The organism is Enterobacter sp. 22466, from assembly GCF_052044775.1.
Taxonomy (GTDB): Bacteria; Pseudomonadota; Gammaproteobacteria; order Enterobacterales; family Enterobacteriaceae; genus Enterobacter; species Enterobacter dissolvens.
This window is the reverse complement of record NZ_JBQENX010000003.1, coordinates 230,686-285,159: the sequence shown is the minus strand read 5'-3', so window position 1 is coordinate 285,159 and position 54,474 is coordinate 230,686. Positions and strand designations below refer to the sequence as shown.

59 protein-coding genes and 3 tRNA genes (2 of these 62 cut by a window edge) are annotated in these 54,474 nt (G+C 55.9%); 17 read left to right on the top strand and 45 right to left on the bottom strand.

Annotation, left to right across the window (positions count from 1 at the left end):
- Positions 1–16, top strand: the 3' portion of a protein-coding gene (locus ACTJJI_RS11155) for a BrnA antitoxin family protein (protein WP_047360255.1). Its footprint begins 287 nt before the window's first position; the window shows 16 of its 303 coding nt (coding positions 288–303); its start codon lies off the left edge, out of view; it ends in the stop codon at positions 14–16.
- Positions 17–46: 30 nt separating this feature from the next.
- Here ACTJJI_RS11155 and ACTJJI_RS11150 read toward each other — a convergent pair whose 3' ends face one another.
- The gene (locus ACTJJI_RS11150; RefSeq protein WP_440654050.1) at positions 47–685 is read right to left on the bottom strand and encodes a LysE family translocator; all 639 of its coding nucleotides are present in this window, start codon (positions 683–685) and stop codon (positions 47–49) included.
- Positions 686–733: 48 nt separating this feature from the next.
- Positions 734–1,477 (bottom strand): AraC family ligand binding domain-containing protein, encoded by a 744-nt coding sequence (locus ACTJJI_RS11145; protein ID WP_440654048.1) that lies wholly within the window; start codon positions 1,475–1,477, stop codon positions 734–736.
- A gap of 137 nt (positions 1,478–1,614) precedes the next feature.
- On the opposite strand from ACTJJI_RS11145, the gene ACTJJI_RS11140 reads away from it, so the two are divergent.
- Complete coding sequence (locus ACTJJI_RS11140) at positions 1,615–2,985, top strand: NAD-dependent succinate-semialdehyde dehydrogenase (protein ID WP_014830526.1); 1,371 nt, start codon at positions 1,615–1,617, stop codon at positions 2,983–2,985.
- Between the two features lie 43 nt (positions 2,986–3,028).
- Here ACTJJI_RS11140 and ACTJJI_RS11135 read toward each other — a convergent pair whose 3' ends face one another.
- Both ACTJJI_RS11135 and ACTJJI_RS11130 read right to left on the bottom strand, forming a co-directional pair.
- On the bottom strand, positions 3,029–3,349 hold the full coding sequence (locus ACTJJI_RS11135; RefSeq protein ID WP_013095439.1) for a hypothetical protein: 321 nt from the start codon (positions 3,347–3,349) through the stop codon (positions 3,029–3,031).
- Positions 3,349–3,894, bottom strand: a complete 546-nt coding sequence (locus tag ACTJJI_RS11130; protein ID WP_013095440.1) for a YfaZ family outer membrane protein — start codon at positions 3,892–3,894, stop codon at positions 3,349–3,351. Before ACTJJI_RS11130 ends, ACTJJI_RS11135 begins: the two co-directional genes overlap by 1 nt.
- 402 nt (positions 3,895–4,296) lie before the next feature.
- Between ACTJJI_RS11130 and ACTJJI_RS11125 the strand changes: the two genes are divergently transcribed.
- Positions 4,297–5,655: an esterase-like activity of phytase family protein gene (locus ACTJJI_RS11125; protein WP_440654045.1), complete on the top strand. Its 1,359-nt coding sequence runs from the start codon at positions 4,297–4,299 to the stop codon at positions 5,653–5,655.
- Positions 5,656–6,168: 513 nt separating this feature from the next.
- On the opposite strand, the gene yjiA is transcribed toward ACTJJI_RS11125, so the two are convergent.
- From yjiA to hpaG, 14 genes are all read right to left on the bottom strand, one after another.
- Positions 6,169–7,122: a GTPase gene (yjiA, locus tag ACTJJI_RS11120; protein ID WP_014830528.1), complete on the bottom strand. Its 954-nt coding sequence runs from the start codon at positions 7,120–7,122 to the stop codon at positions 6,169–6,171.
- A gap of 10 nt (positions 7,123–7,132) precedes the next feature.
- A complete protein-coding gene (locus ACTJJI_RS11115) occupies positions 7,133–7,336 on the bottom strand; it encodes a YbdD/YjiX family protein (protein WP_003856610.1) in 204 nt (67 codons plus the stop codon).
- Between the two features lie 65 nt (positions 7,337–7,401).
- Positions 7,402–9,555: a carbon starvation CstA family protein gene (locus tag ACTJJI_RS11110; protein WP_014830529.1), complete on the bottom strand. Its 2,154-nt coding sequence runs from the start codon at positions 9,553–9,555 to the stop codon at positions 7,402–7,404.
- A 205-nt stretch (positions 9,556–9,760) separates the two neighbouring features.
- Positions 9,761–10,663: a helix-turn-helix transcriptional regulator gene (locus ACTJJI_RS11105; RefSeq protein ID WP_440654042.1), complete on the bottom strand. Its 903-nt coding sequence runs from the start codon at positions 10,661–10,663 to the stop codon at positions 9,761–9,763.
- A 178-nt stretch (positions 10,664–10,841) separates the two neighbouring features.
- On the bottom strand, positions 10,842–11,354 hold the full coding sequence (locus ACTJJI_RS11100; RefSeq protein WP_440654040.1) for a 4-hydroxyphenylacetate 3-monooxygenase reductase subunit: 513 nt from the start codon (positions 11,352–11,354) through the stop codon (positions 10,842–10,844).
- A gap of 18 nt (positions 11,355–11,372) precedes the next feature.
- Positions 11,373–12,935 carry a 4-hydroxyphenylacetate 3-monooxygenase, oxygenase component gene (gene hpaB, locus ACTJJI_RS11095; protein WP_440654038.1) on the bottom strand — a complete coding sequence of 521 codons (1,563 nt, stop codon included), beginning with the start codon at positions 12,933–12,935 and terminating at the stop codon, positions 11,373–11,375.
- A gap of 177 nt (positions 12,936–13,112) precedes the next feature.
- The gene (hpaA, locus tag ACTJJI_RS11090; protein ID WP_440654036.1) at positions 13,113–14,045 is read right to left on the bottom strand and encodes a 4-hydroxyphenylacetate catabolism regulatory protein HpaA; all 933 of its coding nucleotides are present in this window, start codon (positions 14,043–14,045) and stop codon (positions 13,113–13,115) included.
- Positions 14,017–15,363: a 4-hydroxyphenylacetate permease gene (hpaX, locus tag ACTJJI_RS11085; protein ID WP_440654034.1), complete on the bottom strand. Its 1,347-nt coding sequence runs from the start codon at positions 15,361–15,363 to the stop codon at positions 14,017–14,019. The genes hpaA and hpaX overlap by 29 nt, the downstream gene beginning before the upstream one ends.
- A gap of 20 nt (positions 15,364–15,383) precedes the next feature.
- The gene (hpaI, locus tag ACTJJI_RS11080; RefSeq protein ID WP_428183925.1) at positions 15,384–16,181 is read right to left on the bottom strand and encodes a 4-hydroxy-2-oxoheptanedioate aldolase; all 798 of its coding nucleotides are present in this window, start codon (positions 16,179–16,181) and stop codon (positions 15,384–15,386) included.
- 9 nt (positions 16,182–16,190) lie between these two features.
- Positions 16,191–16,994 (bottom strand): 2-oxo-hept-4-ene-1,7-dioate hydratase, encoded by an 804-nt coding sequence (hpaH, locus tag ACTJJI_RS11075; RefSeq protein ID WP_014830536.1) that lies wholly within the window; start codon positions 16,992–16,994, stop codon positions 16,191–16,193.
- A 66-nt stretch (positions 16,995–17,060) separates the two neighbouring features.
- The gene (locus ACTJJI_RS11070; protein ID WP_063426302.1) at positions 17,061–17,441 is read right to left on the bottom strand and encodes a 5-carboxymethyl-2-hydroxymuconate Delta-isomerase; all 381 of its coding nucleotides are present in this window, start codon (positions 17,439–17,441) and stop codon (positions 17,061–17,063) included.
- A 9-nt stretch (positions 17,442–17,450) separates the two neighbouring features.
- A complete protein-coding gene (gene hpaD, locus ACTJJI_RS11065; protein WP_014830538.1) occupies positions 17,451–18,302 on the bottom strand; it encodes a 3,4-dihydroxyphenylacetate 2,3-dioxygenase in 852 nt (283 codons plus the stop codon).
- A 2-nt stretch (positions 18,303–18,304) separates the two neighbouring features.
- On the bottom strand, positions 18,305–19,771 hold the full coding sequence (gene hpaE / locus ACTJJI_RS11060; RefSeq protein WP_047360265.1) for a 5-carboxymethyl-2-hydroxymuconate semialdehyde dehydrogenase: 1,467 nt from the start codon (positions 19,769–19,771) through the stop codon (positions 18,305–18,307).
- Positions 19,768–21,063, bottom strand: a complete 1,296-nt coding sequence (hpaG, locus tag ACTJJI_RS11055) for a 4-hydroxyphenylacetate degradation bifunctional isomerase/decarboxylase (RefSeq protein ID WP_440654030.1) — start codon at positions 21,061–21,063, stop codon at positions 19,768–19,770. Before hpaG ends, hpaE begins: the two co-directional genes overlap by 4 nt.
- A 268-nt stretch (positions 21,064–21,331) precedes the next feature.
- Here hpaG and hpaR point away from each other — a divergent pair, with 268 nt between their 5' ends.
- A complete protein-coding gene (hpaR, locus tag ACTJJI_RS11050) occupies positions 21,332–21,772 on the top strand; it encodes a homoprotocatechuate degradation operon regulator HpaR (RefSeq protein ID WP_014830541.1) in 441 nt (146 codons plus the stop codon).
- Positions 21,773–21,855: 83 nt separating this feature from the next.
- A complete protein-coding gene (tsr, locus tag ACTJJI_RS11045) occupies positions 21,856–23,520 on the top strand; it encodes a methyl-accepting chemotaxis protein (protein ID WP_063412185.1) in 1,665 nt (554 codons plus the stop codon).
- Between the two features lie 82 nt (positions 23,521–23,602).
- Here the strand turns inward: tsr and ACTJJI_RS11040 are convergent, their stop codons facing one another.
- The 18 genes from ACTJJI_RS11040 to ACTJJI_RS10955 form a co-directional block, all read right to left on the bottom strand.
- Entirely contained in the window at positions 23,603–24,109 is a 507-nt protein-coding gene (locus ACTJJI_RS11040; protein WP_262788218.1) for a GNAT family N-acetyltransferase, read from the bottom strand.
- A gap of 29 nt (positions 24,110–24,138) precedes the next feature.
- A complete protein-coding gene (locus ACTJJI_RS11035) occupies positions 24,139–24,612 on the bottom strand; it encodes a hypothetical protein (protein WP_014830544.1) in 474 nt (157 codons plus the stop codon).
- A gap of 1 nt (position 24,613) precedes the next feature.
- On the bottom strand, positions 24,614–25,354 hold the full coding sequence (locus tag ACTJJI_RS11030; protein WP_047360268.1) for a winged helix-turn-helix domain-containing protein: 741 nt from the start codon (positions 25,352–25,354) through the stop codon (positions 24,614–24,616).
- A 128-nt stretch (positions 25,355–25,482) separates the two neighbouring features.
- Positions 25,483–26,439 (bottom strand): Csu type fimbrial protein, encoded by a 957-nt coding sequence (locus ACTJJI_RS11025; protein ID WP_046889379.1) that lies wholly within the window; start codon positions 26,437–26,439, stop codon positions 25,483–25,485.
- A complete protein-coding gene (locus ACTJJI_RS11020; protein ID WP_440654026.1) occupies positions 26,430–28,661 on the bottom strand; it encodes a fimbria/pilus outer membrane usher protein in 2,232 nt (743 codons plus the stop codon). Before ACTJJI_RS11020 ends, ACTJJI_RS11025 begins: the two co-directional genes overlap by 10 nt.
- Positions 28,642–29,418, bottom strand: coding sequence for a fimbrial biogenesis chaperone (locus ACTJJI_RS11015; RefSeq protein ID WP_440654024.1), 777 nt, complete (start codon positions 29,416–29,418; stop codon positions 28,642–28,644). The genes ACTJJI_RS11020 and ACTJJI_RS11015 overlap by 20 nt, the downstream gene beginning before the upstream one ends.
- A 2-nt stretch (positions 29,419–29,420) precedes the next feature.
- On the bottom strand, positions 29,421–29,918 hold the full coding sequence (locus ACTJJI_RS11010) for a Csu type fimbrial protein (RefSeq protein ID WP_014830549.1): 498 nt from the start codon (positions 29,916–29,918) through the stop codon (positions 29,421–29,423).
- A 32-nt stretch (positions 29,919–29,950) separates the two neighbouring features.
- On the bottom strand, positions 29,951–30,490 hold the full coding sequence (locus tag ACTJJI_RS11005) for a helix-turn-helix transcriptional regulator (RefSeq protein ID WP_014830550.1): 540 nt from the start codon (positions 30,488–30,490) through the stop codon (positions 29,951–29,953).
- Complete coding sequence (locus ACTJJI_RS11000; RefSeq protein ID WP_248042445.1) at positions 30,487–31,125, bottom strand: EAL domain-containing protein; 639 nt, start codon at positions 31,123–31,125, stop codon at positions 30,487–30,489. Before ACTJJI_RS11000 ends, ACTJJI_RS11005 begins: the two co-directional genes overlap by 4 nt.
- A gap of 180 nt (positions 31,126–31,305) precedes the next feature.
- Positions 31,306–33,597, bottom strand: a complete 2,292-nt coding sequence (opgB, locus tag ACTJJI_RS10995) for a phosphatidylglycerol--membrane-oligosaccharide glycerophosphotransferase (RefSeq protein WP_440654021.1) — start codon at positions 33,595–33,597, stop codon at positions 31,306–31,308.
- Between the two features lie 270 nt (positions 33,598–33,867).
- Positions 33,868–34,350 carry a DUF2501 domain-containing protein gene (locus ACTJJI_RS10990; RefSeq protein ID WP_013095460.1) on the bottom strand — a complete coding sequence of 161 codons (483 nt, stop codon included), beginning with the start codon at positions 34,348–34,350 and terminating at the stop codon, positions 33,868–33,870.
- An 84-nt stretch (positions 34,351–34,434) separates the two neighbouring features.
- Complete coding sequence (gene dnaC, locus ACTJJI_RS10985) at positions 34,435–35,172, bottom strand: DNA replication protein DnaC (RefSeq protein WP_014830553.1); 738 nt, start codon at positions 35,170–35,172, stop codon at positions 34,435–34,437.
- The gene (gene dnaT, locus ACTJJI_RS10980) at positions 35,169–35,714 is read right to left on the bottom strand and encodes a primosomal protein DnaT (protein WP_046889374.1); all 546 of its coding nucleotides are present in this window, start codon (positions 35,712–35,714) and stop codon (positions 35,169–35,171) included. The genes dnaC and dnaT overlap by 4 nt, the downstream gene beginning before the upstream one ends.
- A gap of 148 nt (positions 35,715–35,862) precedes the next feature.
- On the bottom strand, positions 35,863–36,291 hold the full coding sequence (locus ACTJJI_RS10975) for an organic hydroperoxide resistance protein (RefSeq protein WP_014830555.1): 429 nt from the start codon (positions 36,289–36,291) through the stop codon (positions 35,863–35,865).
- An 84-nt stretch (positions 36,292–36,375) separates the two neighbouring features.
- Positions 36,376–36,828 (bottom strand): MarR family winged helix-turn-helix transcriptional regulator, encoded by a 453-nt coding sequence (locus ACTJJI_RS10970; protein WP_013095464.1) that lies wholly within the window; start codon positions 36,826–36,828, stop codon positions 36,376–36,378.
- Positions 36,829–36,869: 41 nt separating this feature from the next.
- A complete protein-coding gene (locus ACTJJI_RS10965; protein WP_014830557.1) occupies positions 36,870–37,511 on the bottom strand; it encodes a TetR family transcriptional regulator in 642 nt (213 codons plus the stop codon).
- Positions 37,512–37,578: 67 nt separating this feature from the next.
- A complete protein-coding gene (locus tag ACTJJI_RS10960) occupies positions 37,579–38,052 on the bottom strand; it encodes a threonine/serine exporter (protein WP_014830558.1) in 474 nt (157 codons plus the stop codon).
- Positions 38,043–38,819 carry a threonine/serine ThrE exporter family protein gene (locus ACTJJI_RS10955; RefSeq protein ID WP_063412192.1) on the bottom strand — a complete coding sequence of 259 codons (777 nt, stop codon included), beginning with the start codon at positions 38,817–38,819 and terminating at the stop codon, positions 38,043–38,045. The genes ACTJJI_RS10960 and ACTJJI_RS10955 overlap by 10 nt, the downstream gene beginning before the upstream one ends.
- Positions 38,820–39,231: 412 nt before the next feature.
- On the opposite strand from ACTJJI_RS10955, the gene ACTJJI_RS10950 reads away from it, so the two are divergent.
- Both ACTJJI_RS10950 and bglJ read left to right on the top strand, forming a co-directional pair.
- The gene (locus ACTJJI_RS10950; protein WP_063412193.1) at positions 39,232–39,966 is read left to right on the top strand and encodes a helix-turn-helix transcriptional regulator; all 735 of its coding nucleotides are present in this window, start codon (positions 39,232–39,234) and stop codon (positions 39,964–39,966) included.
- A complete protein-coding gene (gene bglJ / locus ACTJJI_RS10945; protein ID WP_014830561.1) occupies positions 39,963–40,598 on the top strand; it encodes a DNA-binding transcriptional activator BglJ in 636 nt (211 codons plus the stop codon). Before ACTJJI_RS10950 ends, bglJ begins: the two co-directional genes overlap by 4 nt.
- A gap of 42 nt (positions 40,599–40,640) precedes the next feature.
- Here bglJ and ACTJJI_RS10940 read toward each other — a convergent pair whose 3' ends face one another.
- Positions 40,641–41,099: a YbaK/EbsC family protein gene (locus ACTJJI_RS10940; protein ID WP_014830562.1), complete on the bottom strand. Its 459-nt coding sequence runs from the start codon at positions 41,097–41,099 to the stop codon at positions 40,641–40,643.
- Between the two features lie 328 nt (positions 41,100–41,427).
- Between ACTJJI_RS10940 and ACTJJI_RS10935 the strand changes: the two genes are divergently transcribed.
- Entirely contained in the window at positions 41,428–42,774 is a 1,347-nt protein-coding gene (locus tag ACTJJI_RS10935) for a PTS cellobiose transporter subunit IIC (protein WP_014830563.1), read from the top strand.
- A 78-nt stretch (positions 42,775–42,852) separates the two neighbouring features.
- Here the strand turns inward: ACTJJI_RS10935 and fhuF are convergent, their stop codons facing one another.
- Positions 42,853–43,641, bottom strand: coding sequence for a siderophore-iron reductase FhuF (fhuF, locus tag ACTJJI_RS10930; RefSeq protein WP_083021548.1), 789 nt, complete (start codon positions 43,639–43,641; stop codon positions 42,853–42,855).
- 94 nt (positions 43,642–43,735) lie between these two features.
- Complete coding sequence (locus ACTJJI_RS10925; protein ID WP_043951564.1) at positions 43,736–44,800, bottom strand: GGDEF domain-containing protein; 1,065 nt, start codon at positions 44,798–44,800, stop codon at positions 43,736–43,738.
- Positions 44,801–45,017: 217 nt separating this feature from the next.
- On the opposite strand from ACTJJI_RS10925, the gene ACTJJI_RS10920 reads away from it, so the two are divergent.
- The gene (locus tag ACTJJI_RS10920; protein ID WP_074166291.1) at positions 45,018–45,287 is read left to right on the top strand and encodes a DUF1435 domain-containing protein; all 270 of its coding nucleotides are present in this window, start codon (positions 45,018–45,020) and stop codon (positions 45,285–45,287) included.
- Between the two features lie 42 nt (positions 45,288–45,329).
- Here the strand turns inward: ACTJJI_RS10920 and ACTJJI_RS10915 are convergent.
- The 4 genes from ACTJJI_RS10915 to rsmC form a co-directional block, all read right to left on the bottom strand.
- Positions 45,330–45,416 (bottom strand) — tRNA-Leu (locus ACTJJI_RS10915).
- 31 nt (positions 45,417–45,447) lie between these two features.
- Positions 45,448–45,534: transfer RNA gene (locus ACTJJI_RS10910), tRNA-Leu, on the bottom strand.
- A gap of 28 nt (positions 45,535–45,562) precedes the next feature.
- Positions 45,563–45,649: transfer RNA gene (locus ACTJJI_RS10905), tRNA-Leu, on the bottom strand.
- A 172-nt stretch (positions 45,650–45,821) separates the two neighbouring features.
- A complete protein-coding gene (gene rsmC / locus ACTJJI_RS10900) occupies positions 45,822–46,850 on the bottom strand; it encodes a 16S rRNA (guanine(1207)-N(2))-methyltransferase RsmC (protein ID WP_014830567.1) in 1,029 nt (342 codons plus the stop codon).
- A 102-nt stretch (positions 46,851–46,952) separates the two neighbouring features.
- On the opposite strand from rsmC, the gene ACTJJI_RS10895 reads away from it, so the two are divergent.
- From ACTJJI_RS10895 to ACTJJI_RS10860, 8 genes are all read left to right on the top strand, one after another.
- Positions 46,953–47,366, top strand: coding sequence for a DNA polymerase III subunit psi (locus ACTJJI_RS10895; RefSeq protein ID WP_046889370.1), 414 nt, complete (start codon positions 46,953–46,955; stop codon positions 47,364–47,366).
- On the top strand, positions 47,335–47,778 hold the full coding sequence (gene rimI, locus ACTJJI_RS10890) for a ribosomal protein S18-alanine N-acetyltransferase (RefSeq protein WP_192544873.1): 444 nt from the start codon (positions 47,335–47,337) through the stop codon (positions 47,776–47,778). Before ACTJJI_RS10895 ends, rimI begins: the two co-directional genes overlap by 32 nt.
- 20 nt (positions 47,779–47,798) lie before the next feature.
- Complete coding sequence (gene yjjG, locus ACTJJI_RS10885) at positions 47,799–48,476, top strand: pyrimidine 5'-nucleotidase (protein ID WP_014830570.1); 678 nt, start codon at positions 47,799–47,801, stop codon at positions 48,474–48,476.
- A 92-nt stretch (positions 48,477–48,568) separates the two neighbouring features.
- A complete protein-coding gene (prfC, locus tag ACTJJI_RS10880; protein ID WP_014830571.1) occupies positions 48,569–50,158 on the top strand; it encodes a peptide chain release factor 3 in 1,590 nt (529 codons plus the stop codon).
- Between the two features lie 300 nt (positions 50,159–50,458).
- Positions 50,459–51,076 carry a molecular chaperone OsmY gene (gene osmY / locus ACTJJI_RS10875; protein WP_014830572.1) on the top strand — a complete coding sequence of 206 codons (618 nt, stop codon included), beginning with the start codon at positions 50,459–50,461 and terminating at the stop codon, positions 51,074–51,076.
- Between the two features lie 127 nt (positions 51,077–51,203).
- Positions 51,204–51,365, top strand: a complete 162-nt coding sequence (locus ACTJJI_RS10870; RefSeq protein ID WP_003856556.1) for a DUF1328 domain-containing protein — start codon at positions 51,204–51,206, stop codon at positions 51,363–51,365.
- 120 nt (positions 51,366–51,485) lie between these two features.
- Positions 51,486–52,538 carry a patatin-like phospholipase family protein gene (locus ACTJJI_RS10865; RefSeq protein ID WP_440654012.1) on the top strand — a complete coding sequence of 351 codons (1,053 nt, stop codon included), beginning with the start codon at positions 51,486–51,488 and terminating at the stop codon, positions 52,536–52,538.
- A complete protein-coding gene (locus ACTJJI_RS10860; protein WP_319852299.1) occupies positions 52,535–53,317 on the top strand; it encodes a TatD family hydrolase in 783 nt (260 codons plus the stop codon). The genes ACTJJI_RS10865 and ACTJJI_RS10860 overlap by 4 nt, the downstream gene beginning before the upstream one ends.
- Here ACTJJI_RS10860 and ACTJJI_RS10855 read toward each other — a convergent pair.
- Both ACTJJI_RS10855 and ACTJJI_RS10850 read right to left on the bottom strand, forming a co-directional pair.
- A complete protein-coding gene (locus tag ACTJJI_RS10855; RefSeq protein ID WP_014830575.1) occupies positions 53,312–54,172 on the bottom strand; it encodes a YjjW family glycine radical enzyme activase in 861 nt (286 codons plus the stop codon). The two genes, ACTJJI_RS10860 and ACTJJI_RS10855, sit on opposite strands and share 6 nt — an antisense overlap.
- Positions 54,147–54,474, bottom strand: partial view of a YjjI family glycine radical enzyme gene (locus ACTJJI_RS10850; protein ID WP_440654010.1) — the final stretch only. 1,220 nt of this gene lie beyond the right edge of the window; only the last 328 of its 1,548 coding nucleotides appear in the window; its start codon lies beyond the right edge, outside the window; its stop codon occupies positions 54,147–54,149. Before ACTJJI_RS10850 ends, ACTJJI_RS10855 begins: the two co-directional genes overlap by 26 nt.

Genomic DNA, 54,474 nt, shown 5'->3' with positions numbered 1-54,474 from the left:
TCAAAACAAAAAATAAACCACGGGCAGCGTTGGGCTGCCCGTTATTTCAGCTTATCTGCTCCAGCAGCCGCCACAGCACCCACCCGCCAAACGCCATCAGCACGACCCCCGCCGTGCGCTCAATCAGCCACAGCGCACGGCTGAGCTTCTGTTGCACCGCGGGCAGCCCCATCAGTGATACCAGCGCCAGATCCCACACCAGCACCACCATCACCATCCAGACACCGCAGGTCGCCTGCTGCAGTAGCGTGACGTCCGGCCCCAGTAACGCCGTCATCAGCGCCAGATAGAACAGGGCGTTCTTTGGATTTAACAACGCCGAGCCAAGTCCCAGCAGGATCTGCTTACGCAGTGAAGGGAAGCGCTGGTGGGTTTCATTCAGCGCCAGCGCTTGCGGGCGGCTGCGCACCAGATGCGAGCCAATCCACAGCAGGTACAGCGCCCCGCAAAGCTCGATAAGGGTAAACAGCCCCGTAAACTGGCGCAGCGCGCTCCAGCCAATAATCACCAGAAGGATATACAACCCGTTGCCCGCGGCGATGCCGATGCACAATCCAGCACTGCCGCGCACCCGGTAGCGCGCCGCGTAGCCCACCAGCAGGAAGAAATCCGGGCCCGGGCTTAACAGGGCGACAAAATGCGCCAGCGCCAGAGCGAGAAAAGCGGAAGGGAATAACAGTTCCATAGCAACCTCTGTGTAAAAAACCGAGGTCAGACTACGGCGATGCAAACGCTATTTATTGTCCGATATTGATCGGCCCGTGGCGTACTGGCGCGGCGTGGCGGCGGTATAGCTTACAAAGGTCTTATGAAAATGGCTCTGATCGGCAAACCCGCTCTGGTAGCCGACATCGGCAATATCATCCCCGGCGCGCAGCCGCGCTTTGGCGTATTCCACGCGGGAGATGTTGAGAAAGCTGCCCGGCGTGAGGCCAGTATCCTGCCTGAAGTTGCGGATCAGCGTCTCTTTGCGCAGCGAGAAGCGGTGGGCAAGGTCGTCGAGTGACGGCGGGCTGGTTAAATCGGCAAGAAACGCCTGCTGGATGTGCTGGCTGGTTGAGCGTAGCTCACCCGTGCGGCTGGCGCAGCGCGGAAGGGCAGCAATCAGCATGTTCAGGGAATTAGCCGACATGTTCTCAACAACGTTCAGGTAAAGAGCAAACAGCGTGCTGTCGCGAATGACCTGTTCTGCCAGGGGATAATCCGTGTCGATATAGAGCATATGATAGCTGCGGGGCTGTCCCGCAACGGGGTTGCAGCTGTGCGGCACATGCGCCGGGATCACGATGAGATCGCCTGGGCGGAGGATGTACTGCGTGTCATTGCACCGGCAGCAGGTCTGGCCTTCCATTATCGCGCCAATCGAGAGTTGGGGGTGACAATGACGTTTATACGCCACGGTACTCTGCCAGGTGCTGCGCAGCTCAAGGCCCGGAAGGCGGTTAAAGGTCTGGCGGATGTGTCGGGTATGGGTCATAGGCGCTCCTGTCAGGAACATTTTTATACCATGCCCTGGCCCCACTAAGAACCTTCCGGATATACCCAACTTTACGTCCATCACCCGTCATGTTGTCTACCCTTACTACCCTAAGCGGTAAAACATGGAGATTCGATATGGCTTATCAGACAGTAAATCCTGCCACCAACCAGCTCATCAAAGAATATCCCTCTCATACCGACGCGGATATCGAAGCGGCGCTGAAAGCGGCCGACGCCCTTTACCATTCGCAGTGGGCGAAAGGTGATATTGATCAGCGCCTGCCGGTGCTGCATAAGCTTGCCGACCTGATCGACGAACGCACCGAGGAGCTGGCTAAAATTGCCAGTCAGGAGATGGGTAAGCTCATCGAACAAAGCCGCGGCGAGGTGAAGCTGTGCGCGCAAATCGCCCGCTACTATGCCGATAACGCGAAGCAGTTCCTGGCCCCGGTGAAGTACCCGTCTGAACTCGGGGAAGCGTGGGTGGAGCATCACCCCATCGGCGTGCTGATGGCCGTGGAACCGTGGAATTTCCCGTATTATCAGCTAATGCGTGTTCTGGCACCGAACCTGGCGGCGGGTAATCCGGTTCTGGCTAAACATGCCAGCATCGTGCCGCACTGTGCCGAAACCTTCGCCCATCTGGTGCGTGAGGCAGGGGCACCGGAAGGGGCGTGGACCAACCTCTTTATCTCGTCTGAGCAGGTGGCGAACATCATCGCTGACGACCGCGTACAGGGGGCCGCGCTAACCGGCTCTGAGAAAGCGGGCAGCGTGGTGGCCGCGCAGGCGGCGAAGCACATCAAGAAATCCACCCTTGAGCTGGGTGGTAACGATGTTTTCGTGGTGCTGGACGACGCGGATCTCGATAAAGCGGTGAAGACAGGCGTGAACGCGCGACTCAACAACGCCGGTCAGGTCTGTACCGCAGCGAAGCGCTTTATCCTGCATGAGAAAATTGCCGATGCCTTCCTGAGCAAATTCACCGACGCCTTTAAGCAGGTGAAAATTGGCGACCCGCTGGATGAAAGCACCACGCTTGGGCCACTGTCGTCTAAAGATGCGCTCGAAACGCTGACAAAACAGGTCAACGAGGCGGTGAAAAAGGGCGCGACGTTACACTATGGTGGTAAACCGGTGCAGCGCGACGGGAGCTTCTTTGAGCCGACGATCCTGACGAATATCTCCCGCGACAACCCGGCGTACTTCGAGGAGTTCTTCGGCCCGGTGGCGCAGATATATGTGGTGAAAAACGATGACGAGGCGGTCGCCCTGGCGAACGACTCTCACTACGGACTGGGCGGTGCGGTGTTCAGTCAGGATATTGAACGCGCGAAGAAAATGGCGTCGCGGATTGAGACCGGGATGGTGTATATCAACTGGCTCACCGATACCGCGCCAGAGCTGCCGTTCGGCGGCGTGAAGCGCTCCGGTTACGGACGCGAGCTGTCGGATCTGGGGATCAAAGAGTTTGTGAACCAGAAGCTGGTGGTGGTGCGTAAGTAAGCGGTAATAAAAAACCTGCCAGCCGGCAGGTTTTTTTTAGAGATTATTGCACTTCAATTTTATCCCAGCCGCTTTTGAACATACAGCTGTCTACGAGGGTCGCCCTGCGATCCTCATTGGCGTCTTCAACCGTGTAGCTCGTGGAAATATCCTTTTTCTTGTTCTTCAGATCCGTTTTTTCCGAGTCCGAACCGGTTACGACGTTATCCGGGGGCAGATCGATCAGCGCCTGCGCTTCACATTCCGTGAGCTTTTTGTTCATTTCAGCGTCGCTGACGCCCGGTTTCACCCATTTGTACTGGACGCAGCCGGTGAGCAGAAGCGTGAGGCTCAGAACGCAAAGCGCGGTAATGCGGTGTTTCATCAGAAGGTGACTCCACCGCCAACATAGGCACCGTCAATCAGGGTGTGGCCTGGACGACCGTCTTTACCATCAACGCTCACGTGGCGGTAACCCACTTTCAGGGTCACAGGTGTAACTGGCGTCCAGCTTACGCCGCCGTTGGCTTCAACGTAGTTTTTCACGCTGTTGTTCATCCCTTCTGGTGCCACGTAGCCTTCACCATACAGATGAATGCTGTCGGTCAGGGCAACGTTTACGCCGCCACCAATCGGGAACGCCACGCCGTTATCGCCTTTTTTCGGGCCGATATAGATAGCTTTTGCGCCCGCGTTCAGCATGACCGGGCCAAGACCCAGGTTATAACCTGCACCCACCCCGCCGGTCTGCGTACCGTCATCGGTGTTTTTCAGCCAGTTGCTTTCCACATACAGGCCGGATGAGGATTTACCCATCTCCAGGTTGAGGTTGGTGAAGTTTTTACCCTGCTCAACGCTGCCACCCAGAGCCAGTGCGGAACCTGATACAGCAGTCAACGCAGTCAAAAGAAGGATATTCAGTTTTTTCATCTCATATGCCTCGTCATCAATTTAATCTGGGCGCACCTTAACAAGCGATGTTAATGACTGCAAATGTGATGAAAGTCGCCGTTTTATGCTGAGTTTGTTAATTTTTTAATTTGGAGGTGTTGCGAGAGTGTTGGGTTGCGAGGCCGTCAACGGGTAATGATTTGGCGTTTAGAAAGTGTTTATTTTTTTAGCTAAACATAATCTGAACGAGAGCAGAAAGAGTGGTTCGCAGCGAATTAATTGGGTTTCTAATAATTTCCGGAAATGTTTCCACTGTTACAGATAACAACAGAGCTTTACATTTCTTTGGCGCTCCGGCCCGCGCAATGTTGCCATTCGATGTCATTTTCCTGACACGTTTCTTCTTTACGGTGTGAGCTTCACTTTATGGATGCTAACAATATGAAAAGAAAAATTATTCCTGTGCTAATCGGTTGTGCGCTCTCTTTCTCGGCCCTCGCGGCGCAGCCTACGGCTGAGCGCTATGTCGTCAGTTTTCCTGAAGGTACGCACGTGAACTACACCGGCGCGTTTGCCAGTGCCTTCCCGAACGGCCTTCCGGTTGGGATAGGTTCTGGCCTGCTGTTTACCGGTAAACAGGGTGATGCCCTGACCTTCGCCACCATTACCGATCGCGGTCCGAACGCGGATTCACCGAAAGTGGGTAAAAACGAAGCCAAAATTTTCGTTACGCCAGATTTCGCGCCGCTGCTGATGACGATTCGTGTTCAAAACGGCAAAGCGGAGGCCATTGATGCCCGTCCTTTGCATGACGATAAGGGCGAGATTAACGGGCTGCCGCTGCAAAGCGACGTGATTGGCTCCACCAATGAAGTGGCCTTCAGCGACACGCTAAAGAGGCTGAAGGGGGATAATCGCGGGCTGGATACGGAAGGTATCACCCCGGACGGTAAAGGCGGTTTCTGGCTGTGCGATGAGTATGGCCCGTTCCTGATTAACATCGACAGTAAAGGGAAAATCCTGGCGATCCACGGCCCGCAGGCGGCGGAAGGGGAAAAAGCGATTGCGGACGGTTTGCCAAATATCCTCAAATGGCGTCAGGCGAACCGGGGCTTTGAGGGCCTCACCCGTATGCCGGACGGGCGCATTATTGCTGCCGTGCAAAGTACGCTGGATATCGACGGCAAGAGCAAGAAAAAGGCGCTGTTTACGCGTCTGGTGAGCTTCGACCCGGCAAGCGGAAAAACCGCGATGTACGGTTATCCCATCGACAGCGCGGCCTACAGCAAAAACAGCGACGCTAAAATCGGCGACATCGTGGCACTCGATAACCAGCACATCCTGCTGATCGAACAGGGGAGTGATAAAAACGACGGAATGCGTAACCTGATTTACAAGGTCGATCTCAGTAAGGCGAGCGACCTGTCAGGCTTCGACAAGCCGGGCGAATATCCAGAGTTTGATGATGAAAAAACTCTGGCACAGCGCGGCATTACCCTTGCGCAGAAAACGCAGGTTGTTGATCTGCGTGCCCTGGGCTGGCAGCAGGAAAAGGCCGAAGGGCTGGCGCTGATCGACAGCAAAACGCTGGCGGTGGCGAACGATAACGACTTTGGCGTGAAAGTGGCGATGCAACATCCGGTCGAGGGCAAGAAGCTCAAGGATTATCGGGTGAACGCGGAAGGAAAGTTGACGCTGGATGATAAGCCGGTTGAGACGACCCTCAGCGTGAAGCCGCTGGAGAAACCGGAGTCTGACAGTGAGCTGTGGATTGTGACGCTGCCGGAGGCGGTGAAATAAGGTTTGCCCCTCATCCCTCACCCTGACCCTCTCCCACAGGGAGAGGGATCCCCATAAAATAATGCCTGCACGGAGGACTCCCTCTCCCTTGAGGGAGAGGGCTGGGGTGAGGGGGAACATATGGCGGTAGAGGTCATTCCGTTCACTTTATGTTCCTTGCTACTCTGTAACGGCATGACTTGTGAACGTGCCAGGGCGGCTCAATCGCCACCGCCCTGGCGATCCGGGCTCCCGGCAGTAAATCGCCGCTTCGCGGTGCCCTCGGCTTGTTCCTTCCGGCTTATCGGGGACGGGCGGAGGTAACATCCCTGTAAATCCGCCCTCTCGGCGCATCCCTGCGCCTCGCCCCGGCCTGCAGGAAACGCCTCAGCGATTTACAGCCGGACCAGGGCATCGCTATAAGTCATTTATTTTCCTGAAACAACTTTCGTCGCTTTCGGTAAAAAAATTACTGGGGATCCCTCAACCCAAAGGGAGAGGGGATTGTTCGGTGCGCGTAGTTAAACGGAGAGGCTATTTCTTCAGACCCGCAAACGCCGCCCGAATTTCTTCTTCCGGCAACTGGATGCCAATAAACACCATCACGCTGCGCGGTGTCTCATCGCCCCAGGGTCTGTCCCAGTCCGCGCTGTACAGCCGCTGTACGCCCTGGAACAGCAGGCGGTTTGGTTCGCCGTCGATCCACAGCATGCCCTTATAGCGCAGCAGCTTATCGGCAAACGACAGGAGCAGGTTCTCCATCACGCGGGAGACCTCACTGATATCCACCGGATAATCCAGCTCCACCACAATCGACGCCACGTCGTTCTGCTTATCCGCCATAAAGTGAAAACGCGGTGTTGAGGTGACATGCTCTTCCAGCATAAAACCGTTGGTGTTGAACAGCTGAGACAGGTCGATATCGCCGTGCGTCACGGTGTAAACCGGTGCGCGGGCGTTGATACGTGCCAGGCGCTCGCGCAGTTTTTCGCTCTCGCCCGCCACGTCGGTTTTGGTCAGCAGAATACGGTCGGCGTAGCCCACCTGAGACTGGGCGATGGTGAACTGGTTCATCTGATCGTCGGCGTGAACCGCGTCGACCAGGGCAATCACGCCGTCCAGCAGGTAGCGCTGGCAAAGGATGTCATGCGAGAAAAAGGTCTGAATAATCGGGCCGGGATCGGCCATGCCGGTGCATTCAATCACCAGGCGGTCAAAGTGGATGTCCCCACGATCGCGGCTGTCGAGCAGGTCCAGCAGGGCATCTTCCAGTTCGTTAGAGCGGGTACAGCAGATGCAGCCGTTGGTCAGGGTTTTGATCTGCGTGGCGCGATCGCCAATCAGCTGGTCGTCAACCGAGACTTCGCCGAATTCGTTTTCGATCACGGCGATTTTGAAACCGTGCTGCGCGTTGAGAATGTGGCGCAGCAGGGTGGTTTTACCGGCGCCGAGGAAACCGGTCAACAGGGTGACGGCAATCGGGGTCATGGTCTCTCCTTTAGCAGCAGCGGACGCCGCCTTCTCCACTTCCGCCGTAGCGCGCTTCCTGACGCTCGCGGAAGAATTCAGTGTAGGTCATGTAAGGCTTATCCGGGTGGTTGGTTTTCATATGCTCAACGTAGTTGTCATAGTCCGGAATGCCAATCAGCATTTTCGCTGCCTGACCGAGGTATTTTTTTGCTTCGCCTAAGTTACCAAACATAACCTGTCCTGATAAGAAAAAGCCCGGTGGCGCGCAGCGATCCGGGCTTACAGTTACATGCTGGATTAATGGTGTGAAGAGGTCTTCACGCCGCCTTCCGGCACCGGCACGTACGGGGTCTCTTTGTCCGTACGACCTTCAGCGTTACGCACTTTCATCCAGGTTTTGATGCCGTAGAAGATGATGCTGTACACCACCACCAGGAACAGAATGCTCAGACCCGCGTTGGTGTAGTTGTTCACCACGATATGGTTCATGTTGGCAATCTGCTGAGCGGTGAGATCCGCGCCACCGGCGGCAATTTTCGCTTTGTACTGGTTAGCCATGAAGAAGAAACCTTCCAGCTGCGGGTTGGCGCTGAACAGTTTCAGACCCAGCGCCCAGGTGGTGCAGAGCAGCAGCCATAGTGCAGGCACCACGGTGACCCAGATGTATTTGGTGCGTTTCATCTTCACCAGTACCACGGTGCCGAGCACCAGGGCAACGGCGGCCAGCATCTGGTTAGAGATACCGAACAGCGGCCACAGGCTCTTCACACCGCCGAGTGGGTCAACAACGCCCTGGTACAGCAGGTAACCCCACAGGCCAACGCAGCCCGCGGTACCCAGCACGCCCGCCACCAGAGAGTCGGTTTTCTTCAGGAATGGCACGAAGTTACCCAGCAGATCCTGCAGCATAAAGCGACCCGCACGGGTACCGGCGTCCAGCGCGGTGAGGATGAACAGCGCTTCGAACAGAATACCGAAGTGGTACCAGAAGCCCATGTCCGCCCACGGCAGCACTTTGTGGAACACGTGTGCAATACCTACCGCCAGCGTCGGTGCGCCACCGGCGCGGTTCAGCACGGACGGTTCGCCGATGTCTTTCGCCGTCTGCATGATCTGCTCAGGCGAAATCACAAAGCCCCAGGAGCTGACGGTCGCCGCCGCGTGGGCGCTGGCGTCTTTCAGCTGCGCCATGATCAGCGCCGCATTGTCACCGCCCATCTCATGCAGGTTTGGCATGGTGATGCCCAGGCCCGCCGGCGGGGTGTTCATCGCGAAGTAGAGACCCGGTTCGATGATGGACGCAGCAACCAGCGCCATGATCGCCACGAAGGATTCCATCAGCATGGCGCCGTAACCGATCAGACGCGCGTCTTTTTCGTTCGCCAGCAGCTTAGGCGTAGTACCGGATGAGATCAGGGCATGGAAGCCAGATACCGCACCGCAGGCAATGGTGATGAACAGGAACGGGAACAGAGCCCCTTTCCACAGTGGACCGGTACCGTCGATGTACTGGGTCACCGCGGGCATTTTCAGATCCGGGTTAATCAGGAGGATGCCGATCGCCAGACCGACAATCACGCCGATTTTCAGGAAGGTCGCCAGGTAGTCACGCGGGGCCAGAATCAGCCAGACCGGCAGCAGCGCGGAGATAAACGCGTAACCAATCAGCGCGAAGGTGATGGTGGTGTCTTTGAAGGTCAGCGCCGGGCCCCAGTATGGGTCATGCGCAATCACGCCACCAAAGTAGATAGAGGCCACCAGCAGCACAATACCGATTACCGACACTTCGCCCACGCGACCCGGGCGGATAAAGCGCATGTAGATCCCCATGAACAGCGCAATCGGCACGGTAGAGCAGACGGTGAAGACCCCCCACGGACTTTCCGCCAGCGCTTTCACCACGATTAATGCCAGCACCGCGAGGATGATGATCATAATCAGGAAGCAGCCGAACAGCGCGATGGTACCCGGCACGCGGCCCATCTCTTCTTTGACCATCTCACCCAGAGAGGCACCGTTACGGCGAGAAGAGATAAACAGCACCATAAAGTCCTGCACCGCACCTGCCAGCACCACGCCGGCCAGCAGCCACAGGGTGCCAGGCAGGTAGCCCATCTGCGCAGCCAGTACCGGGCCGACCAGCGGGCCAGCGCCTGCAATAGCGGCAAAGTGGTGACCAAACAGCACATAGCGGTTGGTTGGCACATAGTTCAGGCCGTCATTGTTAATGACTGCCGGGGTGGCACGCGTCGGGTCGAGCTTCATGACCTTCTGCGCAATGTATAAGCTGTAGTAGCGATAAGCCACAAGATAGACGGAAACCGACGCCACCACGATCCACAGGGCGCTTACGTGTTCGCCCCGGCGTAATGCGACAACCGCCAGACAGAAAGCGCCGAGGATCCCGAGTAAGGCCCAGGGCACGTGCTTCAGTAGTTTTTTAGTATCCATAGTAAGACCTGGTTTTTTATGTAAAGAAAAAAGGGTCAGGGTTCGTTGTGAGGAGGTATTGAGTAATGCTGCTGCGATCGTGCCAGAAGGTTGCGCGCGTAAAGGCGGGAAAATGGGTGAGTGGTTGAAAGTGCCAGGTGAGCGGTCAAAGGGGGCGGCGAGTGGTTCAGGCTCGCCGCCAGCGGCAGAAATAATGTGATACAGATCACCCGGTTACCGGGGCGGTGCTCCCCGCCAGATAGCTTTCCAGCGTTTTAACCAGCTTCTCCTTCAACCAGGCAGGCTCCAGGATCTGAATGTTGGGTAACCAGTAGAACAGCAGCGGCAGGATCTGATTCTCATGGGCCGCCTGACAGCGCAGCGTGACCCCGTCCTGTTGCTCCCCCAGCAACTCTTGCGCCGGCAGGAGATCGCGGCGCAGGAAGTAATGTGAAATATTATCCCTGATAAATATTTTCACCTCGAAAGTATTTTCCGATACCCACGGGTCGAGGCTTTTTTCCAGCAGCCCGATCACATGCTCATCCGGCGTAAAGGTAGTTTTCTGAATATCGAGCCAGCGAATCTGACTCAATGAGAAGGATTTTAACTGGCTATTTTCGGTGGCTTGTAAATACCATATATTTTTTTTGTTAATGAGTTTATAGGGATGAATCAGGCGGGTTTTGCCTTTATAAACGATCTGACAAACATTACAGTTTTTAATCGATTTTTCGATGTTCGATAAATGGCGACGAATATCACGTTCCACCGTGTGTTCCGCCTCGTTGGCCAGGATAAGAATATGATTATCGTCAACGCGGGTTTCGAGTTTCTCCCAAAATTCCGCATTTCTTTCAGGGAAAAAGCTATCAGCATTCAGGAAGTTAGCAAGGGTATGGTGTAATCCTTGTCCGCCGGGAGATTGTGCGGAATGGATCAGACGATATAACCCGTTTCCGGTGTGTTCAACAATCGGGGAGAGGGCATTTAAATCCCGGTAGACGGTACGCTCGGTAATATTAAATTTCTCCATTAGCGCACTGCGGTTTATCACACCGTTTAAATGTAGCTCAAGGAGAATATCGACCAGACGTTCAGCCGAGCGGCTCCGCGTCGTTTTAGCCATAAGGTCTTCCTGTATATTAGGGTATGCGCTGAATGATGCGGATAGCACTGACACAAAATGTCAGTATTCAGGCACAGAAAATTTCTCTTATGGTTATATAACGGCGTGATTTAGCGGAAACCTTAGGAATTTTTGCAGAAAGCCGCGCTGGCCGAAGCATAGCCAGCGCGAGGAGGGATCAGACAGCCGCTTCCGGCTCCATCATGACCGGGTGGAAACGGCGTTTGAAATAGATCAGGCCGTGCCCCTCTTCACTGAGAATGATATTTTTAATTTCAACAAGATAAACCAGATGCGTGCCGATGGTTTGCACCTGGCTTATCTCGCCTTCCAGACTTGCCAGTGCCCCTTTCAGTACCGGTTGCGCCAGCGGACCTTTCTGCCAGCAGGAGAGGGAAAAGCGCTCCTCCATGGTCATACCGGTCATCCCGGCGAAGTGGCGGGCCATGATCTCCTGCTCGTGGTTGAGCACGTTCACGCACAGTCTGCCGTTGCCCTGGAACACCGGGTTCATGGCGCTGTTGGCGTTGATACAGACCATGACCGACGGCGGGGAATCGGTAACCGAGCAGACGGCGGTGGCAGTGATCCCACAGCGTCCGGCATCGCCCTCGGTGGTGATGACATTCACCGCGGCCGACAGGCTGGCCATGGCGTCGCGAAAACGCAGGCGTTGTTCATCTGAATGCATTGAAAACCTCCCGCTGCGTTATTTCAGCAGCTTGTCCAGCATGTTGATATCGCTGTTGTTGTGCAGGTGTGGCACCGTCCAGCCGTGTTGGTCGTACTCGGACATACAGCGGTCGACCATCGCCATCATTTTGTCCATGTTGCCGGAGCTCTGCGCCTGACGCAGACACTGCAGGCGAATTTCATCCTGGCTGCCGGAGTAGTTGATCTCATACAGCTCGTGACGGCCGCCAAACTCGCTGCCGATGGCATCCCACATCAGCTTCAAAATCTTGATGCGTTCAACGTGATCCATCCCGTTGGAGCCGCGCACATATTTCGCCAGATACTGGTCGATCTGCGGATTATTCAGATCCCGCGCGCTGGACGGCAGATAGATCAGCCCGCTGGTGACGTTACGTTCAATGATGTTCTTAATCTTCGCGTAGGCCATTGGCGCCATTACGCGGTAGGTTTGCAGCGCCGCGTGATCCGGCAGGTACGCGCCATTCACCCACGGCGTGGCTTCGGAGCACATGGAGTCGCTCAGCGCCCAGAACATATTGCGCCAGGCCACCACTTCCCCGAGATCCGCCTGCACACCGCGGAACTCCAGGGTGCCGGTGCACTCCAGCGATTTTTTCAGCAGGGCGGTGATGAAGTCGAGCTTCACCGCCAGACGCACGCAGGCCTGCAGCGGGTACATGCGGGCAAAACCGCCTTCCATGGTCCAGCGACGGCAGCGGTCGAAATCGCGGTAGATCAGCACGTTTTCCCATGGGATCAGCACATTATCCATCACCAGGATCGCGTCGTTCTCGTCAAAACGGCTGGAGAGCGGGTAGTCGTACGGCGAGCCGGTGGCACCAGCCACCATCTCGTAGGAGGCGCGGGAGATCAGCTTCACCCCTTCGGCGTCCATTGGTGCGACGAACATCAGCGCGAAGTCCGGGTTTTCGCCCATCACCTGTGCGGAGCCAAAGCCGATCATGTTGTAGTGGGTCAGGGCCGAGTTGGTCGCCACCACCTTCGCGCCGCTGACGATGATCCCGGCGTCGGTCTCTTTTTCCAGCTTGATATAGACGTCTTTCACCTCGTCAGCCGGTTTGTGGCGGTCGATGGGCGGGTTGACGATAGCGTGGTTAAAGTACAGACCGGTCTCCTGAATGCGGGTGTACCAGTTACGGGCATTCTGCTCGAACTGGCCGTAGAAGGCCGGGTTGGCACCGAGCGCGCTGCCGAACGCGGCTTTGTAGTCCGGCGTGCGGCCCATCCAGCCGTAGCTCAGGCGAGACCAGCCGGCGATGGCGTCGCGCTGCTGACGCAGGTCGTCGGCGCTTTTCGCCACGCGGAAGAACTTGTGGGTGTAACCGCCGCTGCCGGTGTCGGTGCCCCAGCACAGCGTGTCCTGCATGTCCGGTTTGTGCAGCGCGTCGTACATCTGCGCGATGGAGGCCGCCGCATTGCGAAACGCCGGATGGGTGGTGACGTCTTTAACGCGCTCGCCGTAGATATAAATCTCGCGGCCATCCTGCAGGCTTTTTAAATACTCTTCACCGGTTAACGGGCGTTTGGTATCAGCGCGGAAATCTTCAGGTTTCATAGGGACCTCGTATCGGAATTGGTTTGTTAAATTTATGTTTTGTTTTTGTTGTTTAATTGAATCGTGAGAGGGGCGGAACGTGAAGGGACGATTGGGACAACGGCAGGTACTTTTCGCGAGAGATCGCAGAGTGTGATTTCCCTCACCCTAACCCTCTCCCAAAGGGAGAGGGCACGGTTACTCCCTCTCCCGTTGGGAGAGGGCAGGGGTGAGGGGAACAGGGGAAACCGGTACTTTCTGCGCCCGATAGGCGCTGGGCGAGCAGCCCGTCAGGCGGTTGAAAAAGCGGGCAAAATAGGCCGGATCTTTAAAGCCCAGCTGCCACGCAATCTCGCTGACCGTACTGTCGGAGAAGAGCAACAGCCGTCTGGCTTCGCGCAGCTGGCGGTCGAAGATCAGCCGCTTCGGCGGGCGGTTGGCGAAGCGGCGGCAGATATCGGTCAGGCGGGATTCGGTCAGGTGTAGCTCGCAGGCGTAGTCCGGCACCGTCCAGTGCTGGTGGTAGTGGGCATCTATCAGCTGGGTAAAGCGCTGGAACAGTTTTAGTTCGCCGCGCATGCCGCTGGCGGCGTGGTCGTCGAGCCTGGCGTTACGCAGCAGCAGGGTAAAGACCGCCTGCGCGAGCAGAGCCAGAGTATGCTCGCGCCCGGGAAGTTGCGCTGTGGATTCCCGGGCAATCAGCTGCCAGTAGTGCCTGAGCGCCGCCAGCTCGTCGGGCTTATCGGCAAGCGACAGGCAGATCCCCGGCAGACCAAACGCTTCCCGCGTGCCGGGGTAGAGCACCTCCAGCATCGGCCAGATCAGATCCTCGCGCACCGTCAGAACGTGACCATCGCTGTCGGATTCGGTGATAAACGCGTGCGGCACCGAGGGCGGCGTGATGACAAACAGCGGTGCCTGCACCGAATAGCGATGATCGTCGAGCTGCAGCTCTATCTGTCCGGTATCAAGAAAGTGCATCTGAAAATACTGGTCGTGACGATGCGCCTGCATGTCGCGGCCAAAAAAGGCCGCCATGCGGGCGAACGACTGATAGTGCACATCGTCGGTGCCCAGACTTTCGTCGTACTCCTTGCTGATATCAATGTTGGCGATAGAGCTCTGGCACATGATCGTTCCTCTGTTGATCCCGCTGCGTCATCGGAATGCGCGTCAGCACCAGCGCACCTACCACCAGCAGCCCGGCGACGAACCACAGCCCGGAGCTGAAGCTGCCAGTGGCATCACGCAGAATGCCGATCAGCAGCGGACTGACGGCGGATCCGACGTTGCCGATAGCGTTGATCACCGCCAGCGCCACCGCACGGGACTGCAGGCTAATAACCTGATCCGGCGTGGTCCAGAATATCGCCATGGCGGTAAACGATCCGGTTGAGGCCATGATGATGCCAAGCAGCTGGATCAGGCTGTGATCGGTGGCCGAGGCCAGCATCCATCCCGCCGCCGCGAAGAGATACGGCAGGATGGTGTGCTTTTTTCGCTCTTTCAGCCTGTCAGAGCGACGGCTCCACCAGATCATGCCGAGGATGGTGCAAAACTGCGGGATCGCCGCCAGCAGGCCGATCACAATGTTGCTGCTGCCGGTATTGAAGCTTTGCAGGATCTGCGGCGTCCAGATGTTGATCGCACTCAGCGTGTTCGTCAGGCAGAAATAGGCCAGCGTATAGAGCAGTACCGCCGGGGTTAAGACTTCACGTAGCGTTGAACGCGGCGTGGCGGCATGCGCCACCGCCAGCTCTTGCTCACGGGCGATCATGGTTTTCAGCGTTTGCTTTTCTTCATCATCCAGCCAGCTGGCCTGATCCGGGGTGTCGTTAAGATAGAACCAGGTCACCACGCCGAGCACCACCGACGGCAACCCTTCCAGCAGGAACAACCACTGCCAGCCTTTCAGATTCCACAGCCCGTCCATCGCCAGGATGTAGCCGGAAAGAATAGAGCCGAGCATCATGGTTACCGGCATGGCAATCATAAACAGCGCGTTGGCGCGGGCGCGGTGATAGGCCGGGAACCACCAGGTGAGATAGACCAAAATCCCCGGCAGGAAGCCGGCTTCGGCAATGCCCACCAGCATGCGCAGCACATAGAGCGTTTCCGGGCTGGTGGCGAACATGGTGCAGGTGGAGGCGATCCCCCACACCACCATGATCCCGGCGATCCAGCGCCGGGCGCCGATCTTCGCCAGCATGATGTTGCTTGGGATCCCGCACAGCACGTAGGTGACGTAAAACAGCGTCGCCGCCAGGCCAAACATGGTGGAGGTGAGGCCCAGATCTTTGCCCATCGTCAGCCCGGCAAAGCCAATGTTGATGCGATCGAGAAACGAGAAGACAAACAGGATAAAGAGAAACACGATCAAACGACGGAACAGCTTATTTATAACGCGATGTTCAACAGCTTTATTATCTTGCAGGGTAGAGGTCGTCATGGTGCGCTCCAGATCTTACGTTAGTAGACGGATTTATTGTTATTAACTGACGTAACCGGGTGATCGATAAAACGTGCCGCCAGCGCTTCGGCGCTACGGGCAAGCAGGGTGGTGTCGACGCCGACGGCGACAAACAGCGCCCCGAGTTCGAGATAGCGTTTTGCCAGCGGCTCGTTGGCCATCAGGATGCCGGGTGCTTTGCCTGCGCTCAGGATCTGCGCGATCGCCTGTTCAATGGCCGCCTGCACGTCCGGGTGCTGCGGATTACCGGCAAAGCCCATGTCGGCGCTCAGATCCGCCGGGCCGATAAACACCCCGTCGACGCCGTCCACATCCAGGATCTGCGGCAGGTTTTTCAGCGCCTCCCGGGTTTCGATTTGCACCAGCACGCACATGGCGTCGTTGGCCTGGTGTAGATAATCCGGGATGCGGTTCCAGCGCGATGCCCGCGCCAGGGCGCTGCCCACGCCGCGGATCCCGGCAGGCGGATAGCGCGTGGAACGTACCGCCTGACGGGCTTCATCGGCGTTTTGTACCATCGGCACCAGCAGGGTTTGCGCGCCCACGTCCAGCAGCTGTTTGATCTGCACCGGATCGTTCCACGACGGGCGGACGACCGGCTGGCTGGCATACGGGGCGATGGCTTGCAGCTGGGTTAAGACAGTCTGCACGGTGTTCGGCGCGTGTTCGGCGTCGATCAGCAGCCAGTCAAAGCCTGCCCCCGCCAGCAGTTCAGCGCTGTAGCTGCTGGTCAGCCCCAGCCATAAACCAATCTGCGGCTTCCCGGCTTTCAGCGCCGTTTTGAATGCGTTTTGCATGGTTCTCTCCTAGACAAAGCGGCAGCTGATGGAGCCCATGCTGCCGTAGTCCACGTGGAAGGTATCGCCTTTACTGGCCGCGACCGGGCGGGTAAACGAACCGCCGAGAATGATCTGGCCCGGCTCAAGCTGAACGTCGTAGGGCGCCAGCTTGTTGGCCAGCCACGCCACGCCGTTCGCCGGGTGGTTGAGCACGCCAGCGGCCACACCTGTCTCTTCAATCACGCCGTTGCGGTAGAGCAGGGCAGAGATCCAGCGCAGATCCAGCGCGTCGGGCTTAATCGGACGGCCACCGAGGATCACGCCCGCGTTGGCGGCGTTATCGGAGATGGTGTCGAACACCTTGCGCGGGCGCTGGGTCTCCGGGTCGATGTTATGGCAGCGGGCGTCGATCAACTCCAGCGCGGGGATCACGTAATCCGTGGCGTTGTAGACGTCAAAGATCGTGCAGTTCGGGCCGCGCAGCGGTTTTGCCAGCACGAACGCCAGCTCCACTTCAATGCGCGGGACGATAAAGCGATCGACGGGGATGTCGCTGCCGTCATGGAAGAACATATCGTCCAGCAGCGCACCGTAGTCCGGCTCGCTGATCTGCGAGCTGGCCTGCATCGCTTTTGAGGTGAGGCCGATCTTGTGGCCTTTCAGCACGCGGCCTTCGGCGATTTTCAGATTCACCCATTCGCGCTGTACGGCGTAGGCGTCTTCAATCGTGATCGCCGGGTACTCCAGCGAGATCGCGCGGATCTGCTCCCGGGACTGCTCCGCCTGATGCAGACGATGAGCGATCAGGGTATGGGTGTGTTTGTCGAGCATGGCGATATCCTGTTTTATGTTTTTATCTCCCTCTCCCAAAGGGAGAGGGGACAGACCGTGCCGGTACTACGTAAACAACGCGTGTACGTTGTTTTGTTTGTAATTGAGCGTCGGGTGCAGCTCGTCGAGCTCAAACGACAGCGCCAGATAGCGGGCGGCCATGAGGTCGGCAAAATGCGTTTTGATCAGCGCAAACAGCATCTCCCCCACGGCCTCGCGGCTCTCCAGGCTGCGTCCGGCGCCAATCTTCAGCGTCATATGCACAAAGGCGTAATCCTGCTTGCCGTCCGCCATCTGCCAGGTATCCAGCCAGTGGGCGCGGCTGCGGATGCCGCCGGGGGGGAAAATGCCCGTGGCGGCCAGCGCCTCGTTCACTTTGGCGAACAGCCCCGGCAGGTCGGCCTGCTCGCGGATGTTGTCGGTACATTCAGCAATAAAATGCGGCATGGTGGCTCCTTATGCGGGTAGCGGGAAAACGGCGTTCACCTGGCCGGTACCGGAGCTGGCGAACAGCTCGGTGAGAAACTCCACCTTGCCGTCGTATTTGTCCCAGCCGAGCATCCCCAGCAGCATCACCGTGTCGTGCATGTTGCCCTCGCCGTAGCAGTAGTCGGCGTACTCCGGCAGCATGCTGCAGAATTCTTTGAACTGGCCTTCGCGCCACAACTTCACCACCCGCTCGTCCATCTGGCGGTCGAATTCGCGGGTGTAGCTGTTCATCCCTTCTTCCGCGCGCTGGTCGTCGATAAAGCGGTGCGACAGCGAGCCGCTGGCCAGCACCGCCACGGTGCCGTCATACTTTTCGATGGCGCTGACGATGGCCTCGCCCAGCCGGCGGCTATCGGCGAAGTCATGAACCGTGCAGAACGCCGAGATGGAGACCACTTTGAAGTGCTTATCCGCGTTCATATAGCGCATCGGCACCAGCGTGCCGTACTCCAGCTTCAGGCTCGGGATGTTGTGCGCTTTGGCGCGCACGCCGAGCTTCACCGCTTCGTCGGCGATCAGTTGCCCGAGTTCCGGGTTGCCGTCGTAGTCGTAGGTCATGTCGCGGATAAAGTGCGGCAGCTCGTTGCTGGTGTAGACGCCAGAAAAATGGTCCGCACAGTTGATGTGATACGCGCTGTTCACCAGCCAGTGGGTGTCGAAAACGATGATGGTATCGACGCCCAGCTCACGGCAGCGCTTGCTAATCTCTTTATGTCCGTCGATGGCACCCTGACGGCAGCCGTGGTTTTTGCCCGGCAGCTCAGAGAGATACATCGACGGCACGTGGGTGATTTTTGCCGCTAACGCCAGTTTACCCATGATCAGATCCCCCATTTTGGAATCGGGTGGTCGCCCATCGAGATGCAGACGTTCTTCATCTCCGCAAACACCTCGAAGCTGTACTCGCCGCCTTCGCGCCCGGTACCGGAGGCCTTCACGCCGCCAAACGGCTGGCGCAGGTCGCGCACGTTCTGGGTATTCACGAACACCATGCCCGCTTCGATATTGCGCGCCAGACGCAGCACTTTGCTGACGTCCTGGGTCCAGATGTACGACGCCAGGCCGTACTCCACGTCGTTGGCCAGACGCAGGCCCTCCGCTTCGTCCTTAAACGGCAGCAGGCAGGCTACCGGGCCGAAGATCTCCTCCTGCGCCACGCGCATGCGGTTGTCGACATCCGCCAGCACGGTCGGGCGCAGGAAGTTACCGCCTTTCAGGTGGGCGGGCAGATCGGTCGGTTTGTCCGGGCCGCCTGCCAGCAGGGTTGCGCCCTCCTCAATGCCCAGGCGGATATAGCCGGAGACTTTCTCCCAGTGCTGTTGGCTAATCAGCGCGCCAATCTGGGTGTTCGGATCGGTCGGGTCGCCCACGCGCAGACGGTTGGCGCGCTCGGCGAAGCGTTTGACGAATTCCGGGTAGATACTCTGCTGGATGAAAATGCGCGAGCCCGCGGTGCAGCGCTCGCCGTTGATGGAGAAGATGGTGAACAGGGCGGCGTCCAGCGCGCGCTCAATGTCGGCATCGTCAAAAATCAGCACCGGGGATTTGCCGCCCAGCTCCATGGAGTATTTCTTCAGCCCGGCGTTTTTCATGATATTGCGCCCGGTGGCGGTGCCGCCGGTGAAGGAGACGGCCCGCACGTCGTGATGGCGCACCAGCGCGTCGCCCGCCGTGGCGCCGTAGCCCTGCACCACGTTCAGCACGCCCGCCGGAATACCCGCCTCCAGCGCCAGCTCGCCCAGACGGTCGGCGGTCAGTGGGGAGAGTTCAGACATCTTCAGCACGGCGGTATTCCCCAGCGCCAGGCACGGTGCGACCTTCCAGGTGGCGGTCATAAACGGCACGTTCCATGGCGATACCAGCGCGCAGACGCCCACTGGCTGCACAAGGGTGTAGTTCAGCATCTTGTCGTCAACCGGGTAGGTTTTGCCGTTCATCTGCTGGCACACTTCGGCGAAGAATTCGAAGTTGTGCGAGGCGCGCGGGATAAGCACGTTTTTGGTCTGGTGGATGGGCAGGCCGGTGTCGGCGGTCTCCATGGCGGCAATGTCCGGCACGTTCTGGTCAATCAGATCGCCCAGGCGACGCATCAGGCGCGCACGCTCTTTCATCGGCAGGTTGGCCCACTTTGGAAATGCCTCTTTTGCTGCCGCCACGGCCTGATGGATTTCCGCTTCCCCGCCGGAGGCGACTTCTGCCAGCACCTCGCCGGAAGCCGGGTTGGTGGTGTGGAAGTAGTCGCTTCCCGCCACATTCTTGCCGTTGATCCAGTGGTTAATCTTTTTCATTTTGCCGTCTCCTCACTCACAATCCGGTTTACCAGGCGACCCACGCCTTCCACTTCCACCACCACTTCATCCCCCGGCACCACGTCGGATAACCCTTTCGGCGTGCCGGTGGCGATCATGTCGCCCGGCTGCAGGGTCATGAAATCGCTCAGGTATGCAATCAGGTACGGGATGCTGAAGATCAGATCCGCCGTGGTCCCTTCCTGACGTAATTCACCGTTGACGAAGGTGCGCAGGGTTAAGTTGTGCGGATCAGGAATGGCCGCTTTCGGCACGATGTTGGGGCTGATGGGGGTTAACCCGTCGCGGCTTTTGACCCGCAGATTCGGGCGGTAGTAGTTTTCGAGATAGTCACGAATGGCGTAGTCGTTGCAGACCGTGTAGCCCGCAACAAAATCCATCGCCTCGGCTTCACTGACCTTATGCGCGGTTTTGCCGATGACCACCACCAGCTCAGCTTCGTAGTGCATGTACTCAACGTTGTTCGGGCGCACCGAGGTCTGGTTGTCGCCATTAAAGGTGTTAGGTGCTTTGATAAACACCAGCGGCTCGGTCGGAGGCGTGAATGCCAGCTCGCTGGCGTGATCGGCGTAGTTCAGGCCGAGGGCGAACAGCGTGGGGTGAGGATGTGCACCGTGTGCGATGGCCACGTCGCGCTCATCCACCACCGGGTTTTCCAGTGCCGGGAACCCTTTCGCCAGGATGCGTACCCGATCGCCCGGGCGGATCTCGACGCGGCTTTGCGGCGTACCGAGCAATATCGCATCCCCCGGATTCAGGGTAGCGAACTCGCTCAGGGCACTCAGCAGTTCGGCGGCGCTGCGCTGCAGCCCGGCGGTGTTCCAGTGGTCCGCTTCGCGACCGTTAATTTCAGTGATGATGGTCAGGTTGTCCACGTTGTCCACGTTGTCCACGTTGTCCACGGAGACCAGCTCCCCCAGCGGACAAAACCCGTCCCGGCATTTGGCTTTGATTGCCGGGCGATAAAAGCTCTCTTCCGGCAGGCTTACCTCGTTGGCCAGCGCGTACCCGGCGATGTAGGCCGCTGCCTCTTCCACACGGACTTTGCTGGCCGTTTTGCCCACCACCAGCGCGACCGTTGCGCCACTCAGCACTGTTTCGCCCTGCGGGAACGGGATCGGTTCACCTGCACGGATCACCGTGTTGTGCGGCTTGATAAACCACACCGCAGTTTTCGGTGGGGTGTTGTAGGGGGCTTTTTCAAACGCCTCCGCCCAGGCATCGCGCTGGCTTTGGTGGTTCAGCGCCACGGCAAAAACAGTACCTTTCATTGACATACTCCTCAGACCGGAAAGCCGGTTTTTGATTTCGTTAATATGTTAATGATCTGGTTTTATGCTTTTGCTGTTTATTTCGCAATCAGAAGTGAAGAATTTGTGATATGAATAACAATAAATTTACAATTTATTTTGAAATGATATATTTATCATCGGGTTAAAAAATGGTGTTGTTTCTGTTAGACTTTTCGAAGCTAAAATGGCTGTTGATAAAAACATCAATTTTCAATTGTTTATTTGTTAACAATGAGCGGGAGTGGCTATGCATGATTCATTAACTATCGCCCTGTTGCAGGCGCGGGAAGCGGCGATGTCCTACTTCCGCCCGATTGTGAAGCGGCATAACCTGACCGAGCAGCAATGGCGCATTGTGCGTGTGCTGGCTGAACATCCCTCGATGGATTTCCACGATCTGGCGTTTCGGACCTGCATATTGCGCCCGAGCCTGACGGGCATTCTGACGCGCATGGAGCGCGACGGTCTGGTGTTGCGCCTGAAGCCGGTCAATGACCAGCGCAAGCTGTACGTGTCGCTGACCAAAGAGGGCAACGCGCTGTATGCGCATGCCCAGGCGCAGGTGGAAGAGGCGTATCAGCAAATTGAGGCAGAGTACACGCCGGAGAAGATGAAACAGCTCACGGCGCTGCTTGAGGAGTTTATTGAGCTGGGAAATCGCCATATCGCAGCGCGTGACGAAGAGTAAAAACCACAAATTAAAGGATGATTTTCGTAAAGTTTTCCCTTTCCAGGCCGAAAATTCTGTATCTGTCTGAAGGAAGAGAAAACATGTTAAACCGTATCAAGATTGTCACCAGCTTAATGCTGGTTTTAGCGATATTTGGCCTTTTACAACTGACCTCCGGTGGCCTTTTCTTCAATGCCCTGAAGCATGACAAAGAGAATTTCACCGTCCTGCAAACCATTCGCCAGCAACAATCCACGCTGAACGCCAGCTGGGTGGCATTGCTGCAAACCCGTAACACCCTGAACCGTGCGGGCATCCGCTACATGATGGATCAGAACAATATCGGCAGCGGCGCGACCGTGAACGATCTGATGCAAATTGCCTCTGTGTCTCTGAAACAGGCGGAAAAAAACTGGGCTGCCTACGAGACCCTGCCGCGCGATCCACGTCAGAGTGACGCTGAAGCGATGGAAATTAAGCGTAACTACGACATTTATCACGGTGCGCTGGCGGAGCTGATTCAGCTGCTGGGCGCTGGCAAAATCAACGCTTTCTTTGATCAACCGACCCAGAGCTATCAGGATGGTTTTGAGAAGCAGTACGTGAACTACCTGCTGCAGAACGACAAGCTGTATCAGATGGCGGTAGAAAACAGTAACAGCTCTTACAGCCAGGCGATCTGGGTGCTGATTAGCGTGCTGATTGTGGTGCTGGTGGTTATCGTGGCCGTGTGGCTGGGTATCAAGCAGGCGTTAATCTCTCCGCTGACCCGTCTGATCGACAATATCCGCCATATCGCCAGCGGCGATCTGGTGAAGCGCATTGAAGTGGAAGGCGCTAACGAGATGGGGGAGCTGGCCGACTCGCTGCGTCATATGCAGGGCGAGCTGGTGCGTACCGTCGGTGACGTGCGTAACGGCGCAAACGCCATCTACAGCGGCGCGAGCGAAATCGCGATGGGCAATAACGACCTGTCTTCCCGTACCGAACAGCAGGCCGCTTCCCTGGAAGAGACTGCAGCCAGCATGGAGCAGCTGACGGCGACCGTGAAGCAGAACGCCGAGAATGCCCGTCAGGCGAGCAACCTGGCGCTGAGCGCGTCTGAAACCGCGCAGAAAGGCGGTAAAGTGGTGGATAACGTGGTGCAAACCATGCGTGATATCGCCGGCAGTTCGCAGAAAATTGCCGATATTATCAGCGTGATTGACGGCATTGCCTTCCAGACCAATATTCTGGCACTGAACGCCGCGGTTGAAGCGGCACGTGCCGGTGAGCAGGGGCGCGGATTTGCCGTCGTGGCAGGCGAAGTGCGTAACCTGGCCCAGCGCAGCGCCCAGGCGGCCCGTGAGATCAAGAGCCTGATTGAAGACTCGGTGGGTCGCGTGGAAGTGGGCTCAACGCTGGTGGAAAGCGCCGGTGAAACGATGGGTGAAATCGTTAATGCGGTGACCCGCGTGACCGACATCATGGGTGAAATCGCCTCTGCGTCTGACGAGCAGAGCCGCGGTATCGATCAGGTCGGCCTGGCGGTGGCGGAGATGGATCGCGTGACCCAGCAGAACGCCTCGCTGGTGGAAGAGTCTGCTGCTGCCGCTGCGGCGCTGGAAGAGCAGGCGAGCCGTCTGACGCAGGCCGTCGCGGTATTCCGCATTCAGCAGGAGCAGATGAAAGCACGTGAGTTCGCTTCCGCAAAAACCATGTCCGCGCCGGTGATGACGCGTAAAACCGCGACTGCCGATGCCGGTGATAACTGGGAAACCTTCTGACGCCGTGTGTGGTGCCGGGTGGCGGCTTCGCCTTACCCGGCTTACGGAATGACGGTGCATGGTTTTTGTAGACCCGGTGATACTACAGAGGCAGGCGCATGGCGCAGCGCGATTTATACGCTAAACCGTGCGTTGCCTCTTCTTCCCTTTTCTGACGCAGCTCATGCGTGAGGTCTGTGACGTATTCAAACCCCAGCCGCGCATAGAAGGGCGCATTCCACGGCACGTCCCGGAATGTCGTCAACGTCAGCGATGTCAGCCCCCCTTTGCGGGCATGGTCAGCCACACAGGCGATGAGCCGCCGACCGATCCCTTTTCCCTGCCAGTCCAGATGAACCGAGAGCTCTACAATAAACAGCGACGAAGCGTGCGTCTCTGCGAGGATAAAACCGACCGGCTGGTCGTTGGCCAGCGCCAGCCAGCTCAAGCCACGACCGGCGTAGTCGAGATGCTGCTCAGCGGAAATGACATCGCCCTCTGCAAGCCAGGCGAGTTCCGGGTAATCCCGAAAACGCTGGCCCGCCGCGCGTTCAAGGGCGGGCAGAGTGGCGATGTCGTCGCAGGTGGTGGGGCGAATGTAAATGTTCATGGCGGGAAGTATAGCCTGACCTCCCGACATTATTCCGAGCAGACCAGCACCGGCGAGTAAAAGTTGCTAATTACCAGCGCATCATGCGGCGTGCGCTCTATCGTCAGGAGCCTTTTTTTCCCCAGCGTCAGGCCGGCCACGTATTTTTCAAACACGCCGGGCGGCATCGCGTCGTGGCTAAAACGCTCCACTTTTTGAATGATGATTTCATAGAGTTCCCCCTCCACGTGCCGCCATTTAAACATCTCCTGCCGGGACACTTCCCAATTTTGCGGGGCGTTCTCGACGTTGCCGTTTAGGGTGATGTACCCGGTTTTGTCGGGATGGAACCGCATGATGATCTCCCCATCAAACGTGAAATCGTGATTGTCGCGTCTGTCGGAGAAGGTCAGGTTACCGTCGCAGGCCACCGACAGCGGAGGCGTGTAGAAATACCACGCCAGCGCGGCGCCGGTTAGCATCAGGTTAAAGATCAGAATGAGCCAAATTTTGATATGTCGCATATCACCACTCGTAATAGTAAAGCGTACGGCAGGTGCTCGCTTTATCCTGCGTGAGGGAACACTGGGAAAGCACCAGCCTCCCTTCGTGGCCGTAAAAAAGCGTTCTCTGGATGTGCATATAGAAAATGGAATTTTTCAGACACGGCAGATGGCCGTCCTGCTGCAGGGTTTGCGCCAGGGCAATCGCCTTCTCGTGAAACACATCCGCCAGTGGCGTAAAGGTGTAGACCGGACAGGTGCCGATATGGGTCAGCAGATGGATCTCCCTCTGCGGGTTTGCTGGCTTGATCGCCGTTATCCAGAGGCACAGCGTCACGATCGCCAGGGTAAGCGCGCCGCAGAACAGCCATTCCGGCCGAACGCGCCATGCCGGTTTCGCCGTTTTGGCGGCCGGGGGCGCTTCCTCCTGGGCCGTTACCGTGACGTCGGCGCTGAGCATAAAACCCGTCTTAGGGACCGTGACGATAAACAGCGCGTCGGGAAGCAGGCTTGCCAGCATTTTGCGCAAAATACTGATGTACTGGTTTAACGAGTTGTTCGATCCCTGGAGCCCACGTCGATCCCAGACCTCATGGAGAAAGGTGTCCCGTTCAACCACGTTCCCATGATGCTGGACCAGCAACTTCAGGATGGTATTGGCCGTGCAGGTAAGGATCTGCGCATCCTCATCCGGCGCATTGATAAGAGAAACAGAACCGTCCTCGTCGTTATAGACGATGGCGTCAGCAAGCAGGTATTTCATAATTTGTTGTAAAACAGACAGAGATAATGAAAAAAAAGAGAAGGTGTTTACATCTTCTAAGCAGAGCTGCTGGCTATTTTAGCGTCATTGTTACCGATAACATTGATCCAGACGGTTTTTTGAGTCGTTTAATAAGTCAGCGTAATTATCACGTCGTCAATAAATTCCCCCGTACCGCTCAGAGGCTGGGCCGGGACTTCTCCATAAACGGTGAAGCTCTGGGTGCCGCCTGTGGGATGGGCGACGACCAGCGCATCCCCGCTGCGCCAATCGCCCCAGCGTTGCGTGGCCGCGGCATCCTGCCAGAGCCCATAGCGCAGGCACTGGCCTTCGTCGTTGCAAAGCTGCCGCTGATTGCCGCTGGCATGGTTGCCGTTGCCCATAGCAAGGGTAAACGCCGTGCCGGCCGGGCAGCGCGTGGTGAGTGTTGCCGTGGAACGCGTCGGGCGCAGCGTGGCGGTGCTGCTCAGCGTGCCGAAGTTAAGCGGGGTGACGCGTTCTATGTAGCACCCCTGGCTGATTTCGGCCTGCGCGTTGGTGCCGCCCTGCACCTGCTCGCCCTCCGCGGAACCGTCCGAGCAATTTTGCAGCGCATCCTGACGGGTGGCGCTGTGCCAGGCGATGCGCAGATTCATGTTGTAGTTGTAATAGTGGTACGCCGGCAGTTGGTTTTGTCCCGGCAGGAGGGTGGCGATAAGCGGAAAGCTACCGCTGATGCTGGTATTGCTTTGTGCAGTCAGGGTCTGCTGAATGAGATCCCCGCCGCTGGCGGGGCCCAGCTCCTGAGAACGCGCGACGCCGTTAAACAGGCGGAAGAGCAGGGAGTACTGTTTCCCCTCCTGGTCCCCGGTCGAGAGCATCTGAAAGGGCGGAGCATCCATGCTGCTCAGGCAGACGTTGATATATTCCAGCGTGCCGTTATTGTCGGCCTGACAGCTAAATTTCACCTCGGTGTTGGTCGAGGCGGCATTGCCCGCCACGACGCTGCCAAAGTTAATGGCGGCGGGTGAGGTTATCCAGCATGCTGCCGCCATCGCTTTCATGGACAGCACGAGCAGCAGCAATAACGGTGCTTTTAATGACACAGTTGTTCTCCAATATTCTGTATTGATGACGCGGCGCGCGGGGCCGGAAGTGTGACCCGACACTCCCTCTCGCCGGTTTTCACCACCAGTTCACCCGGCAGGGGCGGATCTTCAAGCCAGATGAAACCGTCACGTCCGACGATGGTCGCGCCGCGTGGCGTTGAAACGATGCTGCCCAGCGGGAGCGGCTTATGGCGGCTGTCGACCAGCCGGGCCTGAACCGTCACGGCGTGATGGACGTTAAAATCGACCTTTACCGCGCTGCCGTTGCCCGGTCTGGCATTTATGTCGGTGACGGGGGCCATCACATCGGCAGGGAGATCCAGCGGATTGATACTGACTTTGCTGCTGTGGTATTGCGGCAGGTCGGTCAGCAGCAGATAACCGTTTTCATCGGTTTCGCCTGCCGGGCGGTTTTCCAGCATGACCGGCACGTGTCCAACGCCGTGGGTGGAGACCAGCGCCAGGCTCTGTTGGCTGTAGCGCAGGGCATGAGGGCTGCCATCCAGCAGCGTCAGGCTGCCTTCGGCTGAGGCGTACTGGTTGCCCAGCTTCGCGCCTTGCTCCAGCCCGACATGCCACTCACCGGCATGACCCAGATAGCCCACGTCCGCATAGGTATCCCGGCGCTCACCAACGCTTTGTCCCAGCTGCCATGACCAGCCGCCGAGCCGATCGTCCGGCTGGTGGCGATAATCCATGCGCGACGTCTCGCGGCTGGTCTGAACGGAGAGGGTATCCGCACGGCCTAACGGGACCGAGAGCATAAGCTGAACGTTACTCGACGCATCCGTAAACGAACGGGTATAGCTCAGCGTGGTGGATAGGTGGGCAGGCAGCGAGACGGACCAGGAGGCGTTGAGGTAGCGCTGTTTGTTGCCCTGAATGTTTTGCTGTACCCAGCCTGCGCCTACGGTACCGAAATGGGGCACGGAGTGGCTTAGCCAGACGCTATCGCTGCGTCTGACCGGCAGGGCACCGATCGTGCGGGCGTTATCGGCAAAATCGGCATCAGTACGGACGGTGCTGGCAGATAAGCCCGTCCCGCTGCCGTTCCATTGCCAGCCAAGGCCCCACTGTTTTCCCAGACCGTAGGGGCTGTCGCTCAGGGCAACATGCTGGCTGACAATCCCTATGTCGGGTGAGATCAGCCAGTCGACGCCTGTCCCGACATTGCGCAGTTTGCTCTGCTGTTCGGTGTGCAGCGCCAGCGTCAGCTGGTTACTTACCCCATAGCGCCAGCCCGCGTCGAGCACAGGAGTGGGGGCATAGTCGTTGGAGCGCAGGGCGTAGTTCTGCCGCATCCAGCCGATATCCAGCGAGCCGCTGCTGAGCCCTTCCGCCAGCATCCCAGGCGCACCGTAGAGATCGAGCTGTACGGTGCGACGCTGACCGTTGATATCGGTAATGACCACCTGCGCCTGTCCGCTTCCGGTGAAGGAGGGCAGGGTATCCAGCAGAAAATCCCCCGGCGTCACGCGCTGGCTACTCTGCTTAAGCCCGTCGATGTAAAGATCGACCGTTGAAGGCAGGACGGCAGTGTCGCTGTAGCGGCTGCGCGGTTCGGTGTTGAGCTGCGGATCAAGCTCAAAATTCCGCGCCCAGTGCAGACCGCCAAAACGTACCTGCCGGCTCCAGCGGGTGCCCGTGGTGATGCTGTCACCCAGCGCCAGGCTGGTTAGCGAGTCTGCGTTGTCCCACTGCCAGCGGGTTTCAAGACGCGTGTGGCTGGGTCGGCCCGCGCTGTTTTCCTCCCCCGCATGGCTTGAAAAGCTGCTGCTGAAGGTGCCGGGAAGCGCCCCGGATGCGGTCAGCGAGGTCTGCGCGTTAAGCTGGCGGTTCCCCTGGGAATCGCTGGCATAAAGGGCATACCCGAGCGTAACCGCGCTGATGGGCTGCGCCTCGGGATAGCGATACTGCGCGGTCGGCCTCTCGATAGTCAGGCGCTGCTGGCCGTCGAGCGCCTTTGCGTCGGCGGTAAGGGAGACCTGCTGAGCATGTAAATCAAGACTGACCTTCAGGCCCGGCAGGGACGTCAGTTCAACCCACTCGCTGTGGTCATCCGGTGCGCGAAGCCCCAGCTTTTTGAGGTCGCCGCGGTCAATCCACAGCGCTTCACCCACTACCCGGCAGGCCCACAGCTCCCCTCGAGGAGCGTGATTCACCGTGATGGCCAGCCATTGTACGGTGTCGGCGGCGGGTTCAGCCTGGGCTGTCAACATGAGCGTTAGCCAAAGCAGGAGCGCGAGTAGCGAGCGGGCGCAGGGGGAGCTGGCTGGCATGGTGTTCATCATTGAGATAGGCGCGCAGTGCGCTGAGCGTGTGGTGTGAAGCCTGCTTAAGTGTCACAAGCGCGGTCTGTCCCGGCAGCACATAGCCCGCCAGCCCTTTCACCGATCCCACAACCTGCCCGCTGGCCGTCAGGGCCTGCAGGTGGCTCAGGCGAATATGGCTGTTTCCGGCGTTATAGCAGCGAATCGTTCCCGGGGACTCCGCCTGTTCGCAGCTCAGGGCATCGCGGCTGACGGGCATATTCTGGTTTCCGGCAATAAAGACGGGAATCGAGTAGCGCAGCAGAAAGTGCACCGCGTTGGGATTGGCCGCACGGGACGTTGCATCCGGCAGTTCATCAATGACCAGGCGGTAACTTTGCTCCTGTTCACGGATGCCGGGCTCCATAATGATGATGCGCACCAGCTGCTGCTGGCCCGGCGCCAGGGAGGTCATCGCGGGGCTGCTGACCACCTTGTCGGTGGCCGTTAACACATCTTTGCCGTTTTGCTGGGTCCATTCGTAAACCCGTATCTGAGCATGGATGGCCGCTTTGCCGCTGTTCGTGAGGTAGACCGCGGATGCTCTTTGACCGCTCTGGAGATCGAGCGTCACGGGGGCCACCTGAAGCGTGGCGGCCAGCGCGTAGCGCGACAGCAGCGTCAGCATCAGGAACCACAGAATGAAGCAGGGAAGACAGCGTCGCATGATCAATACACCAGATTTAAGGTGACATCGTCGCTGTAGGCGCCCGCTTGCGCGGTCGTCAGCGCCCCTGCGTCAATAACGCCATACAGCGTCTCTTCCTGCGCCATGCCGTTGCCGGTATCGGTCAGCCCATCGGTGCTGGTGATTTGCGTCTGTTTGCTCTCATCGGCAAAGAGTTTCCACGCTATCTTCTGTGCGCCCGTTTCACCGTTTTCCGGCTTCAGCCAGAAGGTGCCGTTTTCGCTGCTATCGTTGCTGGTGGCGGAGAGCGTGAACGGCGTACCGTTGGTACAGACAATATCGACCTGCGTTTTGGCCTGAATTTCGTTTGATTCATCCGACCCGTGGCGTGAAAAATTGAGGTCGTTGGCTTTGAGGGTGCAGGATTTTACTACCTCAAGTGAAACGTGCATCGTCGCGCTTGCGGTACTGTCTGCGGCGATCGCAGCGGCAGGAAGCAGGAGAGCGGAGCAACATACAGCAGTGGAGATAATTTTCATGATCTTATTTCCTGACGTGAATAACAGTGCAATTACAAAGAAGTGGCCAGAGCGTCCAGCAGGCAGAGTTTTCGATAGAATTCCGCCAGGTTCTGACAGCAAAATTTTTTCATCGCGTTACGCTTGTGGGTGTAGATCGTTTTCGGTGACTTATTAAGGATTTGTGCGATACGCACCGGGCTGAACCCTTTTTGAATCAACATGCAAACCCGCATTTCCTGGTACGTGAGCGTGGCGGTATTTTCTAAAGAGAAGGCCATGTCGCTAAAGCAGTGGCTTAGTTGGGCAAGGGACACATTTCCCGGGACCACTCTGATCCGCTCATTGCCTGGCAGGGTGTTAATGTCGTTGACCCTGGCCGTATCCGTAAATAACAGCCAGCTCTGCCCGACGTGCGTGCTGAACAGTTCCTGCAAACGCTGAAGCCCTTCTGGAGTAACGTTATTGATCCAGTACGCTTCAGGACGGGGGGACACGGCCGTCGATACTATCGAATGGAGGCCGAGCCACAAAAACGCGTTGCTGCTCAGAACGATGACCTGATAGCCGGCATTCGGGATGAAAGGCGTCATTTCATGCCCCACAGATAACCCTGGCCGTAGTCGGCCACGCTGGCGCGGGCCAGCGCGAAATCGCCCGCGGTTTCGATGCCTTCTATGAGTACCTTACTGGCGACACGCTTGTACTGGCGGGTGAGGTGCAGGAACTTAGTCTGCTCGGTACGTCCGCTCCAGAAGGTATGTTTGTCAATTTTGACGCCGCAGAAGCGGATCTGGCTGGCAAGCAGCTCGGGAAGAATGTCTTCGCAGACGTCGTCCGCCCACACTTCAACGCCCCACAGATGGAGCATTGCGATACCTGTTCGCAGGGAGCGGCTTTGCATATCGTCGAGTTGTACCATCGTATGGAGATCGGTAACTTCGATAGCCAGCCTCTCCGGGCAGGCGGTTTCTTCTTTCAGCCTGTCGAGGAAGTCCGGTTCCAGCAGTAAATCCGATGTCGCGTTGAGGTAATACTTGTCGCCTTCTTCGCAAGACATGATATGGCGAAGCTGCGCAAAGAAGTGTTCTTTACGCTGTGTAGAAGGCATTGAGCTAAAGTAGTCTTCAAGATTGACGTGGGGCTTTGCCGTGGACAGTACCTCCCAGGCAATCACATTTTCACTGCGCAGTGCCCGGATGGACTCGAACTTATAGCCGGTTAGCATGATAAAAGTGTATACCGCTCCGTAGTGATTTCAGGAGTGGTATATTTTATTAAAGGTGGTTTTTGCGGGATATTTATAAATAAAAATTGCCAATATAAAGCGTTTTTATCTAATCTATAAGCTTTATATAGGATTTTTTATTTACACAACCGCCCGGCAGGATGCCGGGCGGGGCATGCGTTAGCCTTGCTTGCTGACAATTTTAATTTCGACCATACCAATCCCGAGCTGGCGCGGGGAGTGGCCGAGAATATTCCCTTCATTAGTGGACTGCGGGTCTGGTGGCACAATCACTAAAGTATTGCTGCGCGATGGATTGGTGAAATGCAGCGTGTGAGTGCTTACGTCGTTACCAAGCGTCAGCGTCTGCTCCTCTCCGCCCACGCGCACCGGCACGGGCTTATTCGCGTTGGGTCCGTACGCTCTGGCTGTAATCACCAGGTCGAACTGCGCCGGCAGCGGATGGGCATACTCAATTTTTACCTCATTGCCCAGCTGTGCGTTGGACCAGCGACCCCAGGATTCCGGACGAGAGATACCGCTGAACTGTTTAACCTCTTCCGGCGCACCGGCAACGTTAAAGATAAAGCTGTCGGCTTTATAGCGAATATCGTTGTCGACGATTTTCAGCATGTCGACGTTGTGCTGATAGCGGGCGGTATCGATAACCGTATCCCTGAACGCGGTTTTTCCCTTCCACACCGCTTTGTCCACGTGCTGCACGGTTTGCTCCCCGCCAAGCTGCCCCTGAGAGACGCACCAGTCGGTAGACAGCGCCAGCGGCTGTGACCAGAGCTGGCCCATTTTGTAACAGGTGTCGACCCAGACAAAGTTATCGCGCGGGGCAAAATCAGCCAGCTGGAAGCGCAACGGTGCCGAGTATTCGCTTTCGGGCAGCGGCTCAACGCGGTTATCCGACACGCGCAGTAGCAACGGCAGGCGGAAGTTGCTGCCAGAGAAGGCGATCGTTTTTTTATCCTGATCGATGGTGAAGTCTTTCATCTCTTTCGGGAAATTCCACAGGCGGATGATATCCGGCTTCCAGGCGAGGATTTTTTCCTTCATGTTGAGGAACACTTCGGACAGCGATTGTCCTGACAGCGTGCTGCGGCCCAGGCCAATAAAATTGTCTCCGCCGAGGATATCCAGCACGGTGGCGCCGTTATCCATGGAGTTGCGTTTGGTGGCGATCACCTCCTGCTGCGGTTTGTCGCCGCGCAGAACGAAGAACAGATTGCTGCGATCCTGTTTGTTTAGCTGATCCCACGCGCTGTTTTTCATCGCCAGATGGTCAGAAGAGACGACGATCACCGTGTTTTTGAAATACGGCGAGGCTTTGATTTTGTGAACCAATGCGGCGATATGCTCCTGACTACAGGTGACGGCGCTGAAGGATTTATTGCTTTTGCCGTCAATGTCGTAACGTTTGCGCTTGCAGGTGCGTGAGACGAAACCGTCAGGATGGTGGGTATCCACCGTCAGGGCAAAGAGGGAGAAGCGTTTCCCGGCGCGGGAAAGTTCTTCGAATTTTTTCCAGGTCTCATCCAGCACGGTATCGTCGTAGAAGCCCCAGTCGTTGCGGTAGGTGGGGTCGGCGACCGTCTCTTTTAACTCTTCTGAACCGTACAGATGGTCAAAGCCGTGGGATTTGAGGAACACATCTTTTCCGGCAAAGCGCAGGTTGGCTCCCTGCACAAAATAGTTCTCATAACCGGAGTTTTTCAGGATGTCGCCCAGGCAGATATTTTGCGGGAAAAAGCTCGACATAGAGGCCGAGGCGTTGCCTTCAAAGGGGGCAAACAGAGGGATGCCGCACTGGGAGGCGACCATCCCGGCGATGGTGTAATCGGTGCCGGGGAGTTGCATGGTGTGGCTGAAGTCGAGACCTTCGTTTTTCAGGGCGCCCAGATCCGGCGTCAGGTTCGGGAAGGCATCGTTATCGAAATAGGTTCTCTCCAGGCTCTCGCCGTAGATATACACCAGATTAAGCTTCGGGTTAGCGATCGTTTTCGATGGCTCTTTATAGTACGCCACGAAATCCGGATCGCCGTCGCGCGACTGGGATTTCACCAGCTCGGTGATCTGGTGAAACGCCGGGCTGGCATCCACGGAGGCCAGCGCAAGGAAAAGCGCCAGCAGGCTGTAGCCATGGTGGTGCGGAAGATGACGGCGGCGGCGCAGGACCCAGGCGAGCGTACCAAAAATCACCACCAAAGCCATCACCAGCCCCAGACCGGGGAGAATGTATTTACCCACGCCCGCGCCCGTCAGGCTATTGGTCAGCGTGTAGAGCACTGCATCGTTGATACCGTCGCCGGTAAAGTAGTCGCTGGCGTAGAGCGTAATGTTTAAAACAATAAAAATGCCGAGCACCACCAGCGTGGCGACAAACCACCACGTGTTACGGCCTGCTTTCCAGGCGTAAACGCCGATGGAGGCAAGAAAAAGGGCAAGGGACATTAACTCTGACAACAGCATATCCTCATGACGCCAGGTGCTTCGCTGGCTAATTGATTATTTTTTGGGTAATACAATGTAATGGCGATGTCGCTAAGCTGCAATTTTAGTGTCACGAAAGTGTGCCGTTGTTAGGAATTGGTTTAGAAAATCGTTTTTTTGAAGGCGGTCGCATCCTGTTGTACGGATGCTGAGACGAGGGCAGAAGGGGAAAATGCCGGTTTCACGCCGCGTTGCAAGACTAACGTATTAAACGCGGCGTGTTGTGGCAGGAAATGGGGCCGATCAGGAGATGAAATTAACGCCTTGTTTCAGCACCAGATCGCAGGCTTTGGTTTTCACCTGTTTCGCCAGAGATGAGTTGCCCAGGGTGCTCAGATTCAGCTGCTGGCCATTTTGCGCGTTCAGCAGACCCTGAATGCCGTCCATGTAGTTGGTGTCGGCTTTCTGCTCCTGGGTATCCAGACCCAGCTTACCCAGCACCTGGTTTTTCACATTTTGCGCATCGGTGACGGACGCCAGCTTTTGCTTCGCACAGTATTCCAGAATACCCGCCGCGTTGTTCATGGTGCCCGCGCTCAGGCTCTGGGAGCTGTTGCCCAGCAGGCTGGTGAGGGAAGAGGCTGACAGCCCGCCCTGCGTGCTGCCGCTCTCTTTGGTGAGTTCGCTGGCGGCGCTGGAGAGGGACTCCTGCCAGGATGCGGCGTGCGCCATGCCGGTGACCAGCAGGGCGCCTAAAAGTGTGCTGAAAAGAATCTGTTTTTTCATAATGGCTTTCTCAAAAAAGGTCCGTTTGGGCCGAAAGTGGCTCCAGTATATACCTCCGGGCCACCGGCAATTCCTGGAACTGTCTTAATACTCTTTACCGGTGACGCGGCTGCGGTAACTGTCCCAGTCAAAGATGACGTACAAGCTGTTGCCCAGCTTCATGCGATCCATCACGCGTTCGCCCAGTAAGCGGGTCATCTCGTCGATATTGTGGTTGGTTAGCATGCCGGTGGGACGTTTGGAAGAAGAGCGGCGATCGACAATCTGATTAATGATCACTTTTTCGTAGCGGGATTCGGTCTGAACGCCAATTTCATCGATAACCAGCAAGTCAACGTTGCTCAGATCGTTAAGCAGCTGCTCTTCGCTGGTTTCGCGGTTGCTGAAGGTGTCTTTCATGGCAGACATGATATCGGCCACGGTAATAATTAATACCGATTTCCCGCGCAGAAGCAGTTCGTTACAGATGGCGGCGGCCAGGTGATTTTTGCCGGTGCCGGGCTTACCGCTGAAGATAAAGCTGGCGATGTTGCCGTCGAATTCATCCACATACTGACGCGCGGCGGCAAGGGCGTTCATCTGCCCGTTGGTCTCAATTTTATAGTTATCGAACGAGCAGTTCTGATGCAGGGGACGAATACCGGAGCGGTTAAAGGTACGCTGCATTTTCATCGCCCGGTTTTCGCGGGCGAGGGCGGCGGCGCGGATCTCACCCTGTTCTTTTTGCCACGCCAGAAGTTCTTCACCCGTAGTGAACGCGGGCTTCACATTGGCTGGCATCATCTTTTGCAGTCGTTTCATCAGGTCGCCGACGTTTTTCATTTCGCACCTCGGAATCCATTAGGGATCTGTTTATCCGGTTCTGAAAAAGCGTTGATATCGCGTTTGGGCTGGCCGTTATTGCTGGCGCGGTTAATCTGCAGATGGCGGGCAAGCTTTTGCTGCCACTGAATGTGGGTAAAGACTTTGCCTTCTGCCTGCCACCAGGCAATAAAGGCGGCAAGCTCTTCAGGGGTTGCCGGTTGCGTCAGCGCAATGCCCCACAGCGCCGCCTGCCGCTGGAAATCCACATCCGGGTGCCAGCCCGCGTACAGGGCAAATTTTCCCATCGGAACCGTCACGGGGGCGTTACCTGGATCTTCAAAGAACTGGTTATCCAGTGTGACATCGCTCGCCGGGCGCGACAACCGCGCTTCAATCTCCAGAAGCTGTGCCAGACGCTCTGGTGTGAGGGCGTAAAACGCCGGGGCGTTGTCGGCCAACACCGCAAGCGTGCCGCCTTCGGCGTGCGTCAACACACCACGGGGATCGCGCATAAAGGCATCAATACCAGCAATGCTGGTGGTCAGAATTCTGGAGGACATAACGCTTTCTCAACTGATTACTACGGGCGTGATATGGGCTTATGGTAGCACAGAGAGGATGAGGGGATGGAGGGGATTTCCCCGGTGGCGCTGCGCTTACCGGGGCTACAGTCGTAGGCCAGATAAGCGCAGCGCCATCAGGCATTTATCACGCGATGATATTCAGGGTCACGTCGATGTTACCGCGGGTCGCGTTAGAGTACGGACAAACAATGTGCGCCGCATCGACCAGTTTTTTGGCTTCTGCAGGATCCATACCTTCAACGTGGATGTTCAGTTTAGCTTCGATACCAAAACCGGTTGGCAGTGGGCCAATGCCGACTTCACCTTCGATATAGGCCTCTTTTGGCAGCGTAAATTTGTCGCGCGCAGCCACAAACTTCATTGCGCCCAGGAAGCAGGCGGAGTAGCCGGCAGCAAACAGCTGTTCAGGGTTGGTCACTTCCCCCCCCATGCCGCCCATCTCTTTTGGCACACCCAGTTTGACGTCCAGGACGCCATCGGAAGAGGTTGCACGGCCGTCACGGCCCCCGGTTGCTTTTGCTTTGGCAGTGTAGACAACTTTTTCTAAAGACATGGCAGGTTCCTCATCTTACGTTTATGTGTGCTATTAAATAGCGTACGATATATGTGGGTAAATAAATACGCGTAAAGTATAGCCTTACGCGTGATGTAACTGATGTCGCAAAAGTTCAAGCTGCTGCTTAAGTGCCAGCATCGTGTCAGTATCACATTGTGCTGCGCATCCCACCGCGTGGGGGATCCCGGATGCCTGCTGCTGCAGCTCACGCCCTGCGTCGCTCAGCGTAACGGCGACCTGACGTTCATCTTTACGCGAACGCTGACGGTTGATCAGCCCGGCGCTTTCCAGACGCTTCAGCAGCGGCGTCAGGGTGGCAGAGTCAAGGAACAGCCGCTCGCCAATGTCCGACACCGTAATGTCATCCTGCTCCCACAGTACCAGCATTACCAGGTATTGCGGGTAGGTCAGGTTCAGCGGTGCCAGCAGTTGCCGGTACAGCTTGTTAAGCGCCAGGTTTGCCGAATAGAGGGCAAAACAGAGCTGGTTATCCAGCAGAAGCGCGTTGGTGGTGTCGTTCGTTTTTGCGTTCATGGAATGAATATAGATAGTGCGCGATATAATTGCAAGCAATTTTATGGGCACGTATAACGAAGTGCCACCTGAACGGCCATTTTACGGTAGTGCTGGCGCTGAGCCATTTCGTCCGCCCCCTCTTCAAACAGCAACGTAAAGGTGTAGCTGTTGGCGACGTAGTGGAAGCTGAAGCTGCTGATCAGGCGGTGGAGATCGCGGGCTTCAACCGTCTGGTTGAACAGCTGCTTTTCCTTTCCACGATGCAGGATATCTTCGATCAGGTCGAGCGCGCTGCGGTTGACCTGGCGCAGGTAGCTGGATTGCTGCATGAAGCGACCACGCTGCATGTTTTCCATGCAGATAATACGAATGTAATCCGGATGGTCTGCGTGGTAGTCAAAGGTGGCTTCAACCAGATGAACCAGCGCTTCTACCGGCGGCATGGCGGCCAGGCTGAGCGCTTTTTCACTGTTTCGTATCTGGGTGTAAACATACTCCAGTACGAGAAGATAAAGATTTTCTTTGTTCTTAAAGTGGTAAACCACCATCCGTTTAGTGGTGCCTGCTTTCTCTGCGATTTGCTCCATGCGGGCACCGTTCAACCCATATTCGGCAAAAAGCGCGATAGCGCTCTGGAAAATTTTCTCCTTCAGGCTGGATTCTTCATGCTGCTCCGGGAGTTCGCTGCCAGGGTTTGCCACATCCTTTCCTTATCGTCACTAAACGGAATAGAGAGATTATCCCCATGGCAGCGAAATAACACAAACATCAAACGCGCGGGCGTTTGCGGTAAAGCCACAGTCCTGGGATCGACAACCCAATCGAGAGCGCGCCAACGATAGAAGAGGCCTTAAGAAAGTTGCTCAGGAGCAGGATCATTTGTGGCTCGGTATAGCCAAAGTGGCTGATTTTTACCGCTGAGATCATGGCCGTGTAAGCGGAAATGCCCGGGAACATTGGGATAACGGCCGCGACGGTAAACACCTTGGGATGGGCCAGATACCAGCGCGACCACTGAATACCAATGCTGCCGACCAGCATGGAGGCCATAAAGGTCGACCACTCGATATTAAAACCGGCGGTCATCATGATCATTCGCGAGCCATGGCCGATTGCGCCCAGGAGCGCGCACCACGGCAGGGCGCGCTGCGGGACGTTGAACACCATTGCAAAGCCCACGGCCGGAATGGCGGCCAGAAACATGTCCTGCGCCAGTGCCAGCAGAAACGTTATCACGCCCATCCGCGTAACCCCCACAGTGTCATCGCCATTACCACGCCGATGCAGGTCGCCAGCGTGAGCAGGCTGGCAATCGCCCAGCGTGCCAGGCCGGTATTGATATGCCCTTTAAACATGTCGGCAACAGCGTTAATTAACGGGAAGCCCGGCACCAGAAGGAGCACGCTGGCGGCCATGGCGATGGTGGGCGTGTTGGCAAACTGCGGCAGGCGCAGCAGCAACCCGGAAACCGTCGTGGCGACAAAAGCGGTGATGCAGAAGTTAATTTGTGGGTGCAGTTGCCGGTGCGTCAGCACCTGGCGAACATACATGGCAATGCTGCTGGCGCAAAAGGTCACGAAAGCGCCGTCCCAGCCCCCTTTATTGAGCTTACAAAAACAGGCGCACGACAGTCCCACCATTAACACCACCAACCAGCGCGGATAACGTAATGGCTTGATTTGCTTAAATCGTTTTTCTATCTCTTTGAGGTCGAGAAGCTTATGTTCAGCCAGAATGACGATATGCTGTACTTCGGTCACAACGTGCATGTTAATGCCGCGGTCGTGGTTTTTACGGGTAGAGGTGAGGCACTGACCGTCTTTGATGGTGGTCAGCACGATGGCGTTTGACGAAATCGCGCTTTCGACGCTATCCATCCCCAATGCCAGCCCCAGACGCGTCGAAAGCTCCTCGACCAGGGCACTCTCTGCCCCGTGCTGGAGCAGGAAAAGCCCGCACTGAATACATAGCCGCGTGATGGCACGCTGCATTGATATTTCTGCCTGCATGTAGTGTCCCGAAGAGTTGATGAATCGCTTGCCTGATGGCCCTCAATGCTTACTTTTAGCACAAAGTGCGGTATCCCTTGCTCTGGGTCAGATCAAGATTCTTGCAAACAGTTCACGTCCGGTTCGCGAAAGCGGAGGCGATAATATATAAATGCGATGAATTTAAATATTCTAAAATATAAAGTATTTATATTAAGTTATTCTTATTTTATATTTTCGTTCTTTTAATGTCTTTGCAATTAAATTTAATTGTGCTTTGTGAGATATTACCGCTGTTTTAGGCATTTCTTAACCTAAGAACATATCTCATCTTCTGCTTGTATTAATCAGTCTTACACTCAGGGACGAAAATACGTAAATCTTGATGCGTTTAAACGTTACTCATCAAATGAAAAATGGACACGGAGGGTCTATGTTGTCATTGAATGGTAAGCATGGCGTAGTAATTAGCAGGGTACCCGTGATGCAAAGCGGGCTAGGCAGCGTTATGTCAAACCATTTCCCTGAATTTGAATTGACATATTGCCGCTCGTTGCAGGAGTTAACGCTGCTCCAGCTTCGCCGGGCCGACGTCATTATTGCCGATATTTCAGGCGAATACAGGAAACCCCGGGGGACGCTTGAAGGGTATTACAGCTTACTGAATCAATATCGGGATATTCACTGGATTTTTCTGGTCTCTCGTCCCCTTTATCCCGTCGCAGTGGAACTGCTTATGCGGCCGGAAAGTACGCTGCTTTCTGAAATGGAACCGATTGAAGGCGTGATTAATGCTATTCGTGCAGGGAGCGAGCGGGCGGAGCGGATAAGCCAGACGTTATTGTCTCCTGAAGTGGTTGCTGCTGAAGACGACGAGCCATTTGTGGCGCTCACCCACTCCGAACGCAAAGTGCTGCGTCTGTTAGGCAAGGGCTGGGGCATTAATCAGATTGCGACTTTGCTTAAGAAGAGCAACAAAACGATCAGCGCGCAGAAAAACAGCGCGATGCGACGATTGTCGCTGCGTAGCAATGCCGATATGTACGCCTGGATTAACAGTGCACAGGGAATGAGAGAGCTGAGTTTACTATCAGCCTATGGAGAGTATGAGGAATGGAAAAAACCGACACCACACGACATATCGCTGTCATCGAAAATTGCACAATGAGTGCCGTTGGGCTGCAGCATCTTTTTGCTATGCCCATGCTCAGCCAGTATCAACTGCACCTCTTCAGCCAATTCGAAAGCTTTAAACAGGCGCTTCCCGGCGTCTCTTTTTTCTCGGTGATCTATTCACTCTCTGACGCGCGTGAGGAGCGTCGTAACTGTCTGGCATCCCTGCGTGATCTCGCGTTCACGCACGGTAATATCCAGCGCATTGTGCTGGCATCTGATGATGTGGAAGCGCGGTTGATCAGCCATTTGTCGCCTTCTCGTCTGCACGGCATTATTAGTAAATCGGTACCGCTTAGCCACCTGCAGGAGGAGCTGGTGGTGTTATTGAGTGAAACGCATCATATCAATGACAATATGTTGAACCACTGGTATGTGAATCAAAACAGAATGTTAAGCCCAACAGAGCGAGCAATATTACGTTATATGTCTTTCGGATTTTCCATCCCTGAAATTGCGGCACAACTGGAACGCAATATTAAGACTATCCGGGCACATAAGTTTAATGCGATGGTTAAATTGGGAGTGAATTCTGACGTAGGGCTACTGGATGCGGCGGATATTCTTACTCACCTTCCGGCAAGAGACATGCGTTATGCGGTGTCAGGCTCGCCGGCATTTTTATAATCAGGAATTGAATGATGCGCCAGATAGACACTGGCACATCAATCAAATGCACACATCGACCCACTTTGCGGATGTCAGCTCTGCCATCCGGTCTGGTGAAATACGTACGGCACTGTGAATTGCGCCCGCAGCGGGTAGTACTTCAGCGTACTGTTTTAATGAAACATCGCAGTACACAGAGAGTGGGTTTTCCAGCCCGAACGGGCATACTCCTCCAACGGGATGACCCGTGATGGTTACCACTTCATCACTACTGAGCATGCGCGCTTTCGCACCAAAGGTATCTTTCAGTTTTTTGTTATCCAGACGCGCATCGCCTTTAGCCACCACCAGGATCACTTCATTTTTAACTTTCAGCGATAGCGTCTTGGCGATTTGTCCCGGCTCAACGCGATGAGCGGCAGCAGCCAGCGCAACGGTCGCGGTACTCTCACCCAGTTCTATGACTTCTATATCCGGAGCGTTGTCGGCAAAAAACTGCTGTACAGACTGCAAACTCATTGTTTCCTCCTGACTAATATCCTGCGTAATCTGTCACAAGAATTTATAGGCTGTAAATATCCCTTAAGTAACAAATATCCCACATGGCCGATTTCTGGATCGCCTTCACATTCACAGAAACCGGTTACAGTAACCGGTTGCAGAGCGTCATTGAGAGATTAATACTGAAGGCGTAACGTCCCCTGTATCCAATAATAAGAGCACATTATGAAACCATTCCGTCTGAGCAGTACCGCTGGTACACGAGCCAGCAAGGTTGTGAAGCTGATTTATGGAACAACGTGTGGTGTGAAAGCGCCCGTACCGAACGTCTGACAGGAGATCTGCTATGTCTGCCAACCATGCTGCGTTTAATCTGATATTTCGTTTCGTTGAAAATTACGTTAGTCCGATTGCCGGGCGGATCTCTTCCCAGCGTCATGTTATGGCTATCCGTGACGGGTTTATCTCCGCAATGCCATTCATGATTGTCGGTTCATTTTTGTTGGTCTTCGCTTACCCACCGTTTTCGCCAGACACTACCTGGGGCTTCGCGCGGGCCTGGCTGGATATGGCAAAGCAATTTGAAGGCCAAATCCTGACCCCGTTCGATATGACGATGGGCATTATGTCCATTTATATTTGTGCGGCTATTGCCTATAACCTTGGCAAACACTATGTGAAATCACATCAGTTAGACCCGTTCATGTGCGCCATGCTGTCGCTGATGGCGTTTCTGCTGGTGGCTGCGCCGAAAACCAAAGGCGCGCTGCCCGTAGACAGTCTGGGCGGTACGGGGATCTTCACCGCGATTCTGGTGGCAATCTATTGCGTCGAGATGATGCGTTTCCTGAAAGCACACAATATTGGTATCCGTCTGCCCGACCAGGTACCACCGATGATCAAAAACTCCTTTGACCTGCTGATCCCGGTGCTGGTGGTCGTGCTGACGCTTTATCCGCTGAGTTTGTTGATTCAGTCTCAGTTTGGCATGCTGATCCCCCAGGCCATTATGTCTCTCTTCAAACCGCTGGTTTCTGCCGCAGACTCTCTGCCTGCGATCCTGCTGGCGGTGTTGATCGGCCATTTGCTGTGGTTTGCGGGGATCCACGGAGCGGCAATTGTTTCCGGAATGCTGCAGATGTTCTGGCTGACCAATCTCGGGGCTAACCAGACTGCGCTGGCGGCAAGCCAGCCTCTGCCACATATCTTTATGGAGGCGTTCTGGACGTTCTTTATCGTGATTGGGGGATCGGGCGCGACAATGGGACTGGTGTTCTGCTACCTGCGCAGTCGTTCAGCGCATCTGCGCTCAATCGGGCGTCTGAGCGTGGTGCCAAGCATCTTTAACATTAACGAACCTGTCATTTTTGGTACGCCGATTGTTATGAACCCGGTGTTCTTTATTCCGTTCCTGCTGGCGCCAATGGTTAACGCTGTGCTGGCCTGGGCGGCAATGAAGTTTGATCTGATTAGTCGCGTGATCTCTGTTGTGCCGTGGACGGCACCGGCGCCTGTGGGCGCAGCATGGGCCCTGGGCTGGGATTTCCGCGCGGCCATTCTGGTGGTGGTACTTGCGTGTGTCTCCGCCATCATCTACTTCCCGTTCTTCAAAGTGTACGAGAAGCAGCTGCTGGAGCAGGAAGCGGAAGAAGCGCAGCGTAATGCGGAAGCGGAAAATCAGCAGATGGCCTAGGTAAAAGCAAAACGGCAACATGAGTTGCCGTTTTTAGTGTTTGAGAGGGGCAGGGTGAGGGCATCAGGCCGGTCCTGACTACTTCAGCGTACAATCCCCGCACTGCTGAACGTCCGGCAGGCGATAGCGCTGGCAGCAGGTGCGACGCACCAGAAGGCCGTCACGAGGTACCACGGTACGGAATAACGGGTTATCGCGGCCATCCGCAAGCTGTTTCGTAAAGAATAAGGACTGACGCAGGGCATCCACCTTCTCATCACCGAGCAGAGGCTTCATTTCCGTCAAATACCAGTGGATTAAATAGCCGGTATTACTCCAGATAAGCTTCCCGTTGATCTCTCCCGTCTCTTCCAGAGCATTAACCACCGGCATCAGGGCGCGGGTCACGAGTTGCTCCATCCGCTGCGCGGCAGAGAGATGCATTGCCGTTGGATCTTCGTGAAGATCGATCCAGAAACAGGCCGCACGTCCTGTCTCGTGGAACTCAACGTGAAAATAGTCCGGGGAGAGATCCAGCATGGTCTCCTGGGTGAGCAACGCCAGCATCAGCGGAGGTGCCATCAGGCCGATATACCATTGTGCCCAGAGGGAGAGCAGGGGCTTATTTTCCCGCGTAAGGGTGGGTTGATTGCGATAGATATGATCGGAATAGGTCGCCAGCAGTGACTGGCGTTTTGCCGGCTGACGCCACTGTGCCAGGGTCATGGCGTGGTGCGGATGCGGCTCATCCAGTTTGATAAAGTCCAGCAGATGGGCGCGGGTTTCCGTTATCTTTTCGCGTATGGCTTCCGCAAGCGAAGAATTCCCCGAGGTGAGACGGGCTCGCCAGATGAGTGGTTCAACAGTATGTACGGTATGCGTGGCCATATTATAGATAGAAATCTAAATGATAATGATTGCCAATCCTAACTATTGCTCATACCGATGGCAAGACTTTTGTCTTGAACAGAGAACGTTGCGCTTAAACCGCCTGTAATTCTTCGCTGAGGAGAATGTTATTGCGCCCGAGATGCTTGGCTTCGTAGAGGGCTTTATCTGCTTTTTCCAGCGCGCCTTCTACGTCTTCATCCTCAAAAATAGCAATACCAATGCTGATAGTGACGTTGGTCGCCACGCTTTCATTGAACATATGCGGGATTTTCAAATCATAGACTTTCTGGCGAATACGCTCTGCCGTCTGGCGGGCATGATCCAGTGAAATGTTCGTCAGCAGCACCATAAATTCTTCGCCGCCGAAACGCGCCACAATATCCCGCGAGCGCACGGCATCCCGGATTGCCGCAGAGACACGGATCAACGCCTGGTCGCCCATCATATGGCCGTAGTGGTCGTTATAGGCCTTGAAGTGGTCGATATCCATCAGCAGGACAAAGTGTTCGCCATTTTCCACCGCAGGCAGATTTCCCAGTCGACTTTGCAGGCCGCGACGGTTATACAGGCCGGTAAGCGGATCCATCATGCTGAGATCGGTCAGGGTTTCCCGTTCTTCCAGTAACCGGGAAAGTAACTCCTGAGCGAAGCGATCGTTACGCCTTTGCAAAACGTTGTGAACGCCTATAGCCACAACCGGCAGAACGAAAGAGTAGGTCATTCTCAGCCAGTGCTCAGGGGTGCTTAACCACAGGCAGACAATAAATGCGGGTAATGAATGAAGAGTAAACGCTTTGATATTAATCGCGAATGCAAGAGACCCGATAAAAAGCACCGTTAATAGCGCTATGATCAAATACGTCTCGCGATCGTGCGTAATTAACGAAAATTTCGAGACAATTTGCCAGGCCCATAAAATACCGAATATCGCTGAAACCACAGGAATATTTACTCTGCGGGTACGCTTTTTCCAGTGCCAGAGCAACAATCCCGTACTGAGTGTAAAAATAGCCATCAGGGGGAAGGATAACAGGCGTACAGAATAGAGCGGATTTGTTACCGAGAACACCGCGGAGGTTGCGTTCAGAAATAAAAATAAACGTAACGATAACTGATATTTGCTGTTGACTAAAGACCGCCAGGATTGTGATGTCATAGTAGTGCGTTTTTTATTAAAATTTAATTAAAACAGATAAATAGGTGTTGTTTCGCAATAATGGAAGCAAAAAAATCAAAAGAGTAATTATCAGAGAAACTTTATGAGTAGTTAACAGGTGGGCAATTTATCACCTTAGGCAATTCCTGTCATTACGGGAAAGGTAAACGGCCATGGTTTTTAATTATAGGTACTGACAAATGATAATGTCTATCATATGATATTGGTTATCATTATCGATATGAGAGGGCAAATCATGTTGAGCCGGGTGTTAGGAAGTGGTTGGGGGGTATTACTGCCGGGCGTCATTCTCGGCGGTCTGATGTATGCCGATCTCTCCATTGAACTCTGGAAAGCCATCATTGTGTCAGGGCTGCTGGTGACATCAGCAATGATCTGGCATAAGCAATTACGGCACTTTGTTTTGTTGCCATCATGCGTCGCGCTGGTCAGTGGAATTCTGGTGATACTGATGAGTTTGAAATAACAGGGAATAACAAGAAGGACTGCAGAGAGGATGCAAGATAATTGGTGCGAGGGGGGGGACTTGAACCCCCACGTCCGTAAGGACACTAACACCTGAAGCTAGCGCGTCTACCAATTCCGCCACCTTCGCACAGTTATCTTACTTTTTGATATCGCCTCGTTGGTGCGAGGGGGGGGACTTGAACCCCCACGTCCGTAAGAACACTAACACCTGAAGCTAGCGCGTCTACCAATTCCGCCACCTTCGCCCAGTGCGAGCAATATCAACGTGATTTATGGTGCGAGGGGGGGGACTTGAACCCCCACGTCCGTAAGGACACTAACACCTGAAGCTAGCGCGTCTACCAATTCCGCCACCTTCGCATACCATCGATACTGTAAAAGTATCGTAACCACGGAGGCGCATTCTAGATGTTTTGAGCTTTACGTCAACAGAAAATTGCGCACGTTGTTTTGATTGCTGCAAAAATGGTCGGAACGGGGGCCCTGTCTGCCGGATGGCGCTGGCGCTTAACCGGCAGACAGGCAGGGTAGATTATTTTTTAGCCTGACGCGTCATCACGGTACGGTAGACCTTAAAGCGGCCCGTTTGTGCGATAACTTCATGGAAGCCGAAGGTCTCATCCAGCACTTTCGGGTACGGCAGGAAGGCGTTAGCGACGATCCTCAGTTCACCCCCGCTGTTCAGGTGACGTACTGCGCCACGGATCAGCGTTTGCGCCGCTTCAAGGCTGGTTTCGATACCATCGTGGAACGGCGGGTTGGAGATAATCATGTCGAACCGACCGGTAACGTCCGAGAAGACGTTGCTGGCAAAGACTTCGCCTTCAAATCCGTTGGCGGCGAGCGTCGCACGGCTGGCTTCGACCGCTGGCGCACTGACGTCACAGAGCGTCAGGCGGACTTTTGGTGAGTGGCTTGCCAGCACCGTTGCCAGCACCCCTGCGCCACAGCCAACGTCCAGTACTTTGCCTTTGGTGTGCGGCGTCAGCGTGGAGAGCAGCAGTTTACTGCCCACGTCCAGCCCGTCACGGCTGAAAACGCCCGGCAGGGTTTTTATGGTGAGGCCATCAAGCTGATACGCGTCCCAGAATGTCCCGGCATCAAAGGATGGCTGTTTTTCCAGACGACCGTGGTACAGACCACAGCGACGGGCACTGTCGACTTTGTTCAGCGGGGCGTACGCTTCCAGCATCTGCTCTGCGCTTCGCACACCGCTGCGGTTCTCACCAACCACAAAAATATCGCAGCCGACCGGCAGCAGGGAGAGCAGATTCATCAGCTGGAACTGCGCTTCCGGTTTGTTCTTCGGCCAGTAGTAGATCAGCGTGTCGCAGTCAGCGACATCACTCTGTTCCGCCACCAGGCTAAAGCGTGCGCGCTCGCCCATCTGGCGGCTCAGCACCTGCCAGTGGTGGTAGTATTGGGTATGGGCACGGCTTTCTGCACAGTCGAAACGCGCGGGCAGGTCATCCTGCATATCTCCGGCAAACAGAATACGGCTTTGTTCGAAATCATCACTGTGACGCAGCAAGACTTCACTTGCCGGGGTAAATGCAGACATGAATTGTTCCTCAATAAACTCAGGCGGGGATTATAGTAGGTAGATGGCGCACTTTCGACACATTTGCTATATTTGCGCGCCTGAGAGACAGGAGTTTTCCCTATGACATCCCGACGAGACTGGCAGTTGCAGCAGCTGGGCATCACCCAGTGGGCTTTGCGTCGCCCGACGGCGTTGCAGGGCGAAATCGCTATCGCCATCCCTGCGCATGTTCGCCTGGTGATGGTAGCGGAAGAACTGCCTGCCCTGAATGATGCTCTGATCGGTGATGTCCTTCGCAGCCTGAAGCTGACGGCCGACCAGGTTTTACAGCTGACACCGGACAGGGTCGCCATGCTTCCTCCTGATAGCCACTGCAACAGCTGGCGCATGGGCGAAACAAACGAGATATCCCTTCCGGGGAGTCAGATCAGCTCACCCGTGCTGGAAGAGCTGAAAGCCAATCCAAAAGCGCGAAGCGCGCTATGGCAACAAATCTGCGACTATGAACACGATTTCTTCCCTCACGACGCCTGATCTGTGTGCGGCGTACGCGATTGAAACACGCGCCCATGCGTTTCCGTGGAGCGAAAAGACACTCGCCAGCAACCAGGGCGAACGGTATTTGAATTACCGCCTGGACGTTGACGGCACCCTGGCCGCGTTTGCGATAACCCAGGTCGTTCTGGATGAGGCCACGCTGTTTAATATCGCGGTGGATCCCGCGTTTCAGCGCCGTGGACTGGGAAGGGAACTGCTTACGCATCTCATTCGTGAGCTCGAAACCCGTGATGTTTTCACCCTGTGGCTGGAGGTGCGCGCGTCAAATGTCGCCGCCATCGCGCTCTATGAAAGCTTAGGCTTTAACGAGGCGACAATCCGCCGTAACTACTACCCGACCGCAGAGGGACGTGAAGACGCCATCATTATGGCTCTGCCGATTGGATAACGAAAAATAAGGTTGTAACGATGAAATGGGACTGGATTTTCTTTGACGCCGACGAAACGCTGTTTACGTTTGATTCGTTCGGTGGTCTACAGCGGATGTTTCTGGATTATAGCGTGACCTTCACCGCTGAAGATTTTCAGGACTATCAGGCGGTGAATAAACCGCTGTGGGTGGATTACCAGAACGGTGCCATCACTGCGTTACAACTTCAGCACCAGCGTTTTGATGTCTGGGCTGAACGGTTAAATGTGAGTCCAGGTGCGTTGAACGAGGCATTTCTTAATGCGATGGCCGATATCTGCGCGCCGCTGCCGGGGGCGGTTTCCCTGCTCGATTCGCTGAAAGGCAAGGTCAAACTGGGGATCATCACCAACGGTTTTACCGCGCTGCAGCAGATCCGCCTTGAGCGCACGGGCCTGCGCGATCATTTCGACGCGCTGGTGATCTCAGAAGAGGTGGGCGTGCCGAAGCCGGATCCGCGTATTTTTGATTATGCGCTGGCGCAAGCCGGCAATCCCGATCGTGACCGTGTGTTGATGGTAGGCGATACCGCCGAGTCGGATATTCTGGGTGGCATCAATTCTGGTCTGTCGACCGTCTGGTTAAATGCGCATGGCCGCGTGAAGCCTGAAGGTATCGAGCCGACCTGGACCGTGACGTCGTTGAACGAACTGGAGCAGCTCCTGTGTAAACAATGATTGCCTGCCCCCCATTGATGGGTAAAATAGCCGCATTTTTCGTATTCCATGATGCGCGGCCTGCTGTCGCGCTTATATAAGAAGATTTGATTATGACGTTGTCTCCTTATCTGCAAGAGGTGGCCAAGCGCCGCACTTTTGCCATTATCTCGCACCCGGATGCCGGTAAAACCACCATCACCGAGAAGGTGCTGCTGTTCGGACAGGCGATTCAGACCGCCGGTACCGTAAAAGGCCGTGGCTCCAGCCAGCATGCAAAATCTGACTGGATGGAGATGGAAAAGCAGCGTGGTATTTCGATTACCACCTCCGTGATGCAGTTCCCGTATCACGATTGTCTGGTGAACCTGCTGGATACCCCGGGGCACGAAGACTTCTCCGAGGATACCTACCGTACGCTGACGGCAGTGGACTGCTGTCTGATGGTCATCGACGCCGCGAAAGGTGTAGAAGATCGTACCCGTAAGCTGATGGAAGTGACCCGTCTGCGCGACACGCCGATCCTCACCTTCATGAACAAACTCGACCGTGACATCCGTGACCCGATGGAGCTGATGGATGAAGTGGAAAACGAGCTGAAGATCGCCTGTGCGCCAATCACCTGGCCAATTGGCTGCGGTAAGTTGTTCAAAGGTGTTTACCACCTTTATAAAGACGAAACGTATCTGTACCAGACCGGTAAAGGCCATACCATTCAGGACGTGCGCATTGTGAAAGGTCTGGATAACCCGGACCTGGACGCCGCGGTGGGTGAAGAGCTGGCCGCGCAGCTGCGTGACGAGCTGGAACTGGTAAAAGGCGCGTCTCACGAATTCGACAAAGAGTTGTTCCTGAGCGGCGAAATCACCCCGGTCTTCTTTGGTACCGCACTGGGTAACTTTGGCGTCGACCACATGCTCGACGGTCTGGTGGAGTGGGCTCCGCAGCCGATGCCGCGTAAAACCGATACCCGTGAAGTGGAAGCGAAGGAAGAGAAGTTCACCGGCTTCGTCTTTAAAATTCAGGCCAATATGGACCCGAAACACCGTGACCGTGTGGCCTTTATGCGCGTGGTGTCCGGCAAGTATGAAAAGGGCATGAAGCTGCGCCAGGTGCGTATTGGTAAAGATGTAGTGATTTCCGACGCGCTGACCTTCATGGCGGGCGACCGCTCGCACGTGGAAGAAGCGTATCCGGGTGACATCATCGGTCTGCATAACCATGGCACCATCCAGATCGGCGATACCTTCACCCAGGGCGAAATGATGAAGTTCACCGGTATTCCGAACTTCGCGCCAGAACTGTTCCGCCGCATTCGCCTGAAAGATCCGCTGAAGCAGAAACAGCTGCTGAAAGGGCTGGTACAGCTTTCCGAAGAGGGGGCTGTGCAGGTCTTCCGCCCAATCGCGAATAACGATCTGATCGTGGGTGCGGTGGGTGTGCTGCAGTTCGACGTAGTGGTTGCGCGTCTGAAGAGTGAGTACAACGTGGAAGCGATTTACGAATCGGTCAACGTGGCGACCGCGCGCTGGGTTGAGTGTGCTGACGTGAAGAAATTCGAAGAGTTCAAGCGTAAGAACGAAGTTCAGCTGGCGCTGGATGGCGGTGATAATCTGACCTATATCGCCCCAACCATGGTTAACCTGAACCTGACGCAGGAACGTTATCCTGACGTACAGTTCCGCAAAACACGCGAACACTAATCCCCTCTCAGAGCACGGCAGCCGCCGTGCTCTTCTTTATTTCCTGTCTTATTAGTCTCTTGCGGAATGTTCTTAATTCATCGCAATTTCACGCTTTTTGCTCGTTTTTTGCCCAAATCTGAAAGCGTCACTGTGAGAGTGATCTATATTTAACTCAGTGTTTAGCACCGGGCGTGGATGAATAAACTGTTCAATGCATGACTTTAGGTTCTCCATTTTGTTCGTGTGTTTATTCGCGATATATAAAACTACTAAGGAAGTATGTAGCCCGAATAACGGGCAAAACACAGGAATACATCGATGAATATGACAAGACTGAAGATTTCTAAAACTCTGTTGGCTGTGACATTGGGTAGCGTTCTGGTAAGCGGCTCCGCCCTGGCGGAAACCAGCACCATGGATAAAGCTCAGTCCACTGCAAATAGCGCAGGGGAAAAAATCGATAGCTCTATGAATAAAGTCGGTAATTTCATGGACGACAGCTCAATCACAGCAAAAGTGAAAGCCGCGCTGGTGGATGATGAAGCGATTAAGAGCACCGATATTTCCGTCAAAACCGAGCAAAAAGTTGTTACCCTGAGTGGCTTTGTTGAAAGCCAGGCCCAGGCCGAACAGGCTGTAAAAGTGGCGAAAGGTGTTGAGGGCGTGGCGTCTGTAAGCGACAAACTGCACGTCCGTGACAGCAAAACCAGCTCAGTGAAAGGCTATGCCGGAGATGCCGCTACGACCAGCGAAATCAAAGCTAAACTTTTAGCAGATGACATCGTGCCGTCTCGTAAGGTGAAAGTGGAAACCACCGACGGTGTGGTCCAGCTTTCCGGTACGGTAGATTCCCAGGCGCAGATTGACCGCGCCGAATCCATCGCGAAAGCGATTGATGGTGTGAAAAGCGTCAAAAACGATCTTAAAGCGAAGTAAACCTGCACGACTCGCCCGTCAGGCTGAAGCCTGCGGGCGAAATAAGAATGACTCTGGAAAAACGCCGATGAGTGACCTGAGCGCTCATATATAGCGGCCGACATTAACTATGATAAAGGAGAGGCTTATGTTTCGTTGGGGCATTATATTTCTGGTTATCGCGTTAATTGCCGCCGCTTTGGGCTTTGGCGGACTGGCGGGTACAGCGGCCTGGGCAGCTAAAATTGTCTTTGTGGTCGGTATCATTCTGTTCCTGGTCAGCCTGTTCACGGGACGTCGACGTCCGTAGCAAACGCAATATTCTGTCAACAAAGAAAAGCCAGTCACTGCGACTGGCTTTTTCTTATTTGCGTTGCAGGTCGGGTGCGTTACTGTGGTGTAACAGAATAATCAAAACAGGAAAGCAGAGGTGGGGCAACGAATTCCCGTTACGCTCGGCAATATTGCGCCGCTGACGTTAGAACCGTTTCGCGCAGGGCAACTCGCACTCGTGTGTGAGGGCGGCGGACAGCGCGGTATTTTCACCGCTGGCGTGCTGGATGAATTTATGCGCGCGCAGTTTAACCCGTTTGACCTTTACTTCGGCACGTCTGCCGGGGCGCAGAACCTGTCTGCCTATGTCTGTAACCAGCCTGGCTACGCGCGAAAAGTCATTATGCGCTACACCACGGCGAAAGAATTTTTTAACCCGGTGCGCTTCGTGCGCGGCGGCAACCTGATCGATCTCGACTGGCTGCTTGAATCCACCTCCAGCCAGATGCCGCTGGCGATGGACACCGCCGCCCGTCTGTTTGACAGCGGTAAAGCGTTCTGGATGTGCGCCAGCCGTGGCGATGATTATTCCCCGGGCTACTTCTCTCCGCAAAAGGAGAACTGGCTGGACATCATTCGCGCCTCCAGCGCCATTCCCGGTTTTTATCGTACCGGTGCGCTGCTGGATGGCATCAGCTATCTGGACGGCGGGATCAGTGACGCGGTGCCGGTGCAGGAAGCGGCCCGGCGGGGGGCGAAAACCATCGTGGTGATCCGGACTGTGCCGTCGCAAATGTACTACACCCCGCAGTGGTTTAAACGCATGGAGCGCTGGTTAGGCGACAGCAGCCTGCAACACCTGGTGAATATTGCAAAGCAGCATGAAACGACCTACGGCGCCATGCAGCGCTTTATCGAAAAACCGCCAGGTAAGCTGCGGATTTTTGAAATTTATCCGCCGAAACCGCTGATCAGTATGGCGCTTGGCAGTCGTGTCCCTGCGTTGCGTGCAGATTATAAAACGGGACGGCTGTGCGGGCGCTACTTCCTGGCGACGGTCGGAAAAATGCTGGCGGAGCAACCACCCCTGCATCGGCATAAGCACATTATTACGCCGCCTGCGATTGTGGCTAACGATCCGCTGGCGGTGCCGCTGGTGGATGTCTCGCAGGCAAATGACGCTTTACTGGATAACGAGGATCTGGCGTGACGCACCGCTTTGTCGATACCCACTGCCATTTTGATTTTCCGCCGTTTACGGGAGATGAGACGGCCAGCATTCAGCGTGCCGCTCAGGCGGGGGTAAAGGCGATCGTTGTGCCTGCGATCGAAGCGGCATATTTCGATCGCGTTCTCGATCTCGCCCGCCGCCATGACGCCCTCTATGCCGCGCTCGGTCTGCACCCGATCGTGATTGAGCATCATCTGGACGAACATCTCGACGTACTGGATGCGGCGCTGCAACCCCGCGAAAACAAACTGGTTGCTATTGGTGAGATCGGCCTCGATCTTTATCGTGACAATCCCCGGTTTGAACGCCAGCAGACGATACTGGATGCCCAGCTCAGACTGGCAAAGCGGCACGATCTGCCGGTGATCCTCCACTCCCGACGTACGCACGACAAACTGGCGATGCACCTGAAACGCATCGATCTGCCGCGAAAAGGGGTCGTGCATGGCTTCTCCGGTAGCCTGCAGCAGGCGCTGCGTTTTATTGAACTGGGCTATAAGATAGGCGTAGGTGGTACCATTACCTATCCGCGAGCCAGTAAAACGCGCGACGTGATGGCGCAACTGCCGCTGTCCGCCTTGTTACTGGAAACGGATGCTCCGGATATGCCGTTAAACGGTTTTCAGGGGCAGCCGAACCGCCCGGAACAGGCGGCACGTGTGTTTACCACGCTGTGTGAATTGCGTGATGAGCCAGAAGCGGTGATCGCGCATGCGCTGCTGGAAAATACCCGCGCGCTGTTTGGCATTACGCTATAGGTAAAGTGCGGGGCGGATCACCGTGATGTGCTGTTTTTCCAGTGCCAGCGCCAGCGGCTCGATATCCTCCGGCGTGGCGCTGCGCCATGACGCCGCCTCGCCGTAAACGCCGTGCGCGTGAAAGGCATTAATGCGCACCGGGACGTTCCCAAGCCCGAGGATAAACGTCGTCAGGGACCTGAGATGTTGCAGATAATCGCACTGCTCAGGGATCACCAGTAAACGCAGTTCCGTCAGCCGCTGTTGCTGCGCCAGCCAGCGAATGCTCTGCTTAATCTGCGGGTTTTCGCGCCCGGTCAGCACGCGATGATGTTCGTTTCCCCAGGCCTTCAGATCCACCATCGCACCATCCAGTACAGGCAGCAGTCTTTGCCAGCCGGTTTCCCCCAGCAGACCGTTGCTGTCCACCAGACACGTTAAGTGGCGCAGGGCGGGATCGGCTTTGATCGCCGTGAACAGGGCCACCAGGAACGGTAGCTGGGTGGTGGCCTCGCCGCCGCTCACGGTGACCCCTTCAATAAAGGGGGCGGCTTTGTGGATCTGCGTGAGGATCTCCTCCACGCTCAGGCGATGCGCCATTGGCGTGGCCTGTTGCTGGCACAGATGCAGGCAGGTATCGCACTGCTGACAGTGACTCTCCTGCCACCAGACGCGTCCGGCCTGAATGGTCAGCGCAGCGTGCGGGCAGTGGGGCACGCAGTCGCCGCAGTCGTTGCAGCGCCCAATGGTCCACGGGTTGTGGCAGGTTTTACAGCGCAGGTTACAACCCTGCAGGAAGAGGGCCAGGCGGCTGCCCGGCCCGTCCACGCAGGAGAAGGGGATAACCTGACTAACTAAAGCGCATCTGCTGTTCATGGCTGACCACGCGCGGCTGACGTTCCAGAATGCGGGTATTGCGTGCGGCTTCTTCGCCAAGCCAGGTGGTATTGGTGCGCGAACCGGCTTCGCGGTACTGTTCCAGATCCGACAGACGCACCATATACCCGGTCACGCGCACCAGATCGTTACCGGCTACGTTGGCGGTAAATTCCCGCATACCGGCCTTGAATGCGCCCAGACACAGCTGAACGATCGCCTGCGGATTGCGTTTTATTGTCTCATCCAGCGTCAGAATGTCGCTGATCCCGGCGGGGTAGTGCGGGTGATGCGGCGCCACG

What these genes read in the sequence shown, in the direction of transcription:
- fhuF (WP_083021548.1), bottom strand. Translation starts at nt 43,641, where the DNA reads ATGGCCACGCATACCGTACATACTGTTGAACCACTCATCTGGCGAGCC.
- hpaI (WP_428183925.1), bottom strand. Translation starts at nt 16,181, where the DNA reads ATGCAAAACGCATTCAAAACGGCGCTGAAAGCCGGGAAGCCGCAGATT.
- hpaH (WP_014830536.1), bottom strand. Translation starts at nt 16,994, where the DNA reads ATGCTCGACAAACACACCCATACCCTGATCGCTCATCGTCTGCATCAG.
- ACTJJI_RS10955 (WP_063412192.1), bottom strand. Translation starts at nt 38,819, where the DNA reads ATGCAGGCAGAAATATCAATGCAGCGTGCCATCACGCGGCTATGTATT.
- ACTJJI_RS11070 (WP_063426302.1), bottom strand. Translation starts at nt 17,441, where the DNA reads ATGCCGCATTTTATTGCTGAATGTACCGACAACATCCGCGAGCAGGCC.
- ACTJJI_RS10975 (WP_014830555.1), bottom strand. Translation starts at nt 36,291, where the DNA reads ATGTCTTTAGAAAAAGTTGTCTACACTGCCAAAGCAAAAGCAACCGGG.
- ACTJJI_RS10970 (WP_013095464.1), bottom strand. Translation starts at nt 36,828, where the DNA reads ATGAACGCAAAAACGAACGACACCACCAACGCGCTTCTGCTGGATAAC.
- hpaG (WP_440654030.1), bottom strand. Translation starts at nt 21,063, where the DNA reads ATGAAAGGTACTGTTTTTGCCGTGGCGCTGAACCACCAAAGCCAGCGC.
- ACTJJI_RS11130 (WP_013095440.1), bottom strand. Translation starts at nt 3,894, where the DNA reads ATGAAAAAACTGAATATCCTTCTTTTGACTGCGTTGACTGCTGTATCA.
- dnaC (WP_014830553.1), bottom strand. Translation starts at nt 35,172, where the DNA reads ATGAAAAACGTCGGCGACCTGATGAAACGACTGCAAAAGATGATGCCA.
- rimI (WP_192544873.1), top strand. Translation starts at nt 47,335, where the DNA reads ATGAACACGATTTCTTCCCTCACGACGCCTGATCTGTGTGCGGCGTAC.
- ACTJJI_RS11110 (WP_014830529.1), bottom strand. Translation starts at nt 9,555, where the DNA reads ATGGATACTAAAAAACTACTGAAGCACGTGCCCTGGGCCTTACTCGGG.
- rsmC (WP_014830567.1), bottom strand. Translation starts at nt 46,850, where the DNA reads ATGTCTGCATTTACCCCGGCAAGTGAAGTCTTGCTGCGTCACAGTGAT.
- yjjG (WP_014830570.1), top strand. Translation starts at nt 47,799, where the DNA reads ATGAAATGGGACTGGATTTTCTTTGACGCCGACGAAACGCTGTTTACG.
- osmY (WP_014830572.1), top strand. Translation starts at nt 50,459, where the DNA reads ATGAATATGACAAGACTGAAGATTTCTAAAACTCTGTTGGCTGTGACA.
- hpaR (WP_014830541.1), top strand. Translation starts at nt 21,332, where the DNA reads ATGCATGATTCATTAACTATCGCCCTGTTGCAGGCGCGGGAAGCGGCG.
- ACTJJI_RS10935 (WP_014830563.1), top strand. Translation starts at nt 41,428, where the DNA reads ATGTCTGCCAACCATGCTGCGTTTAATCTGATATTTCGTTTCGTTGAA.
- prfC (WP_014830571.1), top strand. Translation starts at nt 48,569, where the DNA reads ATGACGTTGTCTCCTTATCTGCAAGAGGTGGCCAAGCGCCGCACTTTT.
- ACTJJI_RS11035 (WP_014830544.1), bottom strand. Translation starts at nt 24,612, where the DNA reads ATGCGACATATCAAAATTTGGCTCATTCTGATCTTTAACCTGATGCTA.
- ACTJJI_RS11020 (WP_440654026.1), bottom strand. Translation starts at nt 28,661, where the DNA reads ATGTTGACAGCCCAGGCTGAACCCGCCGCCGACACCGTACAATGGCTG.
- ACTJJI_RS11100 (WP_440654040.1), bottom strand. Translation starts at nt 11,354, where the DNA reads ATGCATTCAGATGAACAACGCCTGCGTTTTCGCGACGCCATGGCCAGC.
- ACTJJI_RS10950 (WP_063412193.1), top strand. Translation starts at nt 39,232, where the DNA reads ATGTTGTCATTGAATGGTAAGCATGGCGTAGTAATTAGCAGGGTACCC.
- tsr (WP_063412185.1), top strand. Translation starts at nt 21,856, where the DNA reads ATGTTAAACCGTATCAAGATTGTCACCAGCTTAATGCTGGTTTTAGCG.
- ACTJJI_RS10920 (WP_074166291.1), top strand. Translation starts at nt 45,018, where the DNA reads ATGATATTGGTTATCATTATCGATATGAGAGGGCAAATCATGTTGAGC.
- ACTJJI_RS11135 (WP_013095439.1), bottom strand. Translation starts at nt 3,349, where the DNA reads ATGAAACACCGCATTACCGCGCTTTGCGTTCTGAGCCTCACGCTTCTG.
- ACTJJI_RS11105 (WP_440654042.1), bottom strand. Translation starts at nt 10,663, where the DNA reads ATGGCTAAAACGACGCGGAGCCGCTCGGCTGAACGTCTGGTCGATATT.
- ACTJJI_RS11005 (WP_014830550.1), bottom strand. Translation starts at nt 30,490, where the DNA reads ATGACGCCTTTCATCCCGAATGCCGGCTATCAGGTCATCGTTCTGAGC.
- ACTJJI_RS11140 (WP_014830526.1), top strand. Translation starts at nt 1,615, where the DNA reads ATGGCTTATCAGACAGTAAATCCTGCCACCAACCAGCTCATCAAAGAA.
- hpaE (WP_047360265.1), bottom strand. Translation starts at nt 19,771, where the DNA reads ATGAAAAAGATTAACCACTGGATCAACGGCAAGAATGTGGCGGGAAGC.
- ACTJJI_RS10925 (WP_043951564.1), bottom strand. Translation starts at nt 44,800, where the DNA reads ATGACATCACAATCCTGGCGGTCTTTAGTCAACAGCAAATATCAGTTA.
- ACTJJI_RS11145 (WP_440654048.1), bottom strand. Translation starts at nt 1,477, where the DNA reads ATGACCCATACCCGACACATCCGCCAGACCTTTAACCGCCTTCCGGGC.
- hpaB (WP_440654038.1), bottom strand. Translation starts at nt 12,935, where the DNA reads ATGAAACCTGAAGATTTCCGCGCTGATACCAAACGCCCGTTAACCGGT.
- ACTJJI_RS10960 (WP_014830558.1), bottom strand. Translation starts at nt 38,052, where the DNA reads ATGGGCGTGATAACGTTTCTGCTGGCACTGGCGCAGGACATGTTTCTG.
- ACTJJI_RS10990 (WP_013095460.1), bottom strand. Translation starts at nt 34,350, where the DNA reads ATGAAAAAACAGATTCTTTTCAGCACACTTTTAGGCGCCCTGCTGGTC.
- ACTJJI_RS11015 (WP_440654024.1), bottom strand. Translation starts at nt 29,418, where the DNA reads ATGCGACGCTGTCTTCCCTGCTTCATTCTGTGGTTCCTGATGCTGACG.
- ACTJJI_RS11000 (WP_248042445.1), bottom strand. Translation starts at nt 31,125, where the DNA reads ATGCTAACCGGCTATAAGTTCGAGTCCATCCGGGCACTGCGCAGTGAA.
- ACTJJI_RS10940 (WP_014830562.1), bottom strand. Translation starts at nt 41,099, where the DNA reads ATGAGTTTGCAGTCTGTACAGCAGTTTTTTGCCGACAACGCTCCGGAT.
- bglJ (WP_014830561.1), top strand. Translation starts at nt 39,963, where the DNA reads ATGAGTGCCGTTGGGCTGCAGCATCTTTTTGCTATGCCCATGCTCAGC.
- ACTJJI_RS10855 (WP_014830575.1), bottom strand. Translation starts at nt 54,172, where the DNA reads ATGAACAGCAGATGCGCTTTAGTTAGTCAGGTTATCCCCTTCTCCTGC.
- hpaX (WP_440654034.1), bottom strand. Translation starts at nt 15,363, where the DNA reads ATGACGACCTCTACCCTGCAAGATAATAAAGCTGTTGAACATCGCGTT.
- ACTJJI_RS11115 (WP_003856610.1), bottom strand. Translation starts at nt 7,336, where the DNA reads ATGTTTGGTAACTTAGGCGAAGCAAAAAAATACCTCGGTCAGGCAGCG.
- ACTJJI_RS11125 (WP_440654045.1), top strand. Translation starts at nt 4,297, where the DNA reads ATGAAAAGAAAAATTATTCCTGTGCTAATCGGTTGTGCGCTCTCTTTC.
- yjiA (WP_014830528.1), bottom strand. Translation starts at nt 7,122, where the DNA reads ATGACCCCGATTGCCGTCACCCTGTTGACCGGTTTCCTCGGCGCCGGT.
- hpaD (WP_014830538.1), bottom strand. Translation starts at nt 18,302, where the DNA reads ATGGGTAAACTGGCGTTAGCGGCAAAAATCACCCACGTGCCGTCGATG.
- hpaA (WP_440654036.1), bottom strand. Translation starts at nt 14,045, where the DNA reads ATGTGCCAGAGCTCTATCGCCAACATTGATATCAGCAAGGAGTACGAC.
- ACTJJI_RS11150 (WP_440654050.1), bottom strand. Translation starts at nt 685, where the DNA reads ATGGAACTGTTATTCCCTTCCGCTTTTCTCGCTCTGGCGCTGGCGCAT.
- ACTJJI_RS11040 (WP_262788218.1), bottom strand. Translation starts at nt 24,109, where the DNA reads ATGAACATTTACATTCGCCCCACCACCTGCGACGACATCGCCACTCTG.
- dnaT (WP_046889374.1), bottom strand. Translation starts at nt 35,714, where the DNA reads ATGTCCTCCAGAATTCTGACCACCAGCATTGCTGGTATTGATGCCTTT.
- ACTJJI_RS10895 (WP_046889370.1), top strand. Translation starts at nt 46,953, where the DNA reads ATGACATCCCGACGAGACTGGCAGTTGCAGCAGCTGGGCATCACCCAG.
- ACTJJI_RS10870 (WP_003856556.1), top strand. Translation starts at nt 51,204, where the DNA reads ATGTTTCGTTGGGGCATTATATTTCTGGTTATCGCGTTAATTGCCGCC.
- ACTJJI_RS11010 (WP_014830549.1), bottom strand. Translation starts at nt 29,918, where the DNA reads ATGAAAATTATCTCCACTGCTGTATGTTGCTCCGCTCTCCTGCTTCCT.
- ACTJJI_RS11030 (WP_047360268.1), bottom strand. Translation starts at nt 25,354, where the DNA reads ATGAAATACCTGCTTGCTGACGCCATCGTCTATAACGACGAGGACGGT.